Origin of the sequence: Variovorax sp. Root434 (assembly GCF_001426595.1) — a bacterium.
In the GTDB taxonomy this organism is placed as follows: Bacteria; Pseudomonadota; Gammaproteobacteria; order Burkholderiales; family Burkholderiaceae_C; genus Variovorax.
Genome location: NZ_LMEK01000026.1, coordinates 167,602 through 223,861, shown reverse-complemented (window position 1 = coordinate 223,861; position 56,260 = coordinate 167,602). Strand labels below are relative to the sequence as shown.

Sequence of the window (56,260 nt, the reverse complement as noted above, 5' to 3'; positions counted from 1 at the left end):
TTTGTCCCGATCTGGCCCACTCTGCTGAAAGCCCGTCGCAGCGACGTAAACGATGCGTGGATTGATCGCCTTGACCGCTTCATAGCCAAAGCCCAAGCGATCGATCGCCGCAACGCGCATGTTGTGCACCAGGACATCGGCGGTCTTGAGCAAGTAGCGCAGCGCGGCTGCACCTTCCTCCGCCTTCAAGTCCAGCACGACGGACCGCTTGTTGCGATTGAGGGCGAGGAAGATTGAACTCATTCCCGGATGAAGCGATACGCCGTTGGCCCGCATCAGGTCGCCCTCTGGACCTTCGATCTTGATCACATCGGCGCCAAAGTCTGCGAGCACCTGCGTCGCGAGCGGCCCCAGCACCACCGAAGTAAGGTCAAGTACACGAATGCCGTCAAGCGGGCCTGCAGCTGTTGGTTCGCCAGTGTTGGCGTTGTTCATCGAAGTCATCAAGTTAAGTTGAGGTGCAGTTGCATGATTCAGCGGCGGTGAAAGGCGGGGAGACGCCGCTGCGCCATGGCTGCCACGCCTTCCTTGAAGTCTTCGGTTCGAAACTGTCCGAGTTGGATCGACAGCTCGTTCTGATTGGCCAGTGCAACGCGCTTCTGAAGATCTGCTCGAAGCGCTGCGCGTGTACTCTCCACGGCCAATGGCGCCGAAGCCGCGATTTCTTGCGCCAGCGCGATGGCTCGTGTGCGAATCTCCGCATCGTCGGCGGCCACCTCATCGGCCAATCCGATGCTGGCCGCTTCTTCGCCGCCAATCCGACGGCCGGTGTAGAAAAGCAGGGACGCCTTCTGCTCGCCGATGAGACGCGGAAGTGTCAGCGTGAGTCCAAACCCGGGATGGAAGCCCAGCTTGTTGAAATTTGCGCTGAATCGCGTGCCAGGACCGGCCACGCGAAAGTCTGCAACCAGAGTCAGCCCAAGCCCCGCGCCCACGGCCGCGCCATTGACCGCGGCCACGATCGGCTTGGACGTTCCGAAGAGCCGCATTGCGTGAACATAGAACGCGGACGGGTCGACGGACTCTTCGGACCGCGCCGCGCCGCTGAAATCCGCGCCGGCGCAGAAGTTCTTTCCGGCCGACATCAGCGCGATCGCTCGGCAAGCGTCGACCGTATCCAGGCGTTCGAGGGCGTCCGCAAGTCGCTGCATGAAATCGGCGTCGACGAAGTTGTGAGGCGGACGATCCATCTCGACGAGGGCAACGGCGCCATCGTGAACGATGCGAAGGTCTTGGATGGCGCTCATGGGTCCTGGTCTCCGTGTGTTCATAGGGCCTGCTTTCGGAAGGTGCGGCTCTTGGGCGGATTATTGGTAAACACCCGCCGCTGCGATACGGTACGATTTCGATAAGTGAAATTGTTAGAAGCATTGGCCAGCCCCACCAAAGCCCTTCCTGTCGAATCAACCAGAACCCAGACCAAGAGAAGTGGCACCTTCACGCGATCGACGTCGGGGAGCCAGTCTCTGGAGAGGGGCCTGCAGCTTCTTCGATCGTTTCGAGTCGGCGTTCCAGTGCTGGGCAATGCCGAGCTCGCCGAGCGCACTGGCCTGCCGCGGCCCACGGTAAGCAGGCTTACGCGGTCGTTGGTCGAGGCCGGCTTCCTTGCCTATGACCACGAAAGCCGTGGCTATCGGCTGACCGTTGCCGTCCTGAGCCTGGCCCAGGCGTTCCGATACAACCTCCCAGGCATTGACATCGCGTTGCCGTTGATGAAAAAGGTGGCGGAGGGCGAAAAGATCAACGTCGGCCTGGCCGTCGCGGATCAATTGGAAATGGTGTATCTGGAGTCGGTGCGAGAAAGCCGCCGTGGCGTATTTCGTCGGGCGGAGCAAGGCTCACGTTTCCCGATGGAGCTGACGGCCGGCGGCCGCGCCTATCTGGCCGGCTTGAGCGCCGCGCATCGTGACATCGTGATGAAGACGCTGGCCGCAAGGCACGAAAGCGATTGGGCAAAGATTCGCCGCGAGATCGATGAAGCAGGTCGGGAAATTGAGAGCGACGGCTACTGCATCGCAAGCTGGCAACCTGGCCTGACGGTGATCGCGGCGCCTTTGGTGGCGCCTGATCGCTCGCTGTACTCGGTGAGCATCGGCTTTCACTCGGCAGCCGGGCAGCAGCAGGAGCTGGTTCGACGTTACGCACCCATGCTGCGCCGGCTCGTAGATGACATTCAGGCTTCCTGGGCCTAGAACGTCGAACGTAGGTGCTTACGAAGCGAACCTCTCGGCTCTTCGAGCTTGCGCCCAAAGCCGATTTGAAACGCAGGCCGTCGCGGTGCGAAAGGCCGCTTCTCAATCACTCATCCCGCAATTCGCCAAAGCACATTCGTCGGCACGAAGGTCCGTTTATGGCCGATTGTGTTGCAAAACTCGCCTTGTATGAGCCAGCGCCACATGACGATGTTGCCGGGCGGAGGGTCGCCCTTGCGCGCGAGGCAGCCACCGAGTTTTCGAGGATCGGCGCGGCTGAGCATCGTCACCCAGATGCGCCAACTCAGGATGCAGTAGATCGCGATCAGATTGGTCAGGCGGTCGGCTGTTCGCAGTCGCGAGTCCTCGGCGCGGCAGCCCGAGGGTCAATTTTCGACGGTAAACGAGGTGCCCCTTGGCACCTGATAACTGTGCTGTACGACAAGGCCTCGCTTCACAAACGCCCCCTGGGATTTTTTTTTGCGGCTTAGTTGGAGGAACTCGCTCGTCGGCTCGCGCGTTTACGGGAAAATGCCGCCCGGAACCGCACCGTGACGATCGACCATCGGGGTGGACCACGGGAGTTGTACCCCCAGAGCCACCCGCCCGGCAACATCGACGAGAACCCCTCAATGACGATCATCGTGTCTGCTGATAGACGCCGCGAAGGCATATCTGCCGTGGCGGCTCGCCTGGTGCCCTATCTGGGCATTGCCTTCACCGTTGTGCTGCTAGACCAAGCGTCGAAGTCGCTCGCCACGCGATTCCTAAGCGGGGGCGAAATCCTTCCCATCACGCCCTTTGCCGATCTCGTCCTGGCGCACAACCGGGGCGTTGCCTTCTCTTTCTTGGCCGACGCTTCGGGCTGGCAACGATGGCTGTTTACGGCGCTTGCCATCGCGGCGGCTGCATTCATCCTCAAACTGCTGGTGCAGCCCAGCGGAACGTTGCTGTTCAGAGCGGCCTTGGCACTTGTGCTCGGCGGCGCGCTGGGAAATGCGATCGACCGCTCGTGGCAGGGACATGTGGTCGACTTCATCCATCTTCATTGGCGCGACGTCTACGACTTCGCCATCTTCAACCTGGCCGATTGCGCCATCACTGCAGGCGCGGCGCTTCTGGTGTTGACTGAAATCAGGCGGTCGCGAGCTGCTTGAAGCAGAAGCAGATTCGAGCTTGCTGTGACGGAGCCGGATCCGCTGCCGCAACTGATCGGTCGCATGGGACTTGGCATTTTGGTGGTGAACGCGAAGGTCAGGTATTGGCCTTGCTTGTGGAAAATCAGCCACATCCGTCAAGGCAGATGTATTAGCCGGTATTTCTGTCGGTATTTCCACGGCCCAAGTGCGGGAAACCAAGTGTTCATGCACCTGCAGATGGAAGGTTCGATCCCCTCCGACGCACCGCAGTCCAGATCGCACGCGCGTCCGCGGCGTCGGTTTGCAAGCTTTCGTCTTGAGAAGAAGTCAATGCAGTTCGTCGCACTGAGAGCATGCCTTCAGCGCACCACGCATGGCTCCTTGTTATCGAAGGCCCATCCCGGCATCAGGTACTGCATGGTCTGCGCATCGTTGCGCGCGCCGAGGCCGTGCTTCAGGTACAACTGGTGCGCCTTCTCGACTTCATCCATGTCAAGCTCGACGCCCAGGCCGCCGCGCGTGGGCACCTTCACGAAGCCTTCCTCGATCTGCAGCGGCGCCTTGGTGAGACGCTGGCCGTCCTACCAGATCCAGTGCCTGTCGATGGCCGTCACCTTGCCCGGCGCGTCTTCTTCCTTCTGCTCGGGTGCTCGGCACCCGAAAACTGATCTGACTCATCGTTGGCGCTCCTTCACGATCTATCCGCAGGCGAAGAATCTCCAGCCTTCGTTCTTACCCCAAGCTATTCTGGGCACCCGAGCCGCACCTCTCTGAGCCGAAGGGTGGCTGCCGTCAGCGACAACTTACCGCCCCTCAGGCGATGGAAAGTAAGCTCCAAGGATCGAGGCCGTCTGGCCACAAACGCCCTGCTCCCACCGATTGATTGCCTTGTGTCCACCCTCCCACAAAGCTTGCTTCAACTTCACGTCAACGTCCGGGAACAGCTGGACGCCAGCCTCAATCATGACGCTGTGGTTCTGACGGACACGTCCATCCAAGTCGCACCAGAGTGAACGCTCGACCACCTGCGCGGCTTGATCAACGAGCCGTTGCTCGCCAACGGCAAGGCTGTTGTAAAGCTCGTCATTCATGACAACGAATGAAATGGGGGTTGCGTATTTGATGTCATAGAAGGATCCGAGGTACTGGCGGAGACGCTGACCTGCTGCACCGTCTCCCGACGAGAGCACGCCGTCCAACTGCCCGTCGCGCAGACGGCTGAGGGCTTCTACGATTGGCATTTGCACCGCTTGGCCGCCCGCGCTACGCACCACATCAGCCGACATATCGTCATACGTACTAATTCGCAAAGTCTCGAATTCCGTCTTTGAATAGATCGGCTCCCGTGTCCATAATCCAGTGGGAGGCCAAGGCGAAACGTACAGCAGATGGACTCCTAACTTCTCAAATATTTGCTCGTAGTGCGGTCGCGCCGCCGCCAGAAGTTGCATCGCAGACGCACGGGTGGAGGATTGAAACGGCATTGAGCCGATCTGGAAGAGTCGATCCACAGAAGTTAGCGCACCACAATAGAGATCGCCAATCTGAAAGTCGCCACGACGCACCGCGTCGAGTATTGCCGTTGCCTGCCGTGGCAGTTCGTAATGGCACTTAACCGTCGCCTTGGAACAGAAAAGCTCGCGAAGCTCTTTGGCGAATCGAGACAGGCCGATCCCAGGCAAGGTGCCTTCAGGATATGCGGAGGCGGCATTCAAGTGGATTGCGTTTTGCATGGCGTTCTCCCTCGCAGATCCGTGCTGAGGCGTCAGGCGGAGAGCACCTGCTCGATAACATGAGCGATGCTCAGCACCTGCCAATCGCACCGACGATCGCCCACGACCGACATACCTACAGGGGCTGTACCGCGTTCGTGACAGGGCAGCGACACTGCGCAGCCGTCCAAGACGTTCACGATAGTGGGGTTGCGCAGCATCAACAGATTGACACGCCCATACTCGTCATCATCTTCAAGTGCTTCCAACGGGGGCGCCACTGTGGGCACCGTTGGCATCAAAACTGCGTCGAAGGGTGCAATCTGCTCAGACCAGCGTTGAATCATTCGTTCACGTAGGCTCAGCAATGAAATGTAGTCGGAGGCGCTAATACTCTTTCCGCGCTGAATCCGGGCCGAGACACGTGGGTCGTACTCTCGCTCTTGGCTGGACAGGAGCTCACGGTGCCATTGGAAGGCTTCCGCGGCGACGAGTCCGCCGCCATGAAGAACATCCGGAAGGTCGATCAGCACCGGCAACGTCAGTTCGTGCAAGATTGCGCCGGCCGCCGCGAGTTTTTTCAAAGCGGTCTCGTATGCGCGCCCGACGGAATCGTCTAGCCCTTCCATGACGTAATTCCGAATGACGCCCAAACGAAGCGTGGAGCACTCGCGCCTGACGAGCGTTGCGGCGGACGCGCTGATAACCGAGTACACCCGCGCGCAGTCTGCCACGGTCGACGCGAGCGTCCCAACGGAATCGTAGCTGAACGAAAGGGGTAGCGCTCCGTCACGCGGGACAGTGGAAGCCGTCGGCTTCATTCCGACGATCCCGTTCAATGCCGCGGGGATGCGGCACGATCCTCCGGTGTCTGTGCCGATGGCAGCCCAGGCCATTCGTTCGGCGACGGACACAGCTGCACCGGACGATGACCCTCCGGGAATGCGGCGAGCCGGCCGATCCCATGCGCTCACAGGTGTTCCATAGTGGGGATTGATGCCCAATCCGCTGAATGCGAACTCTGTCATGTTGGTCTTGCCGATGATCGCGGCGCCGCATTGGCGCAGTCGGGCAATAACGGCTGCGTCGTGAGCCGCAGGCTTGGCATTCTTCAGCACGCGCGAACCAGCCAGCGTCTGCGCACCCTTCACATCGAACAGGTCCTTGACCGATATCGGTGCCCCTGCCAGAGGATGCTGGTCGATGCCCGCCTTTTCCAATGCGTCTGCGCTCGCGGCGGACGCGCGCGCTTGTTCACGGTACACCTGCGTGAACACAAGGGCTCCTTGACCCGTCGGATCGTCGATCCTCGACAGCATTGCTTCGACGGTTTCAAGCTTGGAGAGTGTTTCCATGACGTCCTCGGGAAAAGAGTACTAATTTGGCGTGCCAAGCAGCTATGTACTTGTCCGCCCCTGTTCAATCCGCACTGACCTACCTGGACCGATGAGTGAGACCTTTAAACGAATGGGACCATTCAGCGCCCACTACATTGCCAGGCCGATAGATGTGGACGGCATCTTGTCGCACTGGGCATCCGACGATCCAAGCATTTCGACGCTGCACTTTCGCAGCTACTCTGACTCGCTCTTCATCGCCCGTCGCAAACACTCGTCGAGGTAGGCCCTGTTGGCCTGCAAGCGCGACAGATGATCCGCCATCCCATGCCGGCCATCAGCCATTTGAACTCGACCAGATTTAAGAAGCGGTCGCTTCCTTCCCGGGCTTTGACGTGTGCAGTATTCATAACTCCAACAACTTTTTGGTGCTCAGTACCAGGACGGGTTCGCGCGATCGTCGCGAACGTTGTCAGCTGGGCTTGTGCGGGCCTGAAGAGGCCGCACTCACCAGCCGTGCAAGTACAGGTTTTCGAGTGGTGGCTTGGCTACCGCGTCAACGGCGCGCAGGTGCCTGTACCTGCCACCACAAAAGATCAGCGACGGCTCGGCTTGAGGGACCACGCGAAATGCATTGACTCGACAAATGAAGATCTCATGGTCCCCTCCATCGCATACGCTCCAGGGCTCGCATTCGAAATAGGCGTTCGCGCCCGGAACCATCGGCGCGCCGTTGGCAGCAAACGCAGGGTCGATGCCGATCCACTTATCGGTTCCCGCTTTTGCGAATCGGTTGGACAAATCCCGTTGCGACTCACCGAGAATGGCAATGCAATACGATTTCGCGGCCTTCCACTGGGCAATGCCGAGAGAACCACGGATCATGCTGAACAACACAAGCGGCGGGTCCAGCGACACCGAGTTGAACGAACTGATGGTGGCGCCCAAGCGGTTGCCGTCCACGGTCGCAGTCACGATGGCGACGCCGGTTGCGAACTGGCCCAACGCGTTGCGAAACTCTTTCTGGTCGATGGACATGGCGGACCTCCTGCTTATGGGTTCCAGAGCGACTTGAACTGCTCAGCAACCACGTCCGAATAGACGGGATGATCGTCGAGAATGCCCAGAGACCGGGCAAAGGTATTCATGCCGTCCACAGCTCGCGTTGAGATCGACGCATCGTAGTACGGCAGGTCCCGCTCAATTAGCGTGGCAATCAGCGACGCTTCCGTGGGAGGAAACAGCTTTTCGCCAACCTTAACTGCGATGTCGGGGTTCTCGATTAGTGCCTTCTGAGTGCTGACAAGGGCACTTACGGCGGCCGCTACCAGATCAGGAGACTTCTCAATGAATTTGTCCGAAGCAGCAATCGATGCGAAGGTATAGTCGAAGCAACCCGCAGGGCCGTCTCCCCGGCGCACGTCCAGGACGACGGTACCGGTGCCATTGCGGACCGCCACTTCAGTGCCCATGCCGTTAGCCCAGAAGCCGTCGATCTTCCCCTCTTCGAGCGCTTTCGCGGCTGCGACGCCAAAGTTCACGTTCCCCGCCTGAACGCCAGGCACAGGTGCAATTTGAACGCTGTCAGCCTCGATATCGATGCCACCGGCGGTCAATAGCTGCCGCAGGCCCATTTCCACCCAAGGGGCTGCGCCGATCTTGCGGCCCTTGACAACACTCAGATCGCCCTTTTGCTTGGCCAGATCCGACCGCATGACAAGGAACCAGTACATGCCCTGCGCCTGGGCGGCCAGCAGCTTCACGCCTTTCCACCGCGGGAAGGCGGCCAAGGCGGAATGCGCCGATCCCCCCACAAAATCGACTCGACCTTCTTTCAGCGCCGCGTAGGCCTTGTCAACGGGGAAGATCAATTCAAGCGAAACGTCCAGGCCCGCGGCTTTGAAGAAGCCGAGCTCTACAGCAGCTTCGACCGGGAAGTAGGAGTTCGAGATCAGGTCTGGGACGGCAATCTTCAAAGTCATGGGGCGCCTCTTACTTCTGGCTCTCGTCGTAGTAGTGGATCTCGTAAAGGAGACATCCAGTCTCGGACTTGAACGGACCGTGCCAAACGCCCGGAGGACGGCATGCATAGGTTGGCGCGGCGAACTCTTCACCTCCCACGCCGTTCTCGTCGTTGCCCACTGTCAGGTTTCCCGACACCAGATAGACCTCTTCCCAGTGGTCATGAACGAAAGGCTTGGTGGAGAAGGCGCCCGCTTCGAACCGAAGCAGTCGCGTCCGGCTGCCGGACTTGTTCACTTCGTCGATGTCACTGGCCAGAATCTTCTCCTGCACGCCCGCGCCTGGCGGATACCCGGGAGGGCTCTGCCATCCGTTGACCATGTCCAATGGGTGAAATTCAAGGTGGGGTTTGTTCATCGGCATAGCGCTCTCCTTTCAGCCCTCGATGGGCAGTTCAGTCACACGATAGGAATGGGTCAGGCGGCGTTGGAGCACAGGATCTTCCAACTCCATTTCGAACAGTTCGGCAGGCTCCAAGCTGCCGTGCACAGCCAGCGTCCCGCAGAACATGGCCAGTCCGGGTTCGGGGACGTAGCCTTCGCCGCCGTATAGCTTGAGCAATTCAAAGGGATGACGCATTTTGGCGAGAGGCCCTTCTTGGTAGAGCCGACGTTGACCACCCTTCGTCATCCAAGAGCGAACGATGAGCTCGTTCCAGTGGCCTTCCACTTCCTCGAATTTCCAGACCTTCGTAGACACGGGCTTAGCGCACATTTGCTTGGAAATCGTGATGCCCACGGTCTCAACTTCGCGGTCCGTGTGGTCGGAGCCGATGCCCAGCCACAGGCCGCTCTCGGTGCTGAAGATCACGGGTTCCACCTCACCGCTCGCGGTGCTTCCCACCACTTCGATCGATTCGCGCTGGGTAAGCAGCGTGGCAGCACCCCGGTAGAAGATTGGCGTCTTCTTCGGGCGTCGCACACCCAACGCCTCCAGTTCCAAGATATGGGCTTCGATGGCCGCAGCGTCGCTGCCGGTCCAGCCCGCGATCACCAGATCGGTGACAGGCACATCGAGGAGGTGGTCGGCCGTCTCGAAATGCAGCGTTGTTCGAACATTGTTCATTTCCGTCTAGTTCCTCTTGTTCACCGGCTTGTGGACCTTGGCGCCGCACCTCGAACCTACCCCGTTGCATGCGCCAAATAGATGAGTTAACATACCTATGTGGCTTAGTATGCAGCGTTTGCGATCTGGCGTCAACCGTGGGATCCAGCGAAGCCAACGAGCCAAGTCGCCGTCCATTCAAGGCGGTATCAAGTCGTTTCAACTAGGAGCTACAGTGGTCACAGCTAACTTGCGTACGGGTGATGAGTACCTGCGCGCGCTGCGCGATGGTCGACAAATCTATGTGGATGGCGAACGGGTCTCGGATGTGACGACCCATCGCGCTTTTGCGAGGGGAGCTCGCTCCCTGAGCAACCTCTACGACATCGCGGCTGCGCCCGAGAACCGGGAGGTGATGACGTACACGTCACCGACGACCGGCAACCCGGTCCTCCGCGGCTTCCAAATCCCGCAGACGCACGCCGATCTGAAAGCAAAGCGTCTGGCGAGCGAAATGTGGTCGGAGGCGACCTTCGGGCTGATGGGGCGCTCGCCAGATCACGTCGCCGGATTCTTCGCCGGCTATGCGGCCGTTCCGAGCGTGTTCGCTGCTGGTGGACAGCAATTTGCGGACAACGTGGTCAAGTTCTACGAGCACCTTCGCGAGACCCACCAGTACGTGACGTACGCCATCGTGCCTCCGCAGATCGACCGCAGCAAGCCAGCGCACCAGCAAAGCGACCCTACCTTGTACGCAGGTGTCGTCAAGGAAAGAGACGACGGCATCGTCATCAAGGGCGCCCAGCAACTGGCAACGGCCGGCGTCTACTGCGACTACATCTACATCAGCACCATCCACCCGCTACAGGCCGGAGACGAGAACTATGCGTTCGGCGTGGCCGTTCCAGTGGGAGCCCCTGGCGTCAAGCTCTACCCGCGTCGCCCGTTCGGCGGTCAGGCACTGAACTCCTTCGACTACCCGCTGTCGAGCCGCTTTGACGAATCGGACTGCTTCGTGGTGCTCGAAGACGTGTTCATCCCTTGGGAGCACGTTTTCATCTACCGCAACCTCCAGGTCGCCCGCGACCAATGGTGGAAAACGCCCGCGCACCTGTATGGCAACTTGCAGGCGCAGGCTCGCTACGCCACCAAGCTGCGTTTCATGACCGGCTTGGCCAAACGAATGAATGAGCTGACGGGCAACGACGCCAACCCCGCAGTGCAGACCCAGATGGGCGAGTTGACCTCGCTCGTGTCGATCGTCGAGAACATGCTTCTGGCACAGGAAGTAGCTGCCGAGAAGGACAGCAATGGTGTGCTGTGGCCGTCCCGAACCGCCCTGTATTCGATCATGGCGCTCCAATCGGAGTTGAACGCTCGTATGGTGGAAATCATCCGCGAGTTGTCCGGTGCTGGGATGATCACCCTCCCGTCGTCGCACAAGGACTTCCACAACGCCGACACCGCAGCCGACGTGCAGCGGTACTATCGCTCGGCGACCACGACCGCCGACGAGCGCGTCGCGCTCATGCGGATGGCCTGGGACTTCATTGGCTCGGAGTTTGGGAATCGCCACCAGCAATACGAGAAGTTCTACGGTGGTGCGTCCTTCTTGGTCAAGCAGAACGTCAACCGCAATTTCGACTACGCACGAGCAACTGGCCTGGTCGATCGCGCGCTGGCCCTTCCAGGCTTCGAGGGCGCGTTCGGACCGAACGACTACAAGTAACACGCCAATCGAATAGAAAGGGCCGGACATCCGGCTCTTTTAAGCAAACCCTTTCACACTTTAGTTATATTAGCGTTTTGACAACACTATTCAAATGACCTATATTTCGATGGTTTAAAGTCTTTAGAAACTGAGTGTGGCGGCATAGGGCGCGCTCATTCGGGAGCCATCAAATCAAATGACCACCGCTTCAAGGCCCTCGCGTGCCCTTACCAAACCACGTGAACCCAATCTCGATGTGCCTGTCGCGTCGCAACCGCTCTCCGTTGATCGGATCCGTCGCAAAAGTAATGCAAGCCGCAAGGCACGAGACGGCAATAAGCACCTCTACTTCATAGGGGTTGCCGAAGCGCGCTATGTGCTGCGAAAGGTGTTCCGTATTGTCGAAGAGCAGGCCAAAAAGTTTGGCATCGATCCGCTGGCTCACCAGGCACTTATTCAGATCTACGGTACTCCCGAAATGGAGCTGCAGGTCAATCAAATTGCCAGCCGGCTTGATATAACGCCAGCCTTCTCTTCCAGCCTTGTCAAAATGCTAGTCGAAAAGGACCTGGTGGTGCGGCGGCGCGGCGATCAAGATCAGCGAACGACCTATGTCGCCATGACGGATTCCGGCCGAGATACGCTGCACAAGATCGACGAGAACGTAAAGTTCCATGTGGATTATTTTGTCAGCCAGCTAAGCATCGAAGAGCGTGAAAGCGCTTTGTCAATCCTGATGTTCTACGTCGGCGCGAAGCTCTGACGTAACTGCGCGGCGGTTTGCCCCAGGGCCGCAGTTGGCCCCAGAGGACGAACGGGTTCGCGCTTGCCGGTACGGCATGCCATGGGCGCTCCCGCCTACTCTAGCCTTCAGCTAGCGGCGGAGTCTTAACGCCGCCTCTATGCTTGTCCCACGGCAAATCCCGCGACGATCCTCAGCAGCGCACGTCGTCGTTCCGACACGGGTGGGCCAGACGGGTCGGGAAGCGGATCAAGTACCAAGAGATGGAACCGAGGCACCGGGGTGGTGCACTGGGGCGCCCTCGGAGTCCGTAAGCGCCGCCGCGCAGGTGTATACGGCTGGCCCGGATATTGCACCAGTCAACAAGGCTAGTTAGCATAGCCTATCAAGCACTCACGCAAGCGCGGGCATCTGGGCTTTGAGTCATGACACCCCAAAGGATTTCCATGCTTTCCCGTCGAACATTTCTCACTGCCGCAGCCGTCTTGGGCCTCGCGCAACAAGCTGGCGCCCAAGATTACCCCAGCCACCCTATCAAGCTCGTGGTGCCGTTCGGCGCCGGCACGACCGCAGACATCGTGGCGAGGGTCTTCGGCGAGGGCATCGCGCGACAGATGGGCCAGCCAGTCGTCGTTGAAAACAGAGCCGGCGCCGGCGGCAACATCGGCGTAGATACAGTCGCCAGAGCTTCCGCGGACGGATACACCATCCTGCTTGGAACTGTGGGCACACACGCGATCAACCCCGCGCTGTACCGAAAGACCGGCACAGACGCGCTCAAGGACTTCGCGCCCATCGGCTTTGCCGGCTCCACTCCTACCCTGCTGATCGTCTCGGCCAACTCACCCTACAAGACGCTGAAGGACCTGCGCGCCGCTGCGTCAAGTGGAAAGAGCCTGAGCTTCGCCTCCGCGGGCAACGGAACTTCAGGCCACTTGGCTGGCGAGTTGCTCAAGGTTCGCCTCGGTGGCGACATGATGCATGTGCCCTACAAGGAGGGTGCGACCGCACTGAACGACGTTATTGCGGGCCAAGTGGACTTCATGTTCTATCACCCCGTCGCGGCACTTTCCCACATCCGCGCGAACAAGTTGCGCGCACTCGGCACATCTACTGCGCAGCGAACTGCGATCGCCCCGGACGTCCCCACGATCCAGGAGCAGGGCGTGGAGCGTTTCGACCTGATGGCTTGGATGATGCTTTACGCCCCGGCAAAGACCCCTCCCGCGATACTTGCGAAGTTATGGGACGCGACCTCGAAGGCCGTCATGACCGAAGGAACCAAGGCCAAGCTGGTCGCACTGGGCTTGGACGTCCCAGTGATGGACGAACGACAGCTTGTGCAGTTCAGCAAGGCCGAGACTGAGAAGTGGTCTGAGATTGTGAAGTTGTCTGGAGCCCACATCGATTGATGAGCCCTACCAAGGGACATAGCACTCCCCGGTCGTCGGTCGGCGCTGTGCGCCGTCAGAGTGCGTGCTTGATGGCCGTCGATGCCCGGTCTTCGCACGGCCGGCTACAAGAACCTCAAGTGCCCCATGTGAGCTCGAAGCTGTCGGAGATCAACTCCAACACAAGTTTCCCTGGCACCGTCGTGTCCAGCAGCGCCGAGACCCAGTGCTCCTTGTTCATGTGGTAGGCCGGAAGGATCCCAGCCTTCATTCTGAGCGACCCTACGATTTCCGGCCTGCTCTTGACGTTTACGACATCAACGCCGCCCTCGCCCGCGAGCCCGAGCTTCGTTCGCTGGACGGTCATGAACAGCGCGTACCACTTGCCGCTGTCTTTTTGCCGAAATACCGCGTATTTCGGGAACTTGGCCCACGGATGATCCGGTTGAGTGCGGTACCGTGCCTTGACAGATTTCATCACTGCAGTCTTCAGGCTCACAGTCGCTCCGTCCGTTCAATGCATTGGAAATATGGGGCGCTTCCGGGGCGACCGAGGGCAGCCCTGGGACAGCATGGCCAAGCCCGCCAGCGCGGTCAGTCGCGACTCCCTGAACACCGCCCCTCCCCTCCTCTTCCCATGCCCAGCGACAGCTTCAGTCAACCCCTTCCTCGTAGGCGATTGTCTCGCTAAGGGCATAGATGTCTGAAGAAACAGGCGAACTCCGCTCCTCGAGCACATGACCGACCAGTCCTGCACAGCGGCTCACCACAGCGACCGCGCGCATCGCTTCCACAGGGAAGTCGATCTCATGCAAGATCGCGCCCAGTGCGCCGGTCGCGTTCAGGACAATCCGCTTGCCCGCGTCCGCATCGATCTCTTCACTCAGCGTCTGTAGCAAGGCGATGTAGTCGCCCTTCACGCCGGCCGCCGTCGCCACTTCGAACAGCCGCGCCGCGCGTGGATCCACACCCTTGTAGTTGGCGTGACCGAAGCCGGGGATACGGCTCTTGGATTGGCGGAACTTGGCGACAAGACCCTTTGCCCATTCGCGCTTATCGCCCGCAAAGGACATCCCCTCGCTCAACAGCCGGCCTGCGCCCACCATCGTGCCCGCGTACCGATTGCCGACCATCAATGCGCCCGCTGCCAGCGGGATCTGAATGTCATCGGGATTCGAGTCCGCAACGATGCGAGCCACCAGGGCGCTGGGCGTCAGGCCATGGTCCATCAGGACCAGCAGGGCCGCGTCCAGAACCTTGCGCTGCGTCGCGGTCGGCACTCGGCCGGTAACAACCAGGTAGAAGCCTTCGGTAAAGCTAAGTTCGCCAACAACCTCACTCAGGGTGTCTTTGCCGCGAACCCGAAGGCGCGCGGTGTCGTTCAAGTGGGTTCCGATTCGTGTCTTCGTCATGATCGATTTCCTGAATTTCAATGTATCGCCCGCCAACTTCTTCAACCGCCGGACTGGATTTTGGCGATGACCTCGTCGGGGTAGCCGAGTGCACGGAACACGTCCAAGGAATGTTCGCCGAGGTCGGGCGCGGGCTGCAAAGGTTGATCGGCCCGCTGGCCATCGTAAAGAACCGGACGGCGAATCATCTTCTGCGGGCCGTGGACGGGGTGTTCGACCTCCACGAAGGAGCTCAGGTGCTTCACCTGAGCGTCATCCATGACCTCTGGAAGCGTCAGCACAGGTGCATGCGGCACGTCGTGCTCGACGAGCCTGGCGAGCCAGTGCTCACGCGATTGCGTCTTGGACGTGCGGTTCAGCTCGATCGCAAGTTCTTCATAGTTGTCCAGTCGCTGAGCGCGCTCGGCGAAACGCGGATCCGTCGCCAGGTCCTCGCGCTCGAGGGCCTTGAGCAAGCCCTCCCAGAACTTTTGGGGCGAAGACATGTGCACGGCCACCAGGGAGCCATCTTGGCAGCGCAACGCATAAGACTGCGACGCACGCACTCGCATTAAAGGATCCGGCTTGACGCCTGCCATCGTGAAATTGGCAAAGGGATCGCTGATGAACGCCATGGTCGACTCCAACATGTTCAACTGGAGCGTGCGGGGCTTGCCCGTCCGTTCCCGTTCGAACAGCGCGCCGAGGATGCCGTAGCTGGCGTACATGCCGGTCAGGTTGTCCGCAATCGAGGGGCCGGTGATCTGCGCATCGGCACCGAGCAACAGGCTGGAGATGCCGCTGAGCGCCTGTCCCACCGCGTCGTAGGCCGGTCGATCAGCGTAGGGGCCGGACTCGCCGAAACCCGTGATAGAGCAAACGATCAGGCGAGGGTTGACCTCGCGCAGTTTGTCCACGCCCAGTCCAAGCCGCTCCATCACACCGGAACGGAAATTCACGATCAGCGCGTCTGCGGTTTCGATCAGCTTCAGGAACGCCGCTTTCCCGAACTCACCCTTCAGGTTGAGCGTGACACCCTTCTTGTTTCGGTTGTAGGTCGCGAAGTAGGGGCTGTAGCTGCCGCCGCGAAAGGATCGAAATGGATCGCCCTCCTTCGGATTCTCCACTTTGATCACATCAGCGCCGAGATCCGCCAGCAGCGTTCCTGCCAATGGCCCTGTGATCATCGCCGTCAGTTCGACGATTCGGACGCCTGTCAGCGGCGCGGTTGCGTTCTTGTCCATCATTGCATCCATTCCTTGCGACTTCAAACTCTAGCTGCTAGGATGCATTATTCAACTACCTTTGTCAACAGACCTATTTGCCATGGACCTGCTAAAGACGAACGTCTCCATCCCCATCGGCACAGACCAGATGGGGGCGTACTTCACACGCCCTGCGCAGCCTAAGGGAGCCATCATTCTGATTCAGGAAATCTTCGGCGTGACGCCCGCGATGCGAGCGATCGCCGATGACCTGGCAAGTGCAGGATATGCGCTTGTTGTGCCTGACATCTATTGGCGCCTCGCGCGCGATCTCGACCTTGGAAACGGTGAGGACGCCGCCGAGCGCCAAGTGGCCGTGGACTATTCATTGCGCTACGACGAAGTCACCGGCGTGGCGGATCTGGCTGCGACTGCGGACTGGCTGCAAGCCGAACTGGCCGCGCAACAGCGGCCCGTTGTCTTCGGCTTTTGCCTGGGCGGGCGCATGGCGGTCCGGCTCGCTGCGGCCACACCACTGTCCGGGATGATCTCCATGTATGGGGTCGGCTTGAACAAGCTCGACGATCTGATCCAGGCGATTCAATGTCCCGTGCAGTTCCACTTCGGAACGAACGACAACCACAACCCTGTCGAGGTCATCCAAGCGGTTCGTGACGAAGTCGCCAAGCGCGCACGGGCCGAGGACGAGTTCCATACCTACGATGGCGCCGAGCATGCCTTTTTCAATCGGTTCCGAGCGGATCGCTTCAGTCCCGGTGCGCACGAACTCGCGAGAAGCCGAGCACTGCGCTTTGTAGCTGGCCGCATTGCCGAAGCGCTACCCGGAGACCTCGCATGATCGAGTCCTTGTTGCCATGCTCGGTCAAGGAGCTCAAGGGTCGAACTGCCTTGGTGACAGGAGCGGCACAAGGCATTGGCTTGTCCATCGCCCAGCGCTTCGCCGCCGCCGGCGCCAATCTCGTCCTGGTGGATGTCGCGGATCACGAACTGCAGCAGGTGGCCACGCACTTGCGGGAACGTGGTGCCGGCGTTGTCGCCAAGGTGATGGACATCGCTGACCGGCCAAGTGCCCAGGCACTGCACGCGGAACTGGACGGGGCGTCCATCGGTGTCGACATCCTGATTAACAATGCAGCGATTGGTCCTGAGCGCAATGACCCGGCCTATCTCGTGGCCAAGCCCAAGTTCTGGTCCACGCCGGATGCGCTGTGGCTAGAGATGCTGCGGGTCAACGTCTTCGGCGCGCAACTGCTCAGTACAGTGTTCGCCCCGGACATGGTGCGACGAGGGTGGGGCCGCATCATCAATGTCTCGACCAGTCTCGATACGATGTACCGCCAAGGCATTGGCCCCTATGGACCCTGCAAAGCAGCACTAGAGGCGTCGTCACGCATCATGTTCCAGGATCTGCAGGGAACTGGAGTCACAGTCAACGTGCTGCTCCCCGGCGGCCCCGTGAACTCCCGCATGGTGCCGGCTGATTGCGGGATCGACCCCGAAGACCTTATTCAACCCGATCAACTCGCCAAGCCGGCGCTGTGGCTGTGCTCGAACGAAGCCAATGACGTCACAGGTTTGAGGTTGGTAGCGAGGCATTGGGACTCTCGGCTCTCGCCGCAGGAACGCCTCGCTACAGCGACAGCGCCGATTGCCTGGCCGCAGTTGGGCGCGCAATCGCACATCCCAGTGGCCAAGGCCTGAAACCGGGTGTAGTGACACTGCAGTTCGTGTGCCTGCGCGTCCAGTCGTTCCATCTTGACGGGTCGCGCGCGGCTCAGCACTTTCGGAGTTGTGCTCCCAGGATAGGTCCACCATTTTTGGCGGACGCCAATGCATGTTCCGGAAGTGACGGGCTAGTTCGCATTCTTCTTTTAAATGCGACAGTTCACGGACAGGGACAAATTTCGAACCGATCCTCAAACCCGTTCGAACACCGCCGCGATGCCTTGACCGCCGCCGATGCACATCGTCACCAGCGCATAACGCCCGCCGGTCCGGTGCAACTCGGCAATAGCCTTTGTCGTAATGATTGCACCGGTCGCACCCACCGGATGGCCCAGCGAGATGCCCGATCCGTTGGGATTGACCTTCTCCGGGTCGAGGCCAAGTTCCTGCGTCACCGCGCAGGCCTGTGCCGCAAAGGCTTCGTTCGACTCGATGACGTCGAAGTCGGCGACCTTAAGCCCGGTGCGCTCCATCACCTTACGTGTCGCCGGCACCGGACCAATCCCCATATAGGCCGGCTCAACACCTGCGTGGGCGTAGCCCACCAAGCGTGCGAGTGGCCGCAAGCCCAGGGCGCGTACGCGATCGGCGTCGGCCAGCGCGACGGCGGCTGCGCCGTCGTCAATGCCAGAGGCGTTGCCGGCTGTCACCAGGCCGTCCTTCTTGAACGCCGGCTTCATCTTCCCAAGTGTCTCGACGGTGGTGTCGGCGCGCACGTGCTCGTCGGTGTCGAACAGCACGATGCCTTTGCGCGTCTTCACTTCGACCGGAACGATCTGTTCCTTGAAGCGGCCGGCTGCAATGGCGGCCGCCGCGCGCTGCTGGCTGGTGGCGGCCAGTTCATCCATCTGCTCGCGCGTAATGCCGTAGCGCGCGGCCACGTTCTCGGCGGTGATGCCCATGTGGATCTTCTCCCACGGGTCGTGCAGGATGCCCAGCATGTAGTCGAGCAGCACCGCGTCGCCCATGCGTGCGCCGTAGCGCGCCGAAGTGTCGAAGTACGGCCCACGGCTCATCGATTCGGATCCGCCGCCGATGGCGATGTCGCAATCGCCCAGCGCGATGGCCTGCGCCGCCGAGACGATCGCTTGCAAGCCAGAGCCACACAGACGGTTGACGTTGAAGGCCGGCGTCTTGACTCCGCAGCCGGCGTCGATCGCGGCCACGCGGCTGAGGTAGGCGTCCTTGACGTCCGTGGGGATGACGTTGCCCATCACAACGTGGCCAATGGCATCGGCGGGTATGCCGCTGCGCTCGATGGCCGCCTTCACGACGGTAGTGGCCAGCTCCGTGTTGGGCACGTCCTTGAGCGCCCCGCCGAAGGTGCCGATGGCGGTGCGGGCGGTGCCGACTATAAAGATGTCGCGGGAGGTCATGGGTTCGAGTTTTCTGGGTTCGTGCGATCGAAAGAATGAACAAAGAAAGAAAGACTCAACGCCCGGTGAAGGATGGAGTCTTCCGGTTTCGGAAGGCGTCAACGCCGATGCGGAAGTCGTCGGTGGCAGCACAGGCTTGAAAGGCAGCCGCCTCGGCGTCGAGCTGGCCCGCCAGGTCGCGGTCTTGGGAGCTGCGCATCAACCGGCGCAGGTGACCCAATGCAAGGGTGGGGCCGTTCGCCAACCGGTGCGCCAGTGCCAACGCCTCGGCGTCCAGCTCTGCGGCTGGCACCACCCGGTTGACCAAGCCCATTCGCTCAGCGGCGTCCGCGTCGTGCGTGTCGCTGAGCAGCGCGATCTCCAGCGCACACCTCAGCCCCACCCGGCGCGGCAGAGCCCACGATGCACCGACATCGCAGCTGGCGCCAATATTCGCGTACGCGAGGTTGAAGCGCGTGCCGGCGGCGGCCAGCACGAAGTCGGCCTGCAGCATCAGGCTCAGTCCCGCGCCGGCCACCACGCCATGGACCTGCGCGACAAGCGGGGCATCCATGGTGTCCAGCACACGCACGGCCTCGTGCAGGGGGCCGATCAGCTCAGCCGCACCGCGCTGTGGGTCGGCGCTGAGCACGGTCAGGTCGCCGCCGGCCATGAATCCCTTTCCGGCGCCGCGCATGATCACGGCGCGCACGCTTGGATCGGCGGCCAGTTCGCGCACAGCGGAGAGGAACGCGCGCGCCATAGGCGGGTCAATGGCATTGAGGGCCGACGGCCGGTTGAAGCAGAGTGAGGCGACCGCGCCGTCGCGCTCAAGTAGCAGGGGAATATCAATGGTCATGAAAGGCTTTCGATTCTGATAAAGCGCGCGCATTTAGTGATTCACCGCGGCGCGTCTGACCGTCTTGCCGAGACGGCAAGTCAGGCGCCTTGGTCCAACTGTCCGAACATGGTCAAGGCGCGCACCATCAGGCGAGAGGCGCGCTTGTCGACTGGCATCGCTAGGGTAATTTGCCAACACGTGTCCGCGTCAGAGACGAAGCGAAAACATCAGACTACCTAAGGATGACTTTCTACGACGCGTAGCGCTGCTCCGTTTTCGAAAATCCGGCAAGAGCGTCCGGACCAGACAACTCTTTTCGAGTCTGCATCCTCGGCGATACCGTCTTCTCAAGCACGATTGGATTGCGGACTCCGAATTCGCCCGCCATAGATTGAATAGCGCCGACCTCCTGCGTCAGCCCATCTGTCGTTACCGCTGCATAATCCTTCACAAGCCCCGCCAACAGGCCATGTGCCTGCAATAGTGTGGCCCACTCGGTGGCACCGCGTGCAGCCAACTTGTTCTCGATGGCAGCTGTCAACGCCACGCGATTAATAACCTTCAGTGGGCCAGTCAAAAAGCGTGGATCTTCAAGCAATTCCGGAGCTTCAATCAAGGAGACGAATTTTTTCCAGTGTGCATCGATGTAGGCGGAGACAACGACCTCTCCATCAGCGCATCGAAAGGAATCCGCCGGCGCGGATAGCGGCGCGCTGTTACCGCTGCGTTCAGGCTGAACCCCTGTCATCAAGTATTCGACAATCGGACCAGTCTGAAGGTGAAGCGCTACGTCGTACAGGCTGACACGGACCACCTCACCTCGGCCAGTGCGCTCGCGACGCAACAACGAGGCCAGAATGCCATGGCACAGAGCATGTCCGCATGCCGCATCCACCACGGTGAAGCCAACCTTCGTAGCCGGCTGCTCAGGAAACCCAGTGGTTGACATCATGCCGCTCTCCGCTTGCACGATCATGTCGACGCCACCGAGTTTTGCTCCGATCTCGCCTCGACCAAAACCGGACACGGATGCATACACAAGCCTGGGATTTCGAGCCAGCAAAGTGTCTGCCCCCAAGCCCAGCCGCTCCATGACGCCTGGGCGCGCGGATTCGATAAAAACATCGGCTTCCTCGATCAGCCGAAGAACCTGCTCGCGGCCAGCTTCGGTTCGAATATCGAGCTGCGCGATGCGCTTGCCGCGGTTGTAGCCCACAAAGACCGGCGATTCAGCCAACGAGACCGCGGCCGCGGAACGTAGTTTTCGGCACATGTCGCCCGATGGCGGCTCCAGCTTGAGGACGTCGGCTCCATAGTCCGCAAGCAACAGAGCTGCGGACGGCCCCGCGATCATCTGCGCAAGCTCGACCACTCGAAACCCCTCAAGTGGTCGCTGCTCGCTCGAGTTTTGCAGTCCCACGTCATGCGGAGACGTTGAAAGGGGTCTATCGCTCATTGGCTGGTCCTGCTTTCTGGACGTCGGAAGGTGTTGGAACCACCATTTTTCGTCAGCTCACTCGAAGATGGTTCCGGACTTCTTAATGACCAGACCCCACTTATCGATTTCCGCTTTCACAAACTTCCGAAAATCCTCCGCATTCAGTCTATTGGAAGCGCCTCCGAGCTTTGCGATTTGAGCTGTCACGCTCGGATCTGTCAGAAATGCAGAAACCGTTGAAGAGAGTTTCTGAACTACAGTGCCAGGTGTCCCTCTCGGTGCCATCAGACCCTGCCATGAGTAGGCTTCGAATCCGGGAAATCCTAGCTCGGCTACGGTTGGAATGTCGGGAAGCGCTGGGGCTCGTGCTGGGCTCGTTACCGCCAAAGGCCTGAGCTTCCCGCCTGCGATATGTGGCATAGCGGACGGCAGGTTGTCGAAGATCGAATCTACTTGCCCTCCCATGACGTCAGTAATAGCGGGCGCACTGCCGGGGTAAGGCACATGCAGCATGTCGACTTTCGCCATGGTTTTAAATAGCTCGCCCGCCAAGTGAGTGGACGAGCCACTGCTAGCGGACGCAAAAGTCAACTTGCCAGGGTTTTTTCGAGCGAATCTCAGATAATCATCAAACGTCTTCAAGGGTGAAGACGATGAGACAACCAGCACGTTCGGGACAATTGCAATTCCGGCAATCGGAATGAAATCTTTCTGAATATCAAATGAAAGATTTCGATAAGCAGTGGCATTCGTCGCATTGGATGCGGTTGCCAAAAGTAATGTGTAACCATCGGAAGCCGCACGCGCCACCAATGCCGTGCCGATGTTACTGGAGGCGCCCGGACGGTTGTCAACAACGAATGGTTGACCCAGGCGAGCAGATAGTTCTTTCGCTGTGAGTCGACCGATCATGTCCGTGGTTCCACCGGCAGGAAATCCCACGACCAGACGCACGGGTCGATCCGGATAACCGTCTTGCGCAAACGAAGGCAGAACGTGCAACGCCGTTAAGCCACCAGCAGCTGATAGAAATTCTCTTCTGGCAATCATGCATGTCTCCAACAATTCTGAGATACGAATCCCAGACTATTGCGGAGCTACGCGTCAGAGAAAATCAGCTCGTCCACATTGTGATAATTTGGCGCTGCTCTTTGATCCACGCCCGAAGAATGGATACCACCAAAGTCCAGTGTCAAGAAGCACTGCCGATCGTGGGCTCCATGCCGTTCCACACTCAAGCCGTTGCGCAAGGCGCGTGTCCAGCGGATGCAGATCAGGTCCGTTCGATGCCCGCAAAGTTGCGCAAGACTTCGGCCGCACGGGCGGTAGGGTCATAAGGCAGGTTGCCGATACCGTGTGAGGTGGGTTCCGTGGTCACGGCGCTCCAAAGCTGGTCGTGGTTGCCGCTGGCGAAGTCGAGGACCGTATCGCGGACAAAGGTGTCCCGGATGGCTTGCTCGTCGCTCTGTCCTGGGCGTTGCTGGCCGACGATGCCGTACATCTCAGTCCCGTGTACGGCGGACGCACCCTCGACAGGGCCCACGACGAGCAGATGAGCCTTGCCGCCTGCGGCGGCGTGGGCGATTGCCGCACGGGCGGCGGGAAGGGTAAAGAAATAGTCAGTGAAGAGCGCCCCGCGCACCTCGACCGGAGTGCGTCCGTTGACGTCGTACACGGCAACAATGCGTCGGGCGCGGCTGCGGGGGATGCGCGACTTCCTGACGAGCTCGTCGACGAGGTTGTCGATGCTGCCCGGGTCGAATTTCTTGGTCGCGTTGATGACCCACCAGTCCGCCTCGTTCGTCGCCGTGCTGAAAAGGATGTCGACGTCGCGGTGACGCCCGGATGCAAGGACACCCAGCGGCGTGTCGACGAGAACGGCCCCGGTCTGAGAGCGGTCGTTCACGATGCCGATCGTCGTGTTGTCGATACCGTGTCGGTCGCCGATGTCGCGCGGGCTGACCTTGATGAGTGTCTCAGCGAGGAGCTTCGCATCCAGAGTGAGCAACTGTTCGGGATCGTCCGCGATGCCGAGCTCGGTGATGAACGTGATCGCGAGTTCTTCGGCCCACCATGCCGGAACGATCCGGGATGCGCCGCCGGAGAATGCAGCGAGGCGCCGGTATAGGCCTTCGGCGGCCGGGGCGGCGAGGAGCCCGATCGTGGAGTAGGCCCCGGCGCTGTGGCCGGTGACGGTGACGTTCCGAGGGTCACCGCCGAAGCGGGCGATATTCTCCTGCACCCACCTGAGCGCGGTGATGATGTCTTGCAGGCCGAGGTTGGTGGCATCCGCGAACACGCCTCCATACTGGGAGAGCGACAGCCACCCAAACGGGCCGAGCCGATAGTTCAGGGACACCCCGATGGCACGACCAGTCGCGGCGAGGCCCGAGGCATTCGAGGTGGTCTGCGTATTGGCACCGATTTCGAAGCCGCCGCCGAAGATGTAGACGATCACAGGGAGCGGTTCACCTCCCGCATCTTCGGGTGCCCAGACATTGAGATTCAGACAGTCCTCGCTCAAGCCGTTGTCGGCCTCGAGCCAGCTCGTGTCGCCGGCTTGCATCGGGGCAGGCCCCTTCTGGTCATAGGGCAGGTCCGGGTTGAACGGCAGAAGGGTTGGTCTGCAGAAGCGCTCTGCGGTGGCGTAAGGGATGCCCAGCCAGGAGCGGATCGCCCGGGGAACGGTATTGGTATTGCAATTGCGATTGGTCATGTGTTCGGTCTTTCATTGAAGGCGCGCCGTTGGGTGAAGAGGCGCAATCTTCCTCACCAGGGAAAGGGAGAGCAAGGTTCAGTGGGCGCCGAATTCCGGTGACACGTCTTCTTCGCAAGCAAACCCGACCAACGTCAGTGACAGATTTGCTTCGCGAATCGCCGCCGTTCAAGGCTGCATGCGGTTTCGCGTCCGGAAACAGTCGAGAAGCCCCGAAGTGACACGTCTGCCTACGTGGGAGTGACAACCTTGTTTTGTTCTACGCTTGGGATCGGTCGGGCTCCGATCATCAATACCTTCGAACGAGCGGAAGCATCGCGAGTGAGCCGATGGCCGACGCACCAACCAGAAACATCAACCCCGCGTTGAATGAGCCTGTTTGCGAGATCAGCCACCCGATGATGAGAGGTGACAACGCTCCAACGATGTTGCCGATTCCGTTGAACATACCTACGCCGGACGCCATCACCCGAGATGGCAGAATTTGCGGCGCCAGTGCGAAGAGCGGTGGTAACGCGGCACCCCAAAAGAATGCACTGACAGCGATCATAAGCGCCGCCGTGTGAGGGTCGGCCACAGCTGTCACAACGTACATTGATGCTCCAGCAAAGAGGAGTCCGCCAAGGCAGAAGATCGCGCGTCGGCCTACCCGGTCGGAAAGAAATGCCGACAGAATCTCACCAATGAACATCATAAAGAATGGAAGAAATGCATAAAAGCTCGTGTGCCGCAGGTCGAAACCGCGGACCTTCACGAGATAGCTCGGTAGCCAACTGTTCAAGCCCCACAGGTAGATCAGCGCGGCAGAGTTGAAGATGACGAGCATCCAAAATCGCCAGTCGCAAAAGTAGAGACTAACCTGTGACAAGTAAGATCCTTCCCGAGGTGCGGCCGGCTCGAGCTGGATGCGCGGCGGCCCTGGAGGATGGTCTCGCAAGCCGAAGAGGACAAGCGGCAGAATGACGAAAAGATTCAGCGCGGCAAGGAATACGAACGCAGATCGCCAGCCGAAGGTCGACTCGAGGTAGAACATCAATGGAAAGCCAATCGCTGAACCCAGCGGACTTCCGATCATCCAAATGGAATTCGCCCGCGCTTGCTCTCTCTTTGGGAACCACCGTTTCACCAGCGAATTCGTAATGGAGAACTGAGGGCCCTCGGCAACGCCGAGCAGGATTCTCAGTGTCAGCATGGTGGTGAACGAGCCCGCGGCTCCCATCATTGCCATCAAGATGCCCCAGCACGCTGTTCCGATGACTAGGGACCGACGCATCCCGTATACGTCCCCGACGAAGCTCAGAAGAACTCCCGAGCAGCCATAGGCGAATACAAACGACGACATTAGAAGACCCATCCGGGTCGGGTTGAATCCTGTCCCCAGAGCGTTCTGGAAGTCCGCATTGGTGAATAGAACTGCCACACTGATGCGGTCGAAGAATGCCGACAAGACGGCCATGAAAAGAATAGAAGCGATTAGCCAGCGACGGGACGAAGATCGCGGCTCAGCGACTACCGGCAAAGTCGAGGGAACGTCGGTCGCGTCCGCAGCGGTGTAGAGGGCCCGCGTTGTCATGGTGTCACCCCGAGGAGCGCGTTATCGGTGCTTTCGATGGGCATGGCAACAATCCTTTTCAAGAAGCCGCTGAATGGCGCGGCGCATTAGACAGAGAGGACACGCCGTAGATCAATGCGTGACAGCGCTCGAGTCGTGCAGCACGTTGCACTGCGCAACGCGCACGTGTCGTATCGGTGGGGGTCGCTTCTTGTCGGCGAAGCGAGAGGACACCATCAGGAACACGGCGGCGACGGCAGCGATACTATATTTGCCGAATACCTGTGTCAACACAGGTAGTTAAAATACTCAAAGAGTGACTTTTCTGGCACGCACCTTGTTCTCTTTTGGTGCGTCCGCATACGTGCACGCACCGCGACGAGCAGCGCAGCGAACTGCGCGAGGCGCAATGGCTGCTGACCAAATGGCCCGAGGGCCATGACGAGCCGCTGGAGTACTGGTTGTGCACGCTGCCCGAGGTCACGTCGCTGCAGCGTATGGTCTACGAGGCCAAGATGCGCTGGCGCATCAAGCGTGACTACCAAGATCTCAAGCAGGACCTGGGACAGTACGAGGGACGGGGTTGCGCGGCTTTCATCATCACGCCAGCCTCAGCATTGCCGCCTACGGCTTCCTGCTGGCGCAGCGGCTGCAGCACTCCGACGAGGTCGAGGAAAAAAATCCGCGCGCCAGGAGCCGGCCCTACCCCACTACTGTTCGTTTAAAGAAGAAAGCTCCTGAATCGACGCGGTATGCGGGCATTGGCCGGCTTGGGTCGCGGTCCAGGCGGCCCGATGATCTCGGGAGTCACTCGATGGGCATGCGCTTCGGCGCGTGGTGGTCGAATGATGCGTAAGGCGAGTGGCGCCGCTTGACCATCCGCGGCGAGCGCTTGTTCAGCGTGCGCGTGGCGTGGATCCGGGCGCTGGCTTCGAATGGTTCATCGAACCATAGTCGTCGGCGCCTCGGGTCATGCCGCAACCTCGACCAGCAGAGCAGTTGCACGGTCGGCTTGCGGCTGCTCAAATGCTTCAGTCGTCGAACCCAACAAAGACGCTGGCCTCGGCGACGCTCTTGCGCTCGGAAATCACCGCGTTGGCGGGGAAGGCATCGTCAGGCCAGCCGAGCGCAATGCTCTTCATGATCACCTGATCGTCGGCAATGCCGGCATGCTCGCGCACCACCGGCGATTGCATGATGCCCTGGCTGTTGATCACGCAGCCCAAGCCCCGCGACCAGGCGGCGTTGACAAGCGCAGTGGTCACCGCCCCGCAGTCGAAAGGGGTGTCGTCGCTGCCATCGAGTACGCGGTCGTAGGTGACGATGACGCAGACCGGCGCGTCGAACTGGCGGAAGCCGCGCATGACCCAGTCGTGGCGCCCCTCGTTGTCGTCGCGCGCAATGCCCATCGCCGAGAACAGCTGCTTGGCCACCCCCACCTTCCGCTCCCGGTGGGCGCCGGCGAAGACCAGGCCGGTCCGGAATTCCCGGGACTGCGGCACACCGGCCAGCATCCTCTCCGTGTTGCCGGCACGAATGCGGGCCAGCGGCTCGCCGGTCACCACATAGAAGTTCCACGGCTGGGTATTGTTGGACGATGGGGCCCGCATCGCCAGTGCGATGATTTCCTCAATCAATGCCTTGGGAACCGGGTCAGGCTTGTAGCCACGGATGCTGCGGCGGCCGAGGATGACGTCGTCGAACTGCATGAAACGCCTTCAGTCCTTGGTTGAAGAAACAAGCGCGCAATCAGAATGGCGGTGCATCGCCGAGCCGGAACTCCCGCGTGATCGCGTCCAGCTCTTGCAAGACTTGGTCGTCGAGCTTCGTTTCGACGGCCCGCAGCACTTCAGGCAACTGCGACGCACGGCTCGCCCCGAGAACCGTGCAGGTGACGCCAGGTTGTGCAAGTACCCATGCCCCTGCGAGTCGCTCAGGCGCCAGGCCGGCAAGCAGAGCCACATCCATGATGCGGTCCACTGCTTGGATCTCCTTGTCGTGCCAATACCGCTGCCTGTACGCGGCTGCGGTGCTTCCGGTGCCGAAGCGCGTGGACGCATCGGCCTGTGTCTTGCCGCGGTACTTGCCCGTCAGCAAGCCACCGGCCAGTGGGTTGTAGCAGAGCGTGGCGAGGTTCTCCGCGACGCACATGGGAAACAGGTCGCGCTCGAACTGGCGGAACAGAAGGTTGTACCGAGGCTGGACGGTGACGGGCGTCACCAGCCGCAGTGCCTCGCTCCGCCCAAGGGCACGCGCGATGCGCCACGCGCCCCAGTTCGAGACACCGACGTAGCGCGCTCGCCCGCTGCGCACAATGGTGTCGAGTGCTTCGAGCGTCTCGTCGAGCGGTGTCGTGGGATCGTCCCGGTGCAGCTGGAACAGATCGACGTAGTCGGTGCCGAGCCGCGTCAGCGATGCGTCAATGGCGCCGAGCAGGTGTTTGCGCGACGTACCGGCATCCCATGGCAGTGGACCCATCGGCCCCCCGGCCTTGGTCGTGACGATAAAGCGCTCGCGCCGGCCCTTCAGCCATTTGCCGATGATTCGCTCGGTGGTCCCCTTGCGCTCGTCCGACGCGTCGCTCGGGTACCGATTCGCGGTGTCGATGAAGTTGACGCCCGCATCCGTGGCGGCATCCAGGATCGACACCGACTCCGCTTCGTCGGCACTGGATCCAAGGGTCATCGTGCCAAGGCACAGGCGCGAGACCTGCAGCCCCGTGTTGCCGAGACGGGTCAGATGGCTGTTGCTCATATGTTCCTCATGGCTGAAAGGCTATTCGAGCGCACGCAGGCGATGTCGTATTCGCGAACCAGCCGCGCGACCAGCGTGGCGACGTCGGGAATGTCGTCGATGAGATCGATGCCTTGCCCGCCGCTCCAGATGTCGCGCCACGGCCGAATGTCGGTCGGCAGATGGGCGAACCGCTCGGCGCCGGGCTTCGCGAGCGTCTCGATGTCGATCCCGCAGCGCTTCAGCGACGGCTTCAACCAGTTCGCCGATACACCTGTGACGTTGGGCGTGAAGACCAGGTCCTGCGATGTCGATTCGACGAGCATCTGCTTGTAGTCGGCAGGCGCATCGGCTTCCTTCGTGGCGATGAAGCGCGTTCCCATGTATGCATAGTCGGCGCCCAGAACTTCTGCGGCCCGCACGCCGGCCCCCGTCGAAACGCCCCCCGCCATGACCAGGGGCCCTTTGAAGATCGTGCGGATTTTTTCGATCAACGTCAGATGCGAAAGAGGCCCTGAATGGCCGCCGCCGCCCAGACCAATGGCGATCAGGCCGTCGACGCCCTGGTCGATCGCCTTCTTCGCGAACTCCACGCTGATGACATCGTGCAGCACGCCCATATTCATCGAATGGGCGACGCGCACGACTTCGCGCGGACCGCCGTTCACACTGATGACTGTCTCCACGCCGTAGCGGGCTGCAAGCGTCAAAGTCTCCTCGATCTCCGCCGCTGGCAGCTTTGCAGTGACGTTGACCACGAGCGGGCCGACCTTGGCGGAATGGGCCAACGCCTCCTTGCGCGCGGCCTGGATCGCATCCAACCACTCCTCGAACTGATCAAGAGTCCTCGCGTTGTGGCGCGGCAAAACACCCACCAGTCCTGCAAGGCAAGCCTCGCGCACCAAGTCTGGCCCGGTGACGAGAAACATGGGTGCGCAGATGACAGGAATCGAAAGGCTGGAGCGGTTGAACATGGCTGATGTGGCTTGTGCAGGTAGGAAATCAAATGGGCGGTTGGCTACTTCGGCTGCGTCGGCTTGCGCCAGTTCCGCTCGCTGAAGCCCGTGAACAGCAGTGGCGACTTTCCGACGAACCGCTGAACAGCATCCGCGTGGTAATCCGTGCCAATGGCGACGGCTTGCGCAAGTGCCTCCGCCTGCGCCATCGCCGCCTGGCTCGACTCGAAGGTTTGATGGAGCAGCTGCTTGGTGAGCCCCACAGCAGCCACGGACGCCAGCTTCATCTTGCGCGCGAGCTCGGTGGCCGCTTCGATGGCTTCGCCTTCGGGCACCAGGTCGTACACGATGCCCATCGCCTTGGCCTCTTCGGCACCCAGCACGCGCGCCGAGAAGATCAACTCCTTGGCGCGCTGCAATCCCACGATGCGAGGCAGCGTGAAGACGATGGACGTGTCCGGCACCAGTCCCATGCGGCCGAACGCTGCACAGAAACTCGTCTTCGGCGTGGCGATGATGAAGTCGGCCGCCAGCGCGATGCTGAATCCGGCCCCGAAAGCAGGCCCCTCCACCGCCGCGATGACGGGCATCTCGAGCTTAAGGAGGTCCCGAAACCAGTCCTGGACGTTCGTCATGCGGCTGTGCATCATCTGGCTGGTCTTCTTCGTGGCCATGCCCTTCACGTCGCCGCCGCCGCAAAAAGCGCCGCCGCGCCCGCCGATCACCAATGCTCCAACATCGAGCTCCTTGTGGTCGATCCCCTTGCGCAAGCGTCTGATGACCTCAGCAATTTCCACCCGCATCACGTCATCGAGCGCATTTTTGGCCTCTGGACGGTTCAAGTGCAGAAACGCAATGCCGTCTTCGATGTCGAACTCGATCGCTTCATAAGTCATGCATTACCTCTTGGTTCGGTAGAAGGCTCGGTCAGATCGACGCCCCTGGCTTCTCACGCTGCAGGTTTGGCAACAGGCGAACCACGACCTCGCGTTCGGCCGCGAACGCGTAGCAGCTGTCCACACGAAAGCGGCGCTGCGCGTCGTTTTCAGGATCGTCAGTCGAGACGATGCGTAGCGGCGCCATGCCTTGCAACACGGTCGTGGCCATCGGGCCCAACAGCTCCACGATGTGCGTGCAGGACGCCACGCCCCCAAGCAGTTCGCGTACGCGCTTGTTCCAGCCCGCCCCGATGCTGAGACCCACCAGAGCTTGCAGCGCAGCTGCTGCCCCTGGACAGATGTGGAAAGGCGATGCCGACATCCTTGCATCTGCGGCGTGAACCAGGAGTTCAGCATCCAGCACGAGGCGAACTACGGTGTCGTGCAGGTGGTGCCCTGGCGGAGCATCCTCTTCAGCCAACAAGCGACGAAACGGGTGCGTCTTCGTGTCGACCAGGCGGCCTTCGACTTCGAACAGGCCGTCGCTGCGACGGTAAAAGCGCATGTCTACGTCGCGGTGGTGCAACTCTTCGCGCGTCACTACATCTGTGCTCATGAAAGTCTCCGGCCTCGCTGGCGATTCATCCCACCGCGGCCCGGAAGATGCGCATGTAGTTGCCACCGGCGATCTTCCCCGCCTCTTCGGAAGTGAACCCGCCGCGCAACATCGCCGCTATCAGGTTGACCCACTGCGAATAGTCTTGCAGCACACCAGGGGCGACCTGCTGATCGGTGCCCACGCAGACATGGTCTACGCCTATGACGTCGGCCATTTCCTTCAGTCCCTCGACGTATTTGTCGAGGTCCGGAAAGATGGCCCAGATCCCGATGGCACCACCGGTTTCTGCAATCGCCCTTGCATGGTCCGGGCTTACGCAACGGGCGGCCAATCGGGTCGATGCCATCGCCTTGGAACCAGCAAGCGCTGTGTGTGACAACAGCAGCGGCTTGATGGAGACGTTTGCCGCAGCCTTGGCGGTTTGTTCGGTGGCGTGCGCGACGTCGACGATCATTCCCAACCGATGGCAGGCACGGATCACCTCGGCGCCAAATTTGGTCAATCCTTCGTGCGTCACCACGCCCATCTGGAAATCACCAATATCGTTGGGTGTGAAGTGCACAAGTTGAGCGGAGCGGATGCCGCGCTGGTGGGCTTCTTCCAACCGCTCCAACTTTCCTTCCATGAAGTCCAAACCCTCGACACCCCCAATCACCGAAGGCTGGCCTGCGGCGTGAGCCGATTCCAGATCGGCTGCCGTCAGTGCGCGCTGCAAGCCATGGTGCGCCACCATCTCGTCGGCCCAGGCGAGGCGTTCGAGATGGTGGCCATAAAGCTCACCCGGCCTCGGCAAACGAGTGAGGCAGGCGACCCCGGCGGCATTCCTGCCAAGAAGGGGTTCGTCCGGAATTTCCGACAGGCACACTGCGGCAAGAGACCCGGCCCGCATCCCGGAGGCAAGGTTGCCAGTGGGCGGTGCCGGAGAATAAATGCCCTGCGGTCCGCCGTGCGTGTGGACATCCACCGAGATGGAATTGCGCAGAACCTCCAGCGCCTTGGTGCCGACCTCGGCAACCTGGGCAGCTTCGGTTGAGCCGTAGGGTCCGACACCGCCGCTGAGCATCGCCTGGACCGATGCCATCGGTGTGCTCCAGATCGAGTGGCGGCAGGAGGTGCCGACCGCGTGGAAGTGACCACAGCACATGGCTTTTTCAGGCGGCGACCGTCATGGTCATCCCGGCTTCGCGCCAGAGATCTCGACCATCCGCTTCCATCTCGCGAATTCACCCGGAAAGTTGATGCGCATCTTGGCTGAGTCTTGCAAGTCCATGACGTAACCCAACTTGTCGGCCACTTGCTTGAACTCGGGCGTATTGGCAGCCTCGAGCATGATCCGCGAAATCTCCGAGACTGTGGCTGGCGGCGTGCCGGCCCGCGTGAGCGCGAATATCGGCGAAGTCACGTCGTAGCCGCGCAGGCCCGACTCATCCAGCGTCGGCACATTGGCAAGTGCCGGGACGCGTTTCGGAGCAGTGACTGCCAAGGCACGTAGCTTTCCGGCTTGGATCATCGACATTGCAGTTGAGGTACCGGTGAGTCCCATTTGGAGTTGCCCGCCAATCACATCAGTCATAACTTGCGAGGCATCTTTATAGGGAATGTGAACGATGTTTATTCCTGCCATGTGCCCGAATTGAGCGCCCGCCATGTGGGTCGGCGAGCCAACACCCGCCGATGCATAACTGATCGTTCCCGGCTGGCGCTTGGCTTCGTTGATGAGGTCCTGGATCGTCTTGAAAGGCGAGTCCGTCGCCACCACCACAGCGAATGCGCCTTGAACAAATTGAGCGACGGGAGCGAAGTCTTGCGCGGCGTCAAACGGCAATTTCGCATGGAGGTATGGGTAGGTGAAATGCGCACTTGTCGTAATCAGGATCACGGTTCCATCCGGCGCAGCTTTGGCGGCAAAGTCGGTAGCGAGCTGGCCACCGGAGCCAACCTTGTTTTCCACCACGACCGTTGAATTCCACTGCTTGGACATGTATGCCGCGAAGAAGCGTGCCAACACGTCAGTGCCTGGGCCAGGCGAATTTGGAACGATCACCTTGATCGTTTGTGACGTGAAGGGAGCTGCAATTGCCAAAGACGGCAGCGTGAACGCGGCCAGACCGATGTGGGTAAAACGTCGACGGGTAATCATGTTGTCTTATATGGACGCCTCCCGTGTGGCAAGCGAGTTCTTGAAGTTCCGGCTGGCGGTAATGACTGCGGTCTTATATCCGGCCTGTTTGTGCAGATCGGACCGAAGTCCGCCCGCTGGCCTTGATGGTCATGCGCGGGGTCGGTGCTCATCTCCATTGCGGGCTTCGCGCGAGGGCTTGCCCGAGACAACATTCAGCTTTACCCGACCCGCGGTCCGACCGCTTCACCATCACTTCATCGACTCGACTCACGCACTCTTTGCGGCTTCCACTCCTGTGGTTGTTGTCTCAGGTTGTTGCTAAGCTGCCTGCGCTCGCGCGCCGCAGCCACTTGGTGGAGTGCTTTTCCACTCCGATTGGTACGCCCGCCCGTGCGCCATCAGCGCCCAGGCCGTGCGAGCCATCTTGTTGGCCAACGCCACCACCGCCACATTCAGCGGCCGGCGTCGCAGCAGTTCCTCCAGCCACGTGGGCATGTCCTTGGCGTGCGTGATCACCGCACGCGCACCGTGGATGAGCAATGTCCGCAGGTAGGGGTCGCCGCGCTTGCTCAGGTGCCCGATGCGGGTCTTGCCGCCCGTGCCGCTGTGCGCAGGCACCAGCCCCAGGCTGGCTGCGAACTCCCGTCCCGAGCGCCAGCCGCTGGCGTCACCGAGCGTTGCGGCCAGCGCCGTTGCACCGAGCACGCCGATGCCCGGCACCTCGCGCAGCGTGCGCGCCTTGTCCAACTGGCGCTGCTGCCCGGCGATCTCGGTTTCGAGCTGATCGATGTTGCGCTCGACTCCTTTGAGCGCTTCGAGCTGCAGGTCGACCAGCCCACGCATCAACGGCGGCAGCTTGTCGTCAATATCGACGCGCTTGACTGCGATCGTCTTGAGTCCGGCCTTCTTGCCGCCTGGCAGCACCACGCCAAATTCGTACAGCAAGCCTCGCAGCATGTTGAGCGTGGCCGTGCGCACGCTCACCCAGTGCAAGCGCACTCGATGCAGCGACATCACCGCCTGCTGCTCCTCGCTCTTGACCGGTGCGCGGCGAATGTCCGAGTGCTGCGCGGCCAGCCAGATCGCCCGGGCATCGGCTGCGTCGTCTTTGTTGCCGCGCACAAATGCACGTACCTGGCGTGCCGGCAACAACTCCACCTGATGTCCCAGAGCACCCAACTCGCGCGCCCAGTGGTGCGCGCTGCCGCACGCCTCCATCGCCACGCGTGCCGGCTGCAACTGGGCGAAGAACTCGCTCAGCTTGGCCCGACCGAGCTTCCTGCGCCCGATCTCGCCCGTCTCGCTATTGACCCAATGAAGCTGCATCACGTTCTTTGCAATGTCCAAGCCATACGTCGTACGATCCATTTCGGGGCCTCCGTCTGTAAGTGGGTAGATCGAACTTCCACTTTGGCACTCGATGCCGTTGACTGCGAGGCCCCCCTTCCTTGCCCACATCCCCAGCGCTCGCAATCGCTCAGTTAGGGGGAGGCGTCCATACCATCTCCATATATTTATCGAGCAATCAATGTAAAAGCGCCGCACATTCAACGCCAACCCTATATCCACAGTGTGGACAGTTTTCGTTGTGTCAGTCGGGGGCGCCAGCCACTTTGGTCGGTGTCCAGCCATAAACCCTTGCGCAGGCACCGCCCATCAACATCGTCCGCTCGCTCTCACTGAGGCGAACTCCCCGGCGGAAGGCCTCCACGGATTCGTCGTAGTCGAGTACCGTGACCGCACGGGTCCAGTCAGTGCCCCAAAGACGACGTTCGAAACCCCACGCGTCGAACAGCCGGGCAAGCGGGGCCCAGAGCGCTGAGGTCAGACCCAGCGCGTGAAACTCTCCACCGTTTCGCGCGGCGTCCTGTAAGCATTCACCGGTGCGGATTCGTCCGCATAGCCAAGCGCCATGCCGCAAACCAGCATTTCATTGGAAGCTGCGCCGATGAAAGGCATGACGATCTTCGCGCAGTTGTTCCACGCCGCTTGGGGGCAGGTGTGCAGGCCAAGAGCGCGGGCTGCCAGCATCAGGGTCTGCAGGAACATGCCGTAGTCGATCAGGGAGCCGCGGCCCATCACGCGCTCCATGGTGAACATGAGTCCCACTGGTGCATCGAAAAAACGGTAATTTCGCTGCGCCTGCACGTGCATCTTGTCCTTTTCGCCTTTTCCGATTCCCAGAGCGCCGTACAAGCCCCAGCCGTTGTCACGCCGTCGGTCGATGTAAGGCGAGACCCACTGCGCAGGGTAATAGCCGTCCACCTCCCCGTACTCGGCGGTCAGGGAAGAATTGGCGCTGGTCGTATCGTGCGCAGCGCACACCTTCTCGACGAGTGCATCACGGCGATCGTCCTGCAGCACGTACACCTTCCACGGCTGGGTGTTCGTGCTGGACGCCGAGCAACTCGCGATCCGCAGAATTTCGTCGATCTGCTGCCGCGCGACTGGCTTGTCGCGCAAGAACGCACGGCAGGAGAAGCGACTTTCGATGGCCGAGACCACGCTAGCTGGATCCTGAACGACTGCGTCAACTTGGGACATGGTCATGGGTGTCTTCATAGCGTTCAGCACCTCAGACCGTGCCCGCCTGGCGCAGCTCGGCAATCTGCTCGATCGAGAGCCCAGCAAGTTGGCGCAAGATCTCGTCTGTGTCCGCGCCCAGTGCAGGCGCTGGCTTGATTTGCGGCGACGGTGTTCCACTGAAGCGGGGCTGCACAGCGGGCATCTTCAACTCGCCGATCTGCGGATGCTCGACGCTGGCGATGGTGCCCCGGGCCTCGTAGTGCGGATCTGCGACGATGTCCTTGATCGAGTAGATCAACGAGTAAGCGAGGCCTTTCTCTTCGAGGATGCGGCAGACATCCAGCACCGGCAGCGATTTGATCCATGCGGCGACGATGACGTTGAGCTCCTCGACGCACGCAGTGCGTTTCAAATGGGTCGAATAGCGCTCATCACCGCCCAGCGCCGGAATGGCTTCGCACAGGCGGCCGTACATGCGGTCGTTAGACACGGTCAGAACGATGTAGCGTCCATCGCAGGTTTCGAAATGGTCGCCCGGGGCTGCCGCGAAGTGAAGGTTGCCGGTCCGCTCGCGCGGCAGTCCCATCTTGTCGTACGCCGTAACCATCACGTCGGTAAAGCGGAACACCGTTTCGTACAACGACAGATCGATCTGCTGACCTTCGCCGCCGCGCATATCACGGTGGTAGAGCGCCACCATGATTCCGAAAGCGCCAAACAATGCCGTCGAGTAGTCGGCCATCGCCGTGCCGAGCTTGACCGGTGCGCGGTCTGGGTAGCCCGTGGCGTTCAGCGTGCCGCCCATCGCAAGCGCAATGCGATCGTATCCTGCACGGTTTGCGTACGGACCTGTCTGACCGTACCCTGAAACACTGAGCATCACGAGTCGCGGGTTCACTTGCTTCAGGTGCTCCCACGACAAGTTCCATTTAGCCAGGATGCCGGGGCGGAAGTTTTCCACGAGCACATCGGCGTGCTTCAACATTTCCTTCAGGATCCGCTGACCATCGGCGTGGTGCAGATCGAGCGTCACGGACTTCTTGTTCCGCCCTTCGACATTCCACCAAAGGCTCTCACCTTCCACCGACGGCCCGATATGACGCAGAGAGTCTCCGCGACCAGGCTGCTCGATCTTGATCACGTCCGCGCCGAGGTCTGCAAGCAGTGTTGCGGCAACCGGTCCTGCCACCATCGTGCCGATGTCGATCACGCGGATGCCGGCCAGCGGGCCTTTTTCTTTCGGTTCCATATCTCAACTCCTTAAAACGTTGGTATCGGTCGAACTGCGTTAGGCCAGGGCGACCGGGGAACACTGAGTTAGTTCAGTCGCCTTTTGGCGCGGACAAGAGAGACGACTCGACCCCACTTCGCCTGCTCCTGGCTCTGAAAGCGGACCGCGTCAGCGGGGGAACCGGGAAGCGGCTCCAGCCCTTTGGCGCGCATGTCGGAGGCCTGTTTCGGGTCCCGCAGGTAGGCGTTGACTGCCGCATTGAGCTTCGCGATGACGTCGTCGCTAGTGCCTGCCGGTGCATAGAGGCCTACCCAGGTATTGGCTTCATAGCCTGGTACCGTTTTGGAAGCTGCAGGCACTTCCGGCAGCTCTTTGGACCCCTCGGGGCTGGCCACTGCCAGCGCGACCATGCGACCGGAGCGGATCTGAGGAAGCGCGTACGCGGTGTTGGCCAGCATGAACCCGATGTCGCCAGAAAGCAGGCCCGTTTCTGTCGACGCACCGCCCTTGTACGGAACGTGCAGCATGTCGATGCCCGCCATATCCTGCAGCAGCTCGGTGGCGAGATGGAACGAGCTTCCTTGTCCGTTCGACGCGTAGGTGAGCTTGCCTGGGTTCTTCTTCGCGAACTGGATCACATCGCCCAGGGTCTTGAAGCCCGTCGCCTGGCTGGTCACAAACACCAGTTCAGCGCTGACCAGAAGCCCGACCGCGCGGAAGTCACGCGCTACGTCGTACTGCGCCTTCGAGACCATGGGGTTTACCACCATGACGGTGCCCGGCCCCACCAGCAGCGTGTAGCCGTCGGGTGCCGATCGCGCGACGTAGGTCGCACCGATGGCGCCGCTGGCACCGGGCCGGTTGTCGACGATCACCTGCTTGCCGAGCGTCATCGAGAGTTGCTGCGCAAGCCCGCGTGCCGTGATGTCCACCGCTCCGCCAGCCTCCGACGGAACGACAAGCGTGATGGGCTTGGCGGGGAAGGCAACCTTGCCCTGCGCACTCGCTACGGTCGGCATGAAGATCGTAGCGCTCATCGCCAGCGTGACCACGCTCATCACGCTGCGCCGGGTGTGCGTCCTGTGAGTGTTCACCGTTGTCTCCTGTGTTCTGATGTCGTTGGGCGTGCTGGATTAGTTGCCCTTGAACTGCGGCGGGCGCTTTTCCTTGAAGGCTGCCAGCCCTTCAACACGGTCGGCCGAGAAGTGGTGCAAGTTGCTCAGGGCGCGCTCGTAGCGCAGCCCGACGGACACCGGCTGATCCAGCGCGTCGTTGAGCGCCTGTTTCATGCGGCCCAGCACCAGCGGGCTTTTCACCGCGAGTTTCTTAGCCAGAGCGGTCACGGCGTCGATGAAGCCGTCATCGGCGACCACCATGTTGACGAGGCCAAGCGCCTTCCACTCACTGGCTGGATGCATGTCGCCCGTGAACATCAGGAGCTTCGCGTTGTTGAGGCCCACCTTCCTCGGCAAACGCACGGTGGCGCCTGCCCCCGGAAACAGGGCGTAGTTCGAATGTGCATCGCCAATCCGGGCCGACTCGGCGGCGATGACGATGTCACAGGCGAGCACGAGTTCCAGTCCCCCGGCGACCGTGATGCCGTTGAGCGCGGCGATGACGGGTTTGGTGGAGGCTTCGATCAGTTCGGTCAGGGCGCCGATGGCCTTCACGAACTCGGCGCCACTCTCAGGGCGGCTCCGGGCGGGGTCCTTCAAGTCGGCGCCGGCACAGAAGGCCCGGCCCTCGCCTGTCAGAACGATGACGCGGACTTCCGGGTCGCTCTGGGCATCTTCGATCGCCCGAGTCAGTGCGTTGACGAGCGACAGCGTCAGCGAGTTCAACGCCTGCGGTCGATTCAGCTTCAACCACAGCACGGCGTCGCCCTGTTGTCGATGAAGTTCTTCTGTGTTGGTTGCTGTTTCCACGTGCGGCCTTTCGGGATGTCTGTTGGGGAGTTGGATCAAGAATTTGCTTACCGCAGTCCGAGGGACTTTGCGACCATGCCGCGCAGCACTTCCTTCGTGCCGCCGCGGATCGTGCAGGACGGTGCATGCAGGATGACGTTGGCCAGCGCCGCGCTGTACCCGTCGGAGGCGCCCGGCTCGGGCTCGGTCGGCAGAACCAATCGAAGGGTCTCGGGAATTTCCTGCTCGAAGCAGGTACCGAGGTCCTTGAGCAGGGCCGCATGCAAAGCGGCATCCTGCTCTTCGGTGATCATGTTGGCGATCGAGCGCGACATCCGCCTCAGCGTCGAGAGGTGGGCAACCAGGCGGCCCACTGTTCGGGCGCCGTCCACCGATGGCTGCTGCTTGAGCGCGGTGACGAATTCCTCGACCGCACCCATGTGGGACATGAACCGATCTGGCCCGCTTCGCTCGAATGTCAGCTCGCTCGTGACCTGCTGCCATCCTTGGCCTTCAACGCCGATGAGGGCATCGTCAGAGAGGAACACATCCTGGAAGTGGACTTCGTTGAAGTCGTCGTCTCCGGCGATGTTGACGATGGACCGGCACGTGACGCCGGGTGTCTTCATGTCGACCAGGAACTGGCTCAAGCCGGCCTGCCGCACTTCACTGGCGGGCGCCGTGCGGCACAGCAGGACCATGTAGTGCGTGCGGTGCGCGCTCGAGGTCCAGATCTTCGCGCCATTCACACGCCAGCCACCATCCACCTTGATGGCGCGCGTGCGCACCGAGGCAAGATCCGACCCAGAGTCCGGCTCGCTCAGGCCGATGCAGAAATAGCACGTTCCTGCGGCAATCCGGGGCACGATCTCCTCGCGCTGCTGCTCATTGCCGAACCGCAGCAGCAGCGGCCCACTCTGGCGCTCGGCGACCGCATGCGCAAAGATCGGTGCGCGAACGGCGAGCAATTCCTCCAGAACGACGAGACGTTCCGCCAGTCCATAGCCGCCGCCGCCATAGCGCTTGGGAAATCCCATACCAATCCAGCCGCGCTTGCCAAGGGCTTCGCTGAATGCAGGATCAAAACCGCTGAATGCAGCCGCGCCGTGCCGATTTCCGTGCCAGCCGTCGATGAACTCGCGCACTTCGGCTCGCAGCCGCTCGCCGATCTCGGACGGCTGCGGGCGTGGAAAGGAAAGATGGTTCATCGTGCTGCTCCTGCTTGTGTCGCTGCGCCAGTTGCGGCCGATGCCATCGGCACCACTGCACGCCAAAGGGATTGGCCGGAGGCATCGCCAAGGATGCGTTCGCCAAGCTCACGCGACCAATAAGCCTCGTTGCCGCACTCGTCTCGCCAGGACCAAAGCCGCTTGGTGAAGTGGTGCAGTTCGTGTTCCTCAGTGAAGCCGATGGCGCCGAACACCTGGTGCGCGATCGCACAGGCTTGGCCCGCTGCTTCGCCGGTTCGGATCTTCGCGCTTGCAGCGGCAATGCTTTGCGTGAGGGGCGCGCCCACCCCATCCAGCCATTCATCGATCGCTTCACTGCCAGCCTCGGCGGCCGCGCGTGCGGCCGCCACCTGCGTCGCGAGAAAGGCAATGTTCTGCTGCACCGCCTGGAACTTGCCGATCGGCCGGCCGAACTGCACGCGAAGATTGGCGTACTCGACGGACAGAGCGAGGGACCGTTCAATGGCTCCGGCCATGAGCGCACTGCGCAGGATGGCTGCAAGGCAGAGCAGCTCGCGCGCATCGAAAGGCGCGGGGACCGCCGCCTGCGGCACAACGCCTTCGAGCACCAGCGTATCGCGTGGCTCGCCGGCGAGGTTGCGGCCTGGTGTGATGGAGATGCCCGCCGCATCCCGGGCCACGACGATCAGTTGAGCGGCTGTGCCGGAACCCACGATGAACGCGACATGCGTGCATGCGTCGCCCCAAGGCACACGGCGCAGCGTGCCATCGACGCGCTGGCCGTCGCGCGAGACGCCCACCCGGATCTGCTCGGAGAACACCGATGACGCGATGGTCGGCAAGCCCGCGCCTTCGACGCCGGCATGCTCCAGCAGCCAGTGTCCAACCAAGGCTTCCGCCAACGGAACGGCCGCGGCATGCTCACCCGCGAGAGACAGAAGCCCGCAGGCATCGGCCCAGCTCACACCGGCGCCGCCTTTGCTCTCGGGCAGCAAAGCCTTGTCGAATCCGGACTCCTGCAGAACTGCCCACAGGTCCTCGGGCTCGTCCGCGAATATCCGCAGGGCCGCTTCATGCAGCATGTCACGCGTCTCTTCACTCATCGCTTGTCTCCTGGTGGTTGGCGTTGTCGCTTCAGACGGGATCCCAAGTGAAGACGTCGCGCGAGTTGTCCAGCGGGAAGAACGAGGGCTTCATCATGGGCAGTGCCACTTCAAGGCAGGTATCGACGGTCCAGCCCTCGCTGCGGTGTGCGGTGCGGATCGGCCTCGGCTGCGAGAACAGGTAGATCTCGTTGCTGCGAACGCCGAAGATCTGGCCGGACACGCCACTGGCTTCGTCAGTGAGCAGCGCGCAAGTGAACGGCGCGATCTTGGCAACCTCCATGCGCTGGTTGACCAGCGTGCGGGCCATCCCCTCAGGGGTGTCGGTCGGGATCGAACTCACCATGCGGGTGAATGCAAACGGCGCAATACAGTTCGACCGCACCTTGAAGAGCGCCATGTCGAGCGCGATCGATTTCGACAGGCCGACCACGCCCATCTTTGCAGCGGCGTAGTTGGCCTGCGCGAAGTTTCCGATCAACCCCGAGGTCGAGGTCATGTGCACGATGGCACCACTCTCCTGGCTCTTGAAATGCGGTGCGACGGCGCGGGCCATGTTGAAACAACCCTTCAGGTGCACCTTCACCACGGCGTCGAAGTTTTCCTCCGACATCTTGTGGAAGATGCCATCGCGCAGATTGCCCGCGTTGTTCACCAGTCCGTCGACGCGTCCGTACACATCCAGCGCGTGCTTCACGATCTGCTGTGCCGAGTTCCATTCGGCCACGCTGTCGGTGTTGGCACTCGCCTCGCCACCTGCGGCGCGAATCTGCTCGACGGTCTCCTGCGCGGGCCCTGCACTTCCGCCTGCACCGTCCATGCTCACGCCCAGGTCGTTCACGACCACGCGCGCACCCTGACGCGCCGCCTCCAGCGCGATCTCCTTGCCCACGCCGGCGCCAGCGCCAGTCACCACAATCACTTTTCCCAGCAGTCGCTGCGTCATATCAGTCTCCAGATGTATCGATCAATCGTGTCGAGATGCCAGTCGAGGGTCACGCACCGACTTATGCGGTGAGGATGGTCACCACAGCTGCGGCCGAGTCACCGCCAACCTGCCCACCGGAGTTCTGTGCCAATCCGACCTTGGCAGCCGGACGCTGCCGTTCACCGGCCTCACCGCGCAGTTGTTGCGCCAGCTCGAAAATCTGAGCGGTGCCAGTGGCCCCGATGGGGTGGCCCCGGCTGATCAATCCGCCGCTAGGATTGATGGAGACCTTTCCGCCAAGGTCCGTGGCACCGCTTCGCAGCAGGTGGACGGCTTCTCCCGGCGCGCAAAGCTGCAAGGTCTCGGCGTTGATCAGCTCGCTGGGCGCAGCCCCATCGTGTACCTCGACGACGTGGACATCGCGCGGGTCGATGGACGCCGCTTCATAGGCAGCCTTGGATGCCCGTGCCGAAGCGTTGGGGCCTGTCGTATCTCCCGAACCGGAAACCAGGGTAGACGTGGCCACCCAAACTGGCCTGGCGCCCGTCAGTTGCGCAGCAACGCGGCTCGAGACGAGGACGATCGCAGCGGCGCCGTCCCCGATCGAAGAGCACATCGGAAGCGTCAGCGGGTTGCTGATCATGCGAGCCGCCAGCACCTCTTCGACGGTCGTCGGCTTGCGGAACTGAGCAAAAGGATTGAGGGACGCTGCATGCCGGCTCTTGACCACGATCTGGGCAATGTCAGCCGACGTCACGCCCGTCGCTTCCATGTAGCGGCGGGTTCTTTCGGCGTAGATGTCCATGAAGATGGAGCCGCTGCCCGATCCCACGTGGTCGAGCTGCTTTTCTTCCATGTCCACCGCGGCTCCGAATGCACCGAAGGACACCGCCTTGTCGACGTGGGTCAGCTTTTCAGCACCGACCACCAGGACGATGTCCGCTTGCCCGGCCGACACGGACTGCCACGCCAGATGGAACGCGGTGCTGCCCGTGGCGCATGCGTTTTCGGTGTTGATCATCGGCTTGCCCATCAAGCCGGTGAATCTCAACGCAGCCTGGGCGCGAACCATTTCCTGCCCGGTGACGAGACCGGCAGCAGCGTTACCGAAGTAGACGCGGTCGACGCGATCGGCAGTGATACCGGCATCTTCGAATGCGATCCGTACGGCCTCTTCCGAAAGGCTTCTGACCGAGCGGTCGAGAAACTTTCCAAAAGATGTCATTCCAATTCCAGCGATTGCGACGCGAGCGGTCATTTGTCTTTCCAGTTCAAAAACATTTAAGGAAGGAAGCCGCAGCCAAATCGCGGCGGCTTTGGATCGATTGATCCCTCAGATGGCGGGGCTGTCGTTGGTCCGGCGGGCCGGTCCGTCGTACTCGACCTGGTCCAGGGTGATCTGGCGCCAGCCCGGCTCGCGCACCTTTTCTTCGAATGCATGGGCGAACAGGCCCGCCGTGCGCGGCACGACGATGAAGGCGCGGGCCAGCCGCCAGTCGAAGCCCATGTCCGAAATGAGGGCGCCCACCGCCGCATCGATGTTCGCCAGCAGCGGGCGATTCTTCTTCTTGATGAGCGCTTTTTCCAGCTCGCGCGTCATGCGGACATGGTCACCTGCGATCCCCCACTTTTCGGCCAGAGCGAACAGCACTTTCCCGCGAGGATCGCCCTCGGCGTGCTGCGGGTGGCCGAAACCGTCGAGCCGCTTGTGGTTGGCCACGTATTCGGTTGCCACGTCCTCGTAGCTGCGCCCGCTCGAGGCAGCCAAGGCCACCAGCTCCTGGATGTAGCGGGTGAACTCTTCGCCAGCGCCCCCGTGCACGTCGCCGAACATCATGGCGCCAGCCGCCACCGCGCATTGGATGGGCACGCCGGCTGCCTGCACAAAGCGGGTCACTGTCGAGGAAGGCGAGATGCCGTGGTCCGCGACCGAGATGAACATCGCGTTGATCATCTTGGATTCGTTGCCCTTGGGCAGTTCGCCCTTGTAGAGCAGGTACACCATGGCGCCGAAGTCGATCTTGCCGACCAGATCCGTAAGAACGTCGTAGCCTCTGACGATCGTCCCTTCATGGGGACTCGGGTCACCGATGGCGGTGCGCCAGTATTTGCGGTCGGCGGTCTTGGTCATGTCGGTCATGCAGTGCTCCTGTTTGGTGGGGTGGTGCAGGCGATCGAACTGGATCTCTAACCTGCTGGCTGAATCGTAGGCTCGGGGGGCTCGCCATGAAATCAATATGTCCACGATATGGATGTTTTGATCGAGACATCAGACCGAAATCCGCTCGTCGCCGCTCTACGACGGCGCCACACCGTCCACGCTATGATCCGGTGCATGAGCACTACGGAAGCACGCGGAACCCAGAGCATCGATCGCACAATCGGTGTTCTGAAGCAGGTCGTTGCCCACGGGTCACACGGTTTGACGGTGGCCGAACTCGTGACGATCTGCGAGCTCGAGCGTCCGACAGTGCACCGCATCGTCCAGGCCTTGGAAAGACAAGGCCTGTTGACGCGGCCCGCTGGGTCGAAGCGTTATATGTTGGGGGACTACTGTCGGCAGATGGCTGCCGCATTCGCTGACCGGGCCGACTTGAGGACTGTGTGCGAGCCAGTCCTGAGGTCTGTTTCAGAAGACACCGGAAACAGCGCGTTCCTCATCGCCCGCGTGGGGTACGAATCGATCTGCCTGGCCCGTGTGGTTGGCTCGTATCCGGTGCAGGTGTTGACGGTCAACGTCGGTATGAGGAACCCTTTGGGCGTCGGTGCAGGGGGTCTCGCCATCCTGTCGACCTTGCCCGTGGACGAGCAGAACGAATGCATCCGTGCAAACGCGAAGCGTTTGGGCAGCTACGGGTCGCTGACTGAGTCCACACTGCGCGCGCTCGTTCGTGCCACCCAACGCCGCGGACATGCCGTCATCGGGCACTACAGCGCGCCAGGCGTCATTGGCATCGGAATGGTGATGCGGAACTCCAGCGGCAACGCCCTAGGCGCGATCACAACGTCTTCGATCGACAGTCGGATGTCCAAGGACGATCAACAAGTTGCTGCCTTGTCCATCGCGAAACACATTGCACGGGTCCAGTCTTCGCTGGACATCCTATAGAGTTCGATTTGGCGGACAGCATCGGCCTGACCAACTCGTAAGCAGCCATATCAGTCCCCCCGGCGTTGCGCCGTGGGACTCGAAAACGGCTAGGGCGTCCCCGCAGCTTTGGCAGTGACGCCCTCAGGGAACGTGGAGCGTCAGCGGTTTATGTTCCGCTAGTGAAAAGAAGCATCAATCGACTCGGGGAGTTCGCTCCGGCAGATGCCATCCATCATCGTCGCTGGCTGAGCCGCGCTTCGCAGCGCCAGGAGTCGCGGCCTTTGACGCCGAAGGGGCCGACCCGTCACATTGCGCTGCTTGTTCGCCGTCCGCTTCGCCTTTCCCTTCCTGGGCCACGAGGGCGCGGAATGACGCGATGCGATAGCAGGCCGCGCACATGCCCTTACTCCGGTGTCATCGTGATGTGGATGGCGTCCCGCCCGTCGGTCACCTCGCGCCCGAGCGTGCGCACCGCCTCAGTGCCTTTATCCATGCCGAAAGAGTGGGTGCAAAGGGGTCTCAGCGTCTCTCCGGCATGTTTGACGATGTCGATTGCCAGTTCGGTCGACTCCCAACCCGCGCTCAGCACTCCGACGAGCTGAATCTCCCGCAAGACTGCCTTGTCGATCGGGAACCCGTCAAGTGGCTTGTTCGCTTTGAGGCCGGCCAGCACGATGCGCCCGCCGCGCTTGACCATGTCCACGCCCTGGATGATCGGTGCCATCGATCCCGCCGACACGTCGAGAACCACATCGGCCAATCGTCCACCAGTGATCTCGATCACGCGTTCCACCGGATCCTCGTTGTTCACATCGATGACCGCTGTAGCGCCAAGCTGGAGCGCCAAATCCAGACGGCCGCGGTCAGACGATGTTCCGGTCACGATAATTTGCGATGCGCCCGCCCTGCGGGCAGCCACGGCGGCCAGCAGTCCCCGCTGCCCCGGACCCGCAATCACGACCGTCTTTCCGAGCGCAGCGCCGCCCACCTCGTATACCCAACGAATTGCGTTGGACAACGGGTTAACCAGCGTCATCAAGTCAGTAGCGACGTCTGTGGGCAGTTTGTGCACCATCGTCTTTGGATGCAGGTACACATGACTCGCGTAGCCCCCCCATAGCGACGGCGCGGAATGGATATTCTGGTACAGGCCATACCCCAGGTCGGACTGACACCGTGTGTACTCGCCTGCTATGCAATCTGCACAGTGCCCGCAAGGAATGATTGGCTCGACCGCGACACGGTCGCCTTCTCGCACACGCCAACGCTTGGCCGCAGTGGGCCCGATGCGCTCAATGAATCCCATGATTTCGTGGCCGGGAACGATCGGCATGCCTCCTCCCCAATCACCGAGGTGACCGAGCCACTGTTCATAGTCGGTGCCGCACAGACCACAGGCTTCGACTCGCAACACTGCGTCGTCGTCGCCGACCGTAGGTATAGGGAATTCACGCAATTGGAGGTTCTTGGGTGACTCCAGCACCAATGCTCGTGCGCCGCTCATAATTCTTTCTCCAGCCTCTCGGGAGGCATCACATTAATCTTGAATCAACACCAAGCCTTCTCCCGAGAACGGAAACGCTTTCTGGATCGCTCTCTTGGCCGCCCGCAATTCGCGAGGGCTGTTGATGGCCGCCGCTGCTACCAGGCGTCCTTCTTGCACGAAGAAGTCAATGAAGCCCTCGTCACTCGCATTGGCCTTTCGGAACTGCTGCGCGCCTGGGGGCACGATGCCCAACAACTGAAAGTTGATGTCAAACTGGTCGGACCAGAACCACGGCAGCTCCGCGGCGACGGGCTCGGCGCCCAACATCGCCTTCGCAGCTGCAACCCCTTGATCCTGCGCGTTCTTCCAAGATTCGAGGCGCACCCTGCCTTGTCCCAGCGGCTGGTCAGTGACGTCACCGCAGGCAAATATTCTGGAGTCCGAAGTGCGGCAGTGCTCGTCGACGACGATTCCGTTGCCGACGTCCAGCCCGCAAGACCGTGCAAGTTCGTCGTTCGGCACCGCACCGATGCCTACGAGCACTACCGTAGCGGGCAGGATTGAGCCGTCATCGAGCTCAACCCCCTCAATCGTTCCATTTCCCACAAAGCGCTTGAGGCGAGCGCCGAGTCGAATGTCCACGCCGCGACTAACGTGCTGCTCCAGGAAATACTTGCTGAGCGACGGAGGAAGCGAACGCCCGCAGAGCTGATTGGAAGCCTCGAGCACCGTGACGTGAGCGCCGCGCGCTCGCAGACCTGAGGCAACTTCCAGCCCGATCCAGCCGCCACCGACCACTACTAACCGGATGGCGGCTCCGAGGTTGGCGCGGATGGCCAGGCAGTCATCGATGGTCCGCAGGTAATGAACACCCTGCAGCTCGGCACCCTCGCAGATCAATTGCCGTGGTCGAGATCCCGTCGCCAGAAGCAACCGGTCGAAGTGGAACGACTTTCCGTCCCGACAAACAACCTGGCCGGAGGTCCGGTCGACTCGCTCGACGTGGTTCCCTAGCTCCACTTTGATTCCCAGCTCCGCAAGACGCTCCTGCGACCACAGTTGACATGCACCGGGTCCCAGTTCGCCGAGCAACACTTGCTTCGACAGGGGCGGACGTTCGTAGGGAAGATGGCTTTCATTGCCGATCATCAGCACTGAGCCGGTGAAGCCTGAGTCGCGCAACGTCTTGGCTGCCCAGCCGCCGGACTGCCCGGCCCCGATGATGACGATATCGTTAACGGTGGACATGTTCGCGGTCGACTAGAGGTTAAGGAAGATCTTGTTGTCGACCACCGTGACGGGGTACGTCTCCAGATCAGATTCCGCCGGCGGGCCCATGCATTTGCCAGTGCGGATATTGAACACTGCGCCATGCAACGGGCACTCGATGGTTTCACCCTCCACGAACCCGTCGGACATCAGGGCGTAAGCGTGCGGACAGACGTTGTCGGTGGCGAAGAACTCGTCATCGACCCGGTAGATCGCGATCTTCTTTCCCTGGCCCTCATAGGCGTATGGGGCGTCCTGCGTGACCTTCTCACATGCGGTAATAAGCTGAAGCGTCATAGCGGCGAGCGACTAGGCGGCAGCGGACTCGGCAGTGCCGCCGGGCATCAGTTCGCCGTGATGACGCTCCAGGAATTCGTCCATCTCCCCAAGCTCAGACACGACGTCTAGCGGCACGACCGCGTAGGCACTGCCGTCCTTGACGATCTCTCGGAATTTCGCAAGGCTCTCTTCTGACTTGACGTACTCGAGCAGGCGGCGGCGACTGCGGACGATCGCGATGTCGGTTGCGAGCAAGAACTCCTTCTCTCGATCGACAATGCGGCCTTCAGTGCCTGGGAGGGCCAGCATGCCCTCCTGCATGGCACGGTCTTGATCATTGAGGCCATGAATGCCTGAGGGGCTCGACAGGCTGGCTCCCTTGCGGTCGATCATGTAGTTGTTGCGCTGGTTCCGAACCGGAACAAACGTGTCGATGATGGCACCCGTGTTCAGGCGATACGGTTCATAAACGCTGTCCGGAGGGAAGGCTAGCCCCTTGCCGATGTAGTCCAGGAAGGCTTCGGGAAGATCGCCCTTGAGGTAGTAGTTGAAGTCCCAGGTGTAGGTGTTGTGGTCGTCGATCGGAATGAAAGCGCGGCCGCCCACCGGGAAGTCTGCACTGGGGATAGAACTGAAGCACGGCGCCATGAACTGAGAGACGCGCCAATAGAAATTCTCGTCGGCGTTGCGACGCGCGATGCCGATGACGCCGATCGCCGTGTCCTTAGCGTGCAACTGCGGAGTAATATCAATCGCGGAGTAAGGACGGTGCACCGGAGAGGTGGCCATCGTGGCCGGATTCGTGTGAAGGATCGACACGTGCGAGCTGTCCAGTTCGCCTTCCATACCCTGCAGCCAGTTGGATTCCTGGATCCACACTGTCGCATTGCGCTGGGACTTCGGCAGATCGATCCACGGGAATCGGGGAAGCGACGGGGGTTCACCGCTGCCCATGAACACCCAAACGATGTCGGCTTTCTCTTGCGCTTTGTACGCGGTCAGCTTGACCTTCTTGCAGATCGACTGATCGGTTGAGTTTTGCATCTCTAGGCAGTCGCCTTCAGCGTTGTACAACCAGCCGTGGTAGTTGCAGCGGATGCCCTCTTGCTCCACTCGGCCATAGAAAAGAGGAGCCAGGCGGTGCGCGCAGTTGGCCTGAACGATGCCAACCTCACCCTTGCCGTTGCGAAACGCAACGAGCTCTTCGCCAAGCAGCTTCAAGCGCACCGGCGCGCCGCCGGGTTCGGGCAACTGAGTTGAGAGCAAAGCAGGAAGCCAGATGGACCGGAAGAGTTCGCCGACCGGCGTTCCCTTGCTCACGTGGGACAGTACATCGAGCTTGTTGGCGAGTGCCATGGTGTGTTTCCTTATCGAGACTCGAATCAAAGGGTGAGAAAGCCGCCGTCAACCGGGAGGATGACGCCGGTCACGAAGGAAGCAAGATGCGACGCCAGGAAGACAGCAGGGCCTGCCATCTCGTCTGCGCGGCCAGCGCGCTTCATCGGTGTGTGCGACATGACGAAAGCGACGCGGTCAGGATTGGCTCGGGAGACGGCGGTTTGCGGGGTTTCGATGAAGCCAGGCGCGATAGCGTTGACGCGCACCCCGTGCTGGGCAAGGTCTACCGCCAGTGATTTGGTCATCATCGCCACCCCGCCCTTGCTGGCGGCATAGGCTGTCGTGAAATTCGGAGCTGCCGTGAACGATTGAATCGATGCCAGGTTGATGATGTTGCCTTTGGTGCGCTTGAGTTGATCAAGAAAGGCTGTGATGCCGTACATGATCCCGTCCAGGTTCACCGCCATGACTTCACGCCAAGTGCCAAAGTGGCCTTCCTCACCGAACTGCCCACGGCGATGGATACCCGCGTTGTTCACGAGGATGGATGCGTCGCCGGCCAGTTCATGGACACGAGCCGCCACCTGCTCCGCTTGGTCGGGATCGGATACGTCCCAAAGCACTGGCCACGCGGAGCCACCCTGCTGCGAAATCAGCGCGGCCGTCTCTTCGGTGGTCTGCATATTGACGTCGGCGACCATCACCTTCGCACCCGCTGCGGCAAGGCCGATAGCGATTTCGCGTCCCATCCCTTGACCCGCCCCGGTCACCACAGCCACTTGGCCGTCCAGCAGCGGACTGCCGTTGAATTCGATCATCTGATAGCTCCTGATTCTTAATCGAAAGATGTTCAGATCGTCAGCCACTGACGATGGACGCGCTCCGCGTCGGCCTTGAAATCGCCAATGGAGAGCGTCTCCACCACTTTTCCTTTGGACATCACCAGGATGCGGTCCGAGATGCGCTCGGTGAGGTTGAGGTTCTGCTCGACAAGCAGGACTGCGACCCCTTCGGATTTCAGCAACTTGACCACGTCACCGATCTGCTGGACCACCATGGGGGCCAGGCCCTGTGTCGGCTCGTCCAGCATCAGGACTTTGACGTCCGTCACCAAAGCTCGCGCGATCGCTAGCATCTGCTGCTCACCGCCAGAAAGGGCGTGGCCGGCGTTCTTGATGCGGCGTTGAAGGTTGGGAAACAAGTCGAGCACCCGCTCTTCGGTCCAGATCTTTGGCTTGCTGCGCTGGCCCACGCGCAGGTTCTCAAGGACCGTCAATGCCGGGAAGATCTGCCTGCCCTCGGGCACGTAGCCAATGCCCGCTCTCACCATCTCGTGCGCAGGCTTTCCGCTCAGATCGAGGCCAGCGAGCGACACAGTGCCGGAGGACGCCCGCACGATTCCCATGACGGACTTGAGCGTCGTGGTCTTACCCACGCCGTTTCGCCCGATGATTGCGGTCACTTCACCCTTGGGCACCTGAAAGTTGACGCCGAAGAGAACCTTGCCGGATCCGTATCCGGCTTCCAGTTTGTCCACCTTAAGCATGTGCGACTCCCAGGTACGCGCGCTGCACCGCCGGATCGTTGCGCACCGCCTCTGGTTTGCCATCGGCGATCTTGCGCCCCTGATCCAGTACAACAATGCGGTCTGCAACTCCGAACACGACCTCAAGGTCGTGCTCCACCAACAACACCGCGATGGGGGCCTCCTCCAGTAGCGACTTGAGCAGTTTCACCGTCCCGCGCGTCTCTTCGACCGACATGCCTTGGGTGGGCTCGTCCAGGAGAACCAGCTTTGGCTGAAGCGCCAGGGCCGTCGCGATCTCGAGCAGCCGTTGATCTCCATGCGACAACTGACCAGCCGTTCGATCTGCGCAATCGGTCAAACGGACGCGTGCGAGCCACGCCATTGCCTCTGCCTCGGTTTCCTGCACAAAAGCCTTTGACGCTATCGGCCGGAGCCGTGCGGCGGACCTCGCTTGAACTGCCAACCGGACGTTCTCAAGGGCCGTCAGTTCCGGGAATAAGCAAGTAATTTGATACGTTCGGCTCAGACCCTTCTGAGCCAAGTCGTACGCTGAGAGGTGTTCGACACTCTCCTCTGCAAAGCGAACGGTTCCAGCGGTCTTCTTGATCGCACCCGCGATCAAGTTGAAAACGGTACTCTTTCCAGCACCGTTCGGGCCAATGAGCGCGACCACCTCGCCCGCGTTGACCGTAAGACTCACGTCATCTACGGTCGTGACCGCTCCCCAGCGCTTCGTAAGACCAGAACATTCAAGAAGCGGCATTCTTTTCTCCAACGTGGGGGGCGCGGCGTTGCGAAATCTTGGCGGCAATCAAAGTCTTGATGCCCCACAGGCCCTTCGGCGCAGCAATAACAACGACGATGAAAAGCAGCCCCATCACCAAAGGCCAACTGTCGGTAACTACGCTCAGTTGCTCGTGAGCGAGAACGATCAAAGCTGATCCGATCATGGGACCGATCAAGGTGCCCGATCCGCCGAGGATGACGGCGATGATGACGTACCCCGACAGCGTCCAATGCAAGATCTCCGGAGAGACGAACAACAGAAACCCTGCGTGGAGCGCCCCCGCCACGCCCGCGAGGGTGCCGGAAACGACGAAGGCGACGATACGCAAGGTCCGAGGCACATATCCAATCGCACTGGCTCGTCGCTCGTTCTCACGAACAGCGACGATGGCTCTGCCCATTGCAGAGTTCATGAACCCTCGGGTCAACCAATATGTTGCAAAGACAACGATCAGGACGAGCCAAAAGTAGCCATCGCGGGATACGAACCCCTCGAAGCCGAAGGGGCCCGCATTGCGTGCGAAGCCGGTCAGGCCATCCGAACCGCCGGTAAGCGTGTTCCACTTGAAGACGATCGCGTAACCCAGCTGCGCAAAAGCCAACGTCAACATTGCGAAGGCGACTCCGCTAGCCCGTGTGCTCAGCCAACCGATTGGGACAGAGAGGAGGGTTGCAACCAGCACGGCGCCGCCGAGCGCGAAGGGCAACGGCCAACCCGCCTGCAGCGCAAATGCGCATGCGTACGCACCGATGCCATACGGCAGGACATGGCCGAAGGAGAACAGGCGTGCGTAGCCCATCTGAACGTCCAGGCTCATCGCGAACAGCGCAAAGATCAGAATCTCCGTCAGTAGCGTGACCTGGAAGCTCTGCAAAGCGAACGGGGCCGCCGCCAAGAAGGCAACGACAGGAACGGCATACTTCATCACTCTTCTTCTCCGAACAAGCCACCCGGGCGATACAGCAGAACGCCGATCATCAAGAGGTAGGTAAACACCAGCGAGAAGTCGGGAAAGTAAAAGTTGCCGAAGGATTGAGTCGTAGCGACTAGCAGACTACCGACGGCGGATCCGAGAAAGCTGCCCATGCCACCAATCATCACAATGACGAATGATTCGATGATGGCCGCGCTGCCCATACCGATGTAACCGGTGATCAATGGAACGGCGAGATAGCCGCCCAGCCCTGCGAAGGCACAACCAACGGCGAAGGTCAATGTTCGGATGGTCCCGACATTGACCCCCAGGGCCTGTGTCATCTCTGCATTCTGGGAGATCGCGCGGATGAGCAGCCCCAGGCGCGACTTCAGGATCACGATGGCAAGGATGCCCAAAGCTGTCATTCCGAACGCGATCAGGAAGACGCGGTAGAGCGGAAACGGCTCATCCATGACGAACACTACCCCGGCAAGTGCTTCCGGCAGTTGGACGTCGCGGCTGTTCGATCCCCAACCAAGTCGCGTGGATTCGGTTAGCACGAGGCTCAGCCCAAACGTGATGAGAAGGAAGCTGCTAGCGTCCCGCTTGTAGAGGTGGCGCAGAAGCCCCGATTCGAAGATCGCTCCAATTACAGCAGCGCTCAACGCCGCAAGCAGAAGTCCGGCCCAGAAGCTCCCCGCCCATTGAGCCGCCGAGATGCCGACGTAGGCGCCGAACATGTACATCGCCCCGTGGGCGAAGTTCATGATGCGCATGATGCCGAAAATCAGCGTCAAGCCCACCGTGAGCATCGCGAGGAGCGATGCGAGAGATAGCGTGTTCAGCCCAAGGTTGAGCCAAAGTTGCAACACACTCATAGTGCGTCTTTCGTGAGGATGGATGTTCTAGCGACGGGCTCAGCGGCAAACGCTTGCGTCAAAACGTGTCTTTGCGGCAGGCTGGAATGACTGCATCTGAGCTGAACGTTTCGATGATCTTGGGGAGTGGGTAGCTCGCATCGGCGCTCTTCTCCAGACGCGCAATAAAAACGCTCTGCTCGCCTTGCTGATCGCAGCCCCGCAGCTTCACCCGCCCCTTGACTGACTCGATCTCCAGGTCAACCAGGGCTTTCCTGACGGCCATCGCATCCACGGACTTGGCGCGCCGCACCCCTTCGGCCAAAAGGCTCAGGCCTTGCCAGGCCTCTCCGTCCCACGTGTCGGGAATCTCGCCGTATTCCGCCCGAAAAATGCGCACGAACTCCTTGTTCGCCGGTGCATCGAACGCGTAGTTGTACTGGCTCACACCATACAACCCCACACCGGCATCGCCTAGCGGTCGCGTATTCAACAGGTCCAAGACCTCGGTCACGATTTGCATCTGCTCGCCCAGCCGGTACTGGCCGGCCTGCTTAAGGAAGGCTGTGGCGTCGTCCCCGCTCATGGCGACATAAAGCACTTCCGGCTTGGCTTGACGGATGCGAGCGATGTAGCTCGAGTAGTCCTTGGTACCCAGGGGCGTCAGGACGCTTCCTACCGCTTGCTTGCCCAAGCCGCCTATGAGCTGCTCGAACGTCGAAAGACTGTTCTTCCCCCAGGCGTAGTCCTGGGCGATGGTGAAGAACTTCATCTTGGGCGACTTGGCGAACCAAAGCGAGATCGCGCGGGCACGCATGGGGCCGGATGTGCAGGTGCGGAACGCATTGGGAACGAAGTGCTGCGCCGTCAGCGAGCCAACACCGCTGATGCCGGCCAAGTACAGAGCGTTCCAATCTGCAAGGCGGGGCATGATGGCCAGGGATTCGCCACTGGAGATGACGCCCGTGATCAACTTGACACCGCGGCCTTCGATCAGTTCGGAGGTCTTGCGCACACATGCAGCAGGGTCGCCTTGCGTGTCTTCGAAAAAGAACTCGACCTGACGGCCATCGATGCCACCCTTGGCGTTCACCGTCTTGGCGAAGAGTCGGCATGTGCGCTGGATCTGCGATCCAAGAGCCGACCAGTTGCCCGTGATGCCTGTTGGCACACCAATTCGCACCGCCTCCTTTGTTTGCGCCCACGCGGGCTGAAAAGTAGCCGCCAAACCCGCGCCAGCAGCGCCGACCAAGAACCCTCTGCGATCGATAACCATGGTGTGCTCCTTGTGATTGCGAGGCAATGCTATATTCGTCATATACATCTGTCAACTAGGGTAGTTGAGAAACACAAGAGGCACTTTTTCGGCGCAGAGTTTGCCCTTCTGGTGCGCTCACACTTAGACACAACCACAACCTGGACGCACTCATATGACTTTGTCTTCGCCCCCTTCTCGCCCGATCTACATGGACTACATGGCGACGACTCCGACGGACCCGCGAGTGGTCGCCGCACTCCTTCCTTACCTTGGTGAGCATTTCGGCAACCCTGCTTCACGCAGTCACGTCTACGGGTGGGAGGCGGAAAGTGCTGTTGAGACTGCGCGCGCGCACGTCGCAAGTCTCTTAGGGGCCGATCCGCGGGAGATCGTGTGGACCTCCGGCGCCACCGAGGGCAACAACCTCGCCATCAAGGGGGCTGCTCACTTTTACAACGGCAAGGGCAAGCACATCGTCACGCAGAAGACGGAGCACAAGGCTGTTCTGGATACGTGCCGAGAATTGGAGCGTGAAGGGTTCACGGTCACGTACCTCGACGTTGAGAGCGACGGACGCGTATGCATCGATTCGGTGCGAGAAGCCCTGCGAGACGACACGGTTCTGGTTTCTATCATGCTGGTCAACAACGAGATCGGCGTGATCAACCCAGTCGAGGAGATCGCGCAGTTGTGCCGTGATCGCGGCATCGTCTACCACTGCGACGCGGTGCAGGGCGCTGGAAAGATCCCGATTGATCTGAGTACGTTCCACGCAGATTTGTTGACCGTGACCGCTCACAAGGTCTATGGGCCCAAGGGTATTGGGGCGCTGTACGTCCGTCGCAAACCTCGGATTCGCATCGAGGCCCAGATTCATGGGGGAGGTCATGAGCGGGGAATGCGATCTGGCACCCTTCCGACTCACCAGATCGTCGGCATGGGCGAGGCGTTTCGTCTTGCGAAGATCGAGATGGAAGCGGAGTCCTCTCGGGTGAGGCAGTTGCGCGATCGTCTCGGCGAGGGCCTGACCAAAATGGAAGAGGTGTATGTCAACGGCAGCCTCGAGCATCGGGTGCCGCATAACCTCAACGTGAGCTTCAACTACGTCGAGGGGGAGTCACTCATCATGGGGATGAAAGACGTTGCCGTGTCCTCGGGTTCCGCCTGCACTTCGGCCTCCCTGGAGCCGTCCTTCGTGCTTCGCGCACTGGGTCGCAGCGACGAGCTCGCTCACAGCTCCATCCGGTTCACGCTTGGGCGATTCACAACCGAGGCGGAGGTCGATGCAGTAATCCTGCAAGTCACAGAAACCGTGGAGAGGCTTCGGCTGCTAAGCCCGTTGTGGGACATGTACAAAGACGGGATCGATATTTCGACGATCAAATGGGCCGCACATTGACGAGTGCACCAACAGCATCGATCGAATGAAGGCTACCGGGACGGACTCCCGCGAGGGCGAACCATATCTGGTTATGAATGCGTCTGGCTCGGCGGAGTGTGGAAGCATCAGCATGGACTTTTCTTGACCAGCCAGTGATCAGACCGACTCATGGTGCTGTCGCCCTACCCTCCACTGGAGCGGGAGCAGGCGCAGCGGCCGTATCCGGGGCCGGGACAGTAGAAACACCTTGCGCCTCGGCGGCAGCTTCCTGGGCCCGCATCGCGCGGTCGTACCCAGCGCGCTGATGCGCAGGCCCAAACTGATTGCAGAGGCCAGCAGGCACGTT

Annotated in this window: 54 protein-coding genes and 2 pseudogenes (1 of these 56 cut by a window edge); 10 read left to right on the top strand and 46 right to left on the bottom strand. The window is 61.0% G+C overall.

Annotated features, from left to right (window positions below):
- Both ASD05_RS25825 and ASD05_RS25820 read right to left on the bottom strand, forming a co-directional pair.
- Positions 1-435, bottom strand: partial view of a CaiB/BaiF CoA transferase family protein gene (locus ASD05_RS25825; protein WP_056598812.1) — the beginning only. 783 nt of this gene lie to the left of the window's left edge; only the first 435 of its 1,218 coding nucleotides appear in the window; it begins with the start codon at positions 433-435; its stop codon lies off the left edge, out of view.
- 38 nt (positions 436-473) lie between these two features.
- Positions 474-1,247 carry an enoyl-CoA hydratase/isomerase family protein gene (locus tag ASD05_RS25820; protein WP_056598453.1) on the bottom strand — a complete coding sequence of 258 codons (774 nt, stop codon included), beginning with the start codon at positions 1,245-1,247 and terminating at the stop codon, positions 474-476.
- 105 nt (positions 1,248-1,352) lie between these two features.
- Between ASD05_RS25820 and ASD05_RS25815 the strand changes: the two genes are divergently transcribed.
- Together ASD05_RS25815 and lspA are read left to right on the top strand one after the other, a co-directional pair.
- Entirely contained in the window at positions 1,353-2,192 is an 840-nt protein-coding gene (locus ASD05_RS25815) for an IclR family transcriptional regulator (RefSeq protein ID WP_268810557.1), read from the top strand.
- A 632-nt stretch (positions 2,193-2,824) separates the two neighbouring features.
- A complete protein-coding gene (gene lspA / locus ASD05_RS25810) occupies positions 2,825-3,349 on the top strand; it encodes a signal peptidase II (protein ID WP_056598809.1) in 525 nt (174 codons plus the stop codon).
- 341 nt (positions 3,350-3,690) lie between these two features.
- On the opposite strand, the pseudogene gudD reads toward lspA, so the two are convergent.
- The 7 genes and pseudogenes from gudD to ASD05_RS25780 form a co-directional block, all read right to left on the bottom strand.
- Positions 3,691-3,957, bottom strand: a pseudogene (gene gudD, locus ASD05_RS29780) (glucarate dehydratase); the annotation flags it as partial.
- A gap of 177 nt (positions 3,958-4,134) precedes the next feature.
- Positions 4,135-5,064, bottom strand: coding sequence for a TRAP transporter substrate-binding protein DctP (gene dctP / locus ASD05_RS29775; protein WP_082572353.1), 930 nt, complete (start codon positions 5,062-5,064; stop codon positions 4,135-4,137).
- Positions 5,065-5,096: 32 nt separating this feature from the next.
- Positions 5,097-6,398: an amidase gene (locus ASD05_RS25800; protein WP_056598444.1), complete on the bottom strand. Its 1,302-nt coding sequence runs from the start codon at positions 6,396-6,398 to the stop codon at positions 5,097-5,099.
- Between the two features lie 489 nt (positions 6,399-6,887).
- On the bottom strand, positions 6,888-7,418 hold the full coding sequence (locus tag ASD05_RS25795) for a flavin reductase family protein (RefSeq protein ID WP_056598440.1): 531 nt from the start codon (positions 7,416-7,418) through the stop codon (positions 6,888-6,890).
- Positions 7,419-7,432: 14 nt separating this feature from the next.
- Positions 7,433-8,362, bottom strand: a complete 930-nt coding sequence (locus tag ASD05_RS25790; RefSeq protein WP_056598437.1) for an ABC transporter substrate-binding protein — start codon at positions 8,360-8,362, stop codon at positions 7,433-7,435.
- 10 nt (positions 8,363-8,372) lie between these two features.
- A complete protein-coding gene (locus ASD05_RS25785; protein WP_056598434.1) occupies positions 8,373-8,765 on the bottom strand; it encodes a cupin domain-containing protein in 393 nt (130 codons plus the stop codon).
- A 12-nt stretch (positions 8,766-8,777) separates the two neighbouring features.
- Positions 8,778-9,467, bottom strand: a complete 690-nt coding sequence (locus tag ASD05_RS25780) for a DUF2848 domain-containing protein (protein ID WP_056598430.1) — start codon at positions 9,465-9,467, stop codon at positions 8,778-8,780.
- A 214-nt stretch (positions 9,468-9,681) separates the two neighbouring features.
- Between ASD05_RS25780 and ASD05_RS25775 the strand changes: the two genes are divergently transcribed.
- From ASD05_RS25775 to ASD05_RS25765, 3 genes are all read left to right on the top strand, one after another.
- Positions 9,682-11,175, top strand: a complete 1,494-nt coding sequence (locus tag ASD05_RS25775; protein ID WP_162248905.1) for a 4-hydroxyphenylacetate 3-hydroxylase family protein — start codon at positions 9,682-9,684, stop codon at positions 11,173-11,175.
- Positions 11,176-11,353: 178 nt separating this feature from the next.
- Complete coding sequence (locus ASD05_RS25770) at positions 11,354-11,920, top strand: MarR family winged helix-turn-helix transcriptional regulator (RefSeq protein ID WP_082572352.1); 567 nt, start codon at positions 11,354-11,356, stop codon at positions 11,918-11,920.
- A 425-nt stretch (positions 11,921-12,345) separates the two neighbouring features.
- Positions 12,346-13,311, top strand: coding sequence for a Bug family tripartite tricarboxylate transporter substrate binding protein (locus ASD05_RS25765; RefSeq protein WP_056598424.1), 966 nt, complete (start codon positions 12,346-12,348; stop codon positions 13,309-13,311).
- Positions 13,312-13,426: 115 nt separating this feature from the next.
- Here ASD05_RS25765 and ASD05_RS25760 read toward each other — a convergent pair whose 3' ends face one another.
- The 3 genes from ASD05_RS25760 to ASD05_RS25750 form a co-directional block, all read right to left on the bottom strand.
- Entirely contained in the window at positions 13,427-13,768 is a 342-nt protein-coding gene (locus tag ASD05_RS25760) for an MmcQ/YjbR family DNA-binding protein (RefSeq protein ID WP_157610299.1), read from the bottom strand.
- 175 nt (positions 13,769-13,943) lie between these two features.
- On the bottom strand, positions 13,944-14,702 hold the full coding sequence (locus ASD05_RS25755) for a citryl-CoA lyase (protein ID WP_082572384.1): 759 nt from the start codon (positions 14,700-14,702) through the stop codon (positions 13,944-13,946).
- 41 nt (positions 14,703-14,743) lie between these two features.
- The gene (locus ASD05_RS25750; protein ID WP_235508094.1) at positions 14,744-15,928 is read right to left on the bottom strand and encodes a CaiB/BaiF CoA transferase family protein; all 1,185 of its coding nucleotides are present in this window, start codon (positions 15,926-15,928) and stop codon (positions 14,744-14,746) included.
- A gap of 79 nt (positions 15,929-16,007) precedes the next feature.
- Here ASD05_RS25750 and ASD05_RS25745 point away from each other — a divergent pair, with 79 nt between their 5' ends.
- Together ASD05_RS25745 and ASD05_RS25740 are read left to right on the top strand one after the other, a co-directional pair.
- Positions 16,008-16,745 (top strand): dienelactone hydrolase family protein, encoded by a 738-nt coding sequence (locus ASD05_RS25745; RefSeq protein WP_056598416.1) that lies wholly within the window; start codon positions 16,008-16,010, stop codon positions 16,743-16,745.
- Entirely contained in the window at positions 16,742-17,608 is an 867-nt protein-coding gene (locus tag ASD05_RS25740; protein WP_056598413.1) for an SDR family NAD(P)-dependent oxidoreductase, read from the top strand. The genes ASD05_RS25745 and ASD05_RS25740 overlap by 4 nt, the downstream gene beginning before the upstream one ends.
- 215 nt (positions 17,609-17,823) lie before the next feature.
- Here the strand turns inward: ASD05_RS25740 and ASD05_RS25735 are convergent, their stop codons facing one another.
- The 6 genes from ASD05_RS25735 to ASD05_RS25715 form a co-directional block, all read right to left on the bottom strand.
- Positions 17,824-19,008 carry an acetyl-CoA C-acyltransferase family protein gene (locus ASD05_RS25735; protein ID WP_056598410.1) on the bottom strand — a complete coding sequence of 395 codons (1,185 nt, stop codon included), beginning with the start codon at positions 19,006-19,008 and terminating at the stop codon, positions 17,824-17,826.
- 55 nt (positions 19,009-19,063) lie between these two features.
- Positions 19,064-19,846 (bottom strand): enoyl-CoA hydratase/isomerase family protein, encoded by a 783-nt coding sequence (locus ASD05_RS25730; RefSeq protein WP_056598407.1) that lies wholly within the window; start codon positions 19,844-19,846, stop codon positions 19,064-19,066.
- Positions 19,847-20,078: 232 nt separating this feature from the next.
- Positions 20,079-21,248 carry a CaiB/BaiF CoA transferase family protein gene (locus ASD05_RS25725; RefSeq protein ID WP_162248904.1) on the bottom strand — a complete coding sequence of 390 codons (1,170 nt, stop codon included), beginning with the start codon at positions 21,246-21,248 and terminating at the stop codon, positions 20,079-20,081.
- A gap of 93 nt (positions 21,249-21,341) precedes the next feature.
- Positions 21,342-22,316 (bottom strand): tripartite tricarboxylate transporter substrate binding protein, encoded by a 975-nt coding sequence (locus tag ASD05_RS29770; RefSeq protein WP_082572348.1) that lies wholly within the window; start codon positions 22,314-22,316, stop codon positions 21,342-21,344.
- A 223-nt stretch (positions 22,317-22,539) separates the two neighbouring features.
- Positions 22,540-23,982 (bottom strand): carboxylesterase family protein, encoded by a 1,443-nt coding sequence (locus ASD05_RS25720; protein ID WP_056598401.1) that lies wholly within the window; start codon positions 23,980-23,982, stop codon positions 22,540-22,542.
- 289 nt (positions 23,983-24,271) lie between these two features.
- Positions 24,272-25,555, bottom strand: coding sequence for an MFS transporter (locus ASD05_RS25715; protein ID WP_082572346.1), 1,284 nt, complete (start codon positions 25,553-25,555; stop codon positions 24,272-24,274).
- A gap of 350 nt (positions 25,556-25,905) precedes the next feature.
- On the opposite strand from ASD05_RS25715, the pseudogene ASD05_RS25710 reads away from it, so the two are divergent.
- Positions 25,906-26,275: pseudogene (locus ASD05_RS25710) on the top strand (IS701 family transposase); the annotation flags it as partial.
- A 290-nt stretch (positions 26,276-26,565) separates the two neighbouring features.
- On the opposite strand, the gene ASD05_RS25700 reads toward ASD05_RS25710, so the two are convergent.
- From ASD05_RS25700 to ASD05_RS25620, 18 genes are all read right to left on the bottom strand, one after another.
- Positions 26,566-27,243 carry a nitroreductase gene (locus ASD05_RS25700; protein WP_056598390.1) on the bottom strand — a complete coding sequence of 226 codons (678 nt, stop codon included), beginning with the start codon at positions 27,241-27,243 and terminating at the stop codon, positions 26,566-26,568.
- A 40-nt stretch (positions 27,244-27,283) separates the two neighbouring features.
- Positions 27,284-28,288 carry an aldo/keto reductase gene (locus tag ASD05_RS25695; RefSeq protein ID WP_056598386.1) on the bottom strand — a complete coding sequence of 335 codons (1,005 nt, stop codon included), beginning with the start codon at positions 28,286-28,288 and terminating at the stop codon, positions 27,284-27,286.
- Complete coding sequence (locus ASD05_RS25690; protein WP_056598383.1) at positions 28,285-29,241, bottom strand: NAD(P)H-dependent flavin oxidoreductase; 957 nt, start codon at positions 29,239-29,241, stop codon at positions 28,285-28,287. The genes ASD05_RS25695 and ASD05_RS25690 overlap by 4 nt, the downstream gene beginning before the upstream one ends.
- A gap of 44 nt (positions 29,242-29,285) precedes the next feature.
- Positions 29,286-30,119, bottom strand: a complete 834-nt coding sequence (locus ASD05_RS25685) for an enoyl-CoA hydratase/isomerase family protein (protein ID WP_056598379.1) — start codon at positions 30,117-30,119, stop codon at positions 29,286-29,288.
- A gap of 31 nt (positions 30,120-30,150) precedes the next feature.
- Positions 30,151-30,717, bottom strand: coding sequence for a DUF2889 domain-containing protein (locus ASD05_RS25680; RefSeq protein WP_056598376.1), 567 nt, complete (start codon positions 30,715-30,717; stop codon positions 30,151-30,153).
- 25 nt (positions 30,718-30,742) lie between these two features.
- Positions 30,743-31,801 (bottom strand): dipeptidase, encoded by a 1,059-nt coding sequence (locus ASD05_RS25675; protein WP_056598372.1) that lies wholly within the window; start codon positions 31,799-31,801, stop codon positions 30,743-30,745.
- A 90-nt stretch (positions 31,802-31,891) separates the two neighbouring features.
- Positions 31,892-32,860, bottom strand: coding sequence for a Bug family tripartite tricarboxylate transporter substrate binding protein (locus ASD05_RS25670; RefSeq protein ID WP_082572344.1), 969 nt, complete (start codon positions 32,858-32,860; stop codon positions 31,892-31,894).
- 300 nt (positions 32,861-33,160) lie between these two features.
- Positions 33,161-34,210 (bottom strand): IS110 family transposase, encoded by a 1,050-nt coding sequence (locus ASD05_RS25665; RefSeq protein WP_056598366.1) that lies wholly within the window; start codon positions 34,208-34,210, stop codon positions 33,161-33,163.
- A gap of 223 nt (positions 34,211-34,433) precedes the next feature.
- A complete protein-coding gene (locus tag ASD05_RS31120) occupies positions 34,434-34,763 on the bottom strand; it encodes an amidohydrolase family protein (protein ID WP_414930067.1) in 330 nt (109 codons plus the stop codon).
- Positions 34,667-35,392 (bottom strand): nitroreductase, encoded by a 726-nt coding sequence (locus ASD05_RS25660; protein ID WP_414930066.1) that lies wholly within the window; start codon positions 35,390-35,392, stop codon positions 34,667-34,669. The genes ASD05_RS31120 and ASD05_RS25660 overlap by 97 nt, the downstream gene beginning before the upstream one ends.
- Positions 35,393-35,417: 25 nt before the next feature.
- Entirely contained in the window at positions 35,418-36,617 is a 1,200-nt protein-coding gene (locus ASD05_RS25655; RefSeq protein WP_056598363.1) for a CaiB/BaiF CoA transferase family protein, read from the bottom strand.
- A gap of 68 nt (positions 36,618-36,685) precedes the next feature.
- The gene (locus ASD05_RS25650; RefSeq protein ID WP_157610283.1) at positions 36,686-37,693 is read right to left on the bottom strand and encodes a Bug family tripartite tricarboxylate transporter substrate binding protein; all 1,008 of its coding nucleotides are present in this window, start codon (positions 37,691-37,693) and stop codon (positions 36,686-36,688) included.
- Between the two features lie 39 nt (positions 37,694-37,732).
- Positions 37,733-38,524: an enoyl-CoA hydratase/isomerase family protein gene (locus ASD05_RS25645; protein ID WP_056598353.1), complete on the bottom strand. Its 792-nt coding sequence runs from the start codon at positions 38,522-38,524 to the stop codon at positions 37,733-37,735.
- A 47-nt stretch (positions 38,525-38,571) separates the two neighbouring features.
- Entirely contained in the window at positions 38,572-39,711 is a 1,140-nt protein-coding gene (locus tag ASD05_RS25640; RefSeq protein WP_056598350.1) for an acyl-CoA dehydrogenase family protein, read from the bottom strand.
- Complete coding sequence (locus ASD05_RS25635; RefSeq protein ID WP_082572342.1) at positions 39,708-40,796, bottom strand: acyl-CoA dehydrogenase family protein; 1,089 nt, start codon at positions 40,794-40,796, stop codon at positions 39,708-39,710. Before ASD05_RS25635 ends, ASD05_RS25640 begins: the two co-directional genes overlap by 4 nt.
- Before the next feature lie 31 nt (positions 40,797-40,827).
- Positions 40,828-41,742 carry an SDR family NAD(P)-dependent oxidoreductase gene (locus ASD05_RS25630; RefSeq protein ID WP_056598346.1) on the bottom strand — a complete coding sequence of 305 codons (915 nt, stop codon included), beginning with the start codon at positions 41,740-41,742 and terminating at the stop codon, positions 40,828-40,830.
- A 61-nt stretch (positions 41,743-41,803) separates the two neighbouring features.
- Positions 41,804-42,982 carry a thiolase family protein gene (locus tag ASD05_RS25625; protein WP_056598343.1) on the bottom strand — a complete coding sequence of 393 codons (1,179 nt, stop codon included), beginning with the start codon at positions 42,980-42,982 and terminating at the stop codon, positions 41,804-41,806.
- Between the two features lie 75 nt (positions 42,983-43,057).
- Positions 43,058-43,969: a citryl-CoA lyase gene (locus ASD05_RS25620; RefSeq protein WP_268810556.1), complete on the bottom strand. Its 912-nt coding sequence runs from the start codon at positions 43,967-43,969 to the stop codon at positions 43,058-43,060.
- 90 nt (positions 43,970-44,059) lie between these two features.
- Between ASD05_RS25620 and ASD05_RS25615 the strand changes: the two genes are divergently transcribed.
- Complete coding sequence (locus tag ASD05_RS25615) at positions 44,060-44,833, top strand: IclR family transcriptional regulator (RefSeq protein ID WP_235508093.1); 774 nt, start codon at positions 44,060-44,062, stop codon at positions 44,831-44,833.
- 385 nt (positions 44,834-45,218) lie between these two features.
- Here ASD05_RS25615 and ASD05_RS29765 read toward each other — a convergent pair whose 3' ends face one another.
- From ASD05_RS29765 to ASD05_RS25560, 10 genes are read right to left on the bottom strand one after another with little or no spacing between them, the layout of a single operon-like run.
- A complete protein-coding gene (locus ASD05_RS29765; protein WP_082572338.1) occupies positions 45,219-46,319 on the bottom strand; it encodes a zinc-dependent alcohol dehydrogenase in 1,101 nt (366 codons plus the stop codon).
- A 33-nt stretch (positions 46,320-46,352) separates the two neighbouring features.
- Complete coding sequence (locus ASD05_RS25600) at positions 46,353-47,549, bottom strand: NAD(P)/FAD-dependent oxidoreductase (protein WP_056598331.1); 1,197 nt, start codon at positions 47,547-47,549, stop codon at positions 46,353-46,355.
- Between the two features lie 12 nt (positions 47,550-47,561).
- Entirely contained in the window at positions 47,562-47,867 is a 306-nt protein-coding gene (locus ASD05_RS25595) for a non-heme iron oxygenase ferredoxin subunit (RefSeq protein ID WP_056598329.1), read from the bottom strand.
- Positions 47,868-47,879: 12 nt separating this feature from the next.
- Complete coding sequence (locus tag ASD05_RS25590) at positions 47,880-49,205, bottom strand: Rieske 2Fe-2S domain-containing protein (protein WP_056598327.1); 1,326 nt, start codon at positions 49,203-49,205, stop codon at positions 47,880-47,882.
- A gap of 26 nt (positions 49,206-49,231) precedes the next feature.
- Positions 49,232-50,005: an SDR family NAD(P)-dependent oxidoreductase gene (locus tag ASD05_RS25585; RefSeq protein ID WP_056598323.1), complete on the bottom strand. Its 774-nt coding sequence runs from the start codon at positions 50,003-50,005 to the stop codon at positions 49,232-49,234.
- Between the two features lie 32 nt (positions 50,006-50,037).
- Positions 50,038-50,733 carry an ABC transporter ATP-binding protein gene (locus ASD05_RS25580; protein WP_056598322.1) on the bottom strand — a complete coding sequence of 232 codons (696 nt, stop codon included), beginning with the start codon at positions 50,731-50,733 and terminating at the stop codon, positions 50,038-50,040.
- Positions 50,726-51,478, bottom strand: a complete 753-nt coding sequence (locus ASD05_RS25575; protein WP_056598319.1) for an ABC transporter ATP-binding protein — start codon at positions 51,476-51,478, stop codon at positions 50,726-50,728. The genes ASD05_RS25580 and ASD05_RS25575 overlap by 8 nt, the downstream gene beginning before the upstream one ends.
- Entirely contained in the window at positions 51,465-52,427 is a 963-nt protein-coding gene (locus tag ASD05_RS25570; protein WP_056598316.1) for a branched-chain amino acid ABC transporter permease, read from the bottom strand. The genes ASD05_RS25575 and ASD05_RS25570 overlap by 14 nt, the downstream gene beginning before the upstream one ends.
- Positions 52,427-53,296 carry a branched-chain amino acid ABC transporter permease gene (locus ASD05_RS25565; protein WP_056598313.1) on the bottom strand — a complete coding sequence of 290 codons (870 nt, stop codon included), beginning with the start codon at positions 53,294-53,296 and terminating at the stop codon, positions 52,427-52,429. The genes ASD05_RS25570 and ASD05_RS25565 overlap by 1 nt, the downstream gene beginning before the upstream one ends.
- A 58-nt stretch (positions 53,297-53,354) precedes the next feature.
- Positions 53,355-54,551 (bottom strand): ABC transporter substrate-binding protein, encoded by a 1,197-nt coding sequence (locus ASD05_RS25560; protein ID WP_082572378.1) that lies wholly within the window; start codon positions 54,549-54,551, stop codon positions 53,355-53,357.
- 154 nt (positions 54,552-54,705) lie between these two features.
- On the opposite strand from ASD05_RS25560, the gene ASD05_RS25555 reads away from it, so the two are divergent.
- On the top strand, positions 54,706-55,932 hold the full coding sequence (locus ASD05_RS25555) for an IscS subfamily cysteine desulfurase (RefSeq protein WP_056598307.1): 1,227 nt from the start codon (positions 54,706-54,708) through the stop codon (positions 55,930-55,932).
- The last annotated feature ends 328 nt before the right edge of the window (positions 55,933-56,260 follow it).

What these genes read in the sequence shown, in the direction of transcription:
- ASD05_RS25630 (WP_056598346.1), bottom strand. Translation starts at nt 41,742, where the DNA reads ATGACGCAGCGACTGCTGGGAAAAGTGATTGTGGTGACTGGCGCTGGC.
- ASD05_RS25655 (WP_056598363.1), bottom strand. Translation starts at nt 36,617, where the DNA reads ATGGAACCGAAAGAAAAAGGCCCGCTGGCCGGCATCCGCGTGATCGAC.
- ASD05_RS25685 (WP_056598379.1), bottom strand. Translation starts at nt 30,119, where the DNA reads ATGACTTATGAAGCGATCGAGTTCGACATCGAAGACGGCATTGCGTTT.
- ASD05_RS25690 (WP_056598383.1), bottom strand. Translation starts at nt 29,241, where the DNA reads ATGTTCAACCGCTCCAGCCTTTCGATTCCTGTCATCTGCGCACCCATG.
- ASD05_RS25780 (WP_056598430.1), bottom strand. Translation starts at nt 9,467, where the DNA reads ATGAACAATGTTCGAACAACGCTGCATTTCGAGACGGCCGACCACCTC.
- dctP (WP_082572353.1), bottom strand. Translation starts at nt 5,064, where the DNA reads ATGCAAAACGCAATCCACTTGAATGCCGCCTCCGCATATCCTGAAGGC.
- ASD05_RS25590 (WP_056598327.1), bottom strand. Translation starts at nt 49,205, where the DNA reads ATGGCACTCGCCAACAAGCTCGATGTACTGTCCCACGTGAGCAAGGGA.
- ASD05_RS25750 (WP_235508094.1), bottom strand. Translation starts at nt 15,928, where the DNA reads ATGATGGACAAGAACGCAACCGCGCCGCTGACAGGCGTCCGAATCGTC.
- ASD05_RS25760 (WP_157610299.1), bottom strand. Translation starts at nt 13,768, where the DNA reads ATGAAATCTGTCAAGGCACGGTACCGCACTCAACCGGATCATCCGTGG.
- ASD05_RS25670 (WP_082572344.1), bottom strand. Translation starts at nt 32,860, where the DNA reads ATGATTACCCGTCGACGTTTTACCCACATCGGTCTGGCCGCGTTCACG.
- ASD05_RS25765 (WP_056598424.1), top strand. Translation starts at nt 12,346, where the DNA reads ATGCTTTCCCGTCGAACATTTCTCACTGCCGCAGCCGTCTTGGGCCTC.
- ASD05_RS25600 (WP_056598331.1), bottom strand. Translation starts at nt 47,549, where the DNA reads ATGTCCACCGTTAACGATATCGTCATCATCGGGGCCGGGCAGTCCGGC.
- ASD05_RS29770 (WP_082572348.1), bottom strand. Translation starts at nt 22,316, where the DNA reads ATGATTGCCAGAAGAGAATTTCTATCAGCTGCTGGTGGCTTAACGGCG.
- ASD05_RS25575 (WP_056598319.1), bottom strand. Translation starts at nt 51,478, where the DNA reads ATGCCGCTTCTTGAATGTTCTGGTCTTACGAAGCGCTGGGGAGCGGTC.
- ASD05_RS25735 (WP_056598410.1), bottom strand. Translation starts at nt 19,008, where the DNA reads ATGACCTCCCGCGACATCTTTATAGTCGGCACCGCCCGCACCGCCATC.
- ASD05_RS25720 (WP_056598401.1), bottom strand. Translation starts at nt 23,982, where the DNA reads ATGACCAATCGCAATTGCAATACCAATACCGTTCCCCGGGCGATCCGC.
- ASD05_RS25615 (WP_235508093.1), top strand. Translation starts at nt 44,060, where the DNA reads ATGAGCACTACGGAAGCACGCGGAACCCAGAGCATCGATCGCACAATC.
- ASD05_RS25585 (WP_056598323.1), bottom strand. Translation starts at nt 50,005, where the DNA reads ATGATCGAATTCAACGGCAGTCCGCTGCTGGACGGCCAAGTGGCTGTG.
- ASD05_RS25675 (WP_056598372.1), bottom strand. Translation starts at nt 31,801, where the DNA reads ATGGCATCGGTCCAGGCGATGCTCAGCGGCGGTGTCGGACCCTACGGC.
- ASD05_RS25640 (WP_056598350.1), bottom strand. Translation starts at nt 39,711, where the DNA reads ATGAACCATCTTTCCTTTCCACGCCCGCAGCCGTCCGAGATCGGCGAG.
- ASD05_RS25790 (WP_056598437.1), bottom strand. Translation starts at nt 8,362, where the DNA reads ATGACTTTGAAGATTGCCGTCCCAGACCTGATCTCGAACTCCTACTTC.
- ASD05_RS25770 (WP_082572352.1), top strand. Translation starts at nt 11,354, where the DNA reads ATGACCACCGCTTCAAGGCCCTCGCGTGCCCTTACCAAACCACGTGAA.
- ASD05_RS25680 (WP_056598376.1), bottom strand. Translation starts at nt 30,717, where the DNA reads ATGAGCACAGATGTAGTGACGCGCGAAGAGTTGCACCACCGCGACGTA.
- ASD05_RS25800 (WP_056598444.1), bottom strand. Translation starts at nt 6,398, where the DNA reads ATGGAAACACTCTCCAAGCTTGAAACCGTCGAAGCAATGCTGTCGAGG.
- ASD05_RS25595 (WP_056598329.1), bottom strand. Translation starts at nt 47,867, where the DNA reads ATGACGCTTCAGCTTATTACCGCATGTGAGAAGGTCACGCAGGACGCC.
- ASD05_RS25820 (WP_056598453.1), bottom strand. Translation starts at nt 1,247, where the DNA reads ATGAGCGCCATCCAAGACCTTCGCATCGTTCACGATGGCGCCGTTGCC.
- ASD05_RS25665 (WP_056598366.1), bottom strand. Translation starts at nt 34,210, where the DNA reads ATGGATCGTACGACGTATGGCTTGGACATTGCAAAGAACGTGATGCAG.
- ASD05_RS25730 (WP_056598407.1), bottom strand. Translation starts at nt 19,846, where the DNA reads ATGACCATTGATATTCCCCTGCTACTTGAGCGCGACGGCGCGGTCGCC.
- ASD05_RS29765 (WP_082572338.1), bottom strand. Translation starts at nt 46,319, where the DNA reads ATGAGCGGCGCACGAGCATTGGTGCTGGAGTCACCCAAGAACCTCCAA.
- ASD05_RS25660 (WP_414930066.1), bottom strand. Translation starts at nt 35,392, where the DNA reads ATGACCATGTCCCAAGTTGACGCAGTCGTTCAGGATCCAGCTAGCGTG.
- ASD05_RS25555 (WP_056598307.1), top strand. Translation starts at nt 54,706, where the DNA reads ATGACTTTGTCTTCGCCCCCTTCTCGCCCGATCTACATGGACTACATG.
- ASD05_RS25565 (WP_056598313.1), bottom strand. Translation starts at nt 53,296, where the DNA reads ATGAGTGTGTTGCAACTTTGGCTCAACCTTGGGCTGAACACGCTATCT.
- ASD05_RS25570 (WP_056598316.1), bottom strand. Translation starts at nt 52,427, where the DNA reads ATGAAGTATGCCGTTCCTGTCGTTGCCTTCTTGGCGGCGGCCCCGTTC.
- ASD05_RS25795 (WP_056598440.1), bottom strand. Translation starts at nt 7,418, where the DNA reads ATGTCCATCGACCAGAAAGAGTTTCGCAACGCGTTGGGCCAGTTCGCA.
- ASD05_RS25755 (WP_082572384.1), bottom strand. Translation starts at nt 14,702, where the DNA reads ATGACGAAGACACGAATCGGAACCCACTTGAACGACACCGCGCGCCTT.
- ASD05_RS25695 (WP_056598386.1), bottom strand. Translation starts at nt 28,288, where the DNA reads ATGAGCAACAGCCATCTGACCCGTCTCGGCAACACGGGGCTGCAGGTC.
- ASD05_RS25560 (WP_082572378.1), bottom strand. Translation starts at nt 54,551, where the DNA reads ATGGTTATCGATCGCAGAGGGTTCTTGGTCGGCGCTGCTGGCGCGGGT.
- ASD05_RS25635 (WP_082572342.1), bottom strand. Translation starts at nt 40,796, where the DNA reads ATGAGTGAAGAGACGCGTGACATGCTGCATGAAGCGGCCCTGCGGATA.
- ASD05_RS25700 (WP_056598390.1), bottom strand. Translation starts at nt 27,243, where the DNA reads ATGCAGTTCGACGACGTCATCCTCGGCCGCCGCAGCATCCGTGGCTAC.
- ASD05_RS25745 (WP_056598416.1), top strand. Translation starts at nt 16,008, where the DNA reads ATGGACCTGCTAAAGACGAACGTCTCCATCCCCATCGGCACAGACCAG.
- ASD05_RS25580 (WP_056598322.1), bottom strand. Translation starts at nt 50,733, where the DNA reads ATGCTTAAGGTGGACAAACTGGAAGCCGGATACGGATCCGGCAAGGTT.
- ASD05_RS25715 (WP_082572346.1), bottom strand. Translation starts at nt 25,555, where the DNA reads ATGACAACGCGGGCCCTCTACACCGCTGCGGACGCGACCGACGTTCCC.
- ASD05_RS25625 (WP_056598343.1), bottom strand. Translation starts at nt 42,982, where the DNA reads ATGACCGCTCGCGTCGCAATCGCTGGAATTGGAATGACATCTTTTGGA.
- lspA (WP_056598809.1), top strand. Translation starts at nt 2,825, where the DNA reads ATGACGATCATCGTGTCTGCTGATAGACGCCGCGAAGGCATATCTGCC.
- ASD05_RS25785 (WP_056598434.1), bottom strand. Translation starts at nt 8,765, where the DNA reads ATGCCGATGAACAAACCCCACCTTGAATTTCACCCATTGGACATGGTC.
- ASD05_RS25740 (WP_056598413.1), top strand. Translation starts at nt 16,742, where the DNA reads ATGATCGAGTCCTTGTTGCCATGCTCGGTCAAGGAGCTCAAGGGTCGA.